Below are 57,671 nucleotides of genomic sequence, written 5' to 3'. Positions count from 1 at the left end.
TGAAAAGCGCCTGCAGGAAGACAAAGATTTCTACGTTTGTAGCCTGTCGAACCTGGTTAATATCTATAAAGGTCTGTGTATGCCGGCGGATCTGCCGCGCTTCTACCTGGACCTCGCGGACCTGCGCCTGGAATCCGCCATCTGCCTGTTCCACCAGCGCTTCTCCACCAATACCGTGCCGCGCTGGCCGCTGGCGCAGCCGTTCCGCTATCTGGCGCACAATGGTGAAATCAATACCATCACCGGTAACCGCCAGTGGGCCCGCGCCCGTACCTATAAATTCCAGACCCCGCTGATCCCCGATCTGCATGACGCCGCGCCGTTCGTCAATGAAACCGGCTCTGATTCAAGCTCGATGGATAATATGCTGGAACTGCTGCTGGCAGGCGGGATGGATATCGTCCGCGCGATGCGCCTGCTGGTACCGCCAGCCTGGCAGAATAACCCGGACATGGATCCGGAGCTGCGCGCGTTCTTCGACTTTAACTCCATGCATATGGAGCCGTGGGACGGCCCGGCGGGCATCGTCATGTCCGACGGCCGCTACGCCGCCTGTAACCTCGACCGTAACGGTCTGCGTCCGGCGCGCTACGTCATCACTAAAGACAAACTCATCACCTGTGCGTCTGAAGTCGGTATCTGGGACTACCAGCCGGATGAGGTGATGGAAAAAGGCCGCGTTGGGCCTGGCGAGCTGATGGTCATCGATACCCGCAGCGGGCGTATTCTGCACTCGGCGGAAACCGATAACGATCTGAAAAGCCGCCATCCGTACAAAGAGTGGATGGAGAAAAACGTCCGCCGTCTGGTGCCGTTCGAAGACCTGCCGGAAGAAGAAGTCGGCAGCCGTCAGTTGGATGATGACACGCTCGCCAGCTACCAGAAACAGTTTAACTACAGCGCCGAAGAGCTGGACTCCGTCCTGCGCGTCCTTGGGGAAAACGGCCAGGAAGCGGTCGGTTCGATGGGCGATGATACCCCATTCGCCGTGCTCTCCAGCCAGCCGCGTATCATTTATGATTATTTCCGCCAGCAGTTCGCCCAGGTGACAAACCCGCCTATCGATCCGCTGCGTGAAGCGCACGTGATGTCGCTGGCTACCAGTATCGGCCGTGAAATGAACGTCTTCTGCGAAGCGGAAGGCCAGGCGCACCGCCTGAGCTTCAAATCGCCGATCCTGCTGTACTCCGACTTTAAACAGCTGACCACCATGGAAGAGGAGCACTATCGCGCCGACACCCTGGATATTACCTTTGATGCCAACGAAACCACGCTGGCCGAGACGGTAAAAGCGCTGTGCGATAAAGCGGAACAGATGGTACGTAACGGCACCGTACTGCTGGTGCTGTCCGACCGCAACATCGCGAAAGACCGTCTGCCGGTACCGGCGCCGATGGCCGTTGGCGCCATCCAGACGCGCCTCGTCGATAAGAGCCTGCGCTGCGACGCTAACATCATCGTCGAAACCGCCAGCGCCCGCGATCCGCACCACTTTGCGGTGCTGCTGGGCTTTGGCGCGACGGCTATCTATCCATATCTTGCCTATGAAACCCTGGCGAAGCTGGTGGATAGCAAAGCTATCGATAAAGAATACCGTACGGTGATGCTGAACTACCGTAACGGCATCAACAAAGGCCTGTACAAAATCATGTCGAAGATGGGGATCTCGACCATCGCCTCCTACCGCTGCTCGAAGCTGTTCGAAGCGGTCGGTCTGCATCGCGACGTGGCCGACCTCTGCTTCCAGGGCGTAGTGAGCCGCATCGGCGGCGCCGGTTTCGACGACTTCCAGCAGGACCTGCTGAATCTGTCGAAACGCGCATGGCTGGCGCGTAAACCGCTGGCTCAGGGCGGTTTGCTGAAATATGTCCACGGCGGCGAATATCACGCCTACAACCCGGACGTCGTTCGCACCCTGCAGCAGGCGGTTCAGAGCGGCGAATACCGTGATTATCAGGAATACGCGAAGCTGGTTAACGAACGCCCGGCAGCCACGCTGCGCGATCTGCTGGCGCTCAACCCAGGCGATGAAGCCGTTAGCATCAATGAGGTGGAATCAGCGAAAGAGCTGTTTAAACGCTTCGATACCGCGGCCATGTCGATCGGCGCGCTGAGCCCGGAAGCGCATGAATCGCTGGCGGAAGCGATGAACAGCATCGGCGGCTTCTCCAACTCCGGTGAAGGCGGCGAAGACCCTGCGCGCTACGGCACCAACAAAGTCTCGCGTATTAAGCAGGTGGCTTCAGGTCGGTTCGGCGTTACCCCAGCCTACCTGGTGAATGCCGACGTAATCCAGATTAAAGTCGCCCAGGGCGCGAAACCCGGTGAAGGCGGACAGTTGCCGGGTGACAAAGTGACGCCTTATATCGCCAAACTGCGTTATTCGGTACCTGGCGTGACGCTGATCTCCCCGCCGCCGCACCACGATATTTACTCTATCGAAGATCTGGCGCAGCTGATTTTCGACCTCAAGCAGGTCAATCCGAAAGCGATGATTTCCGTCAAACTGGTTTCCGAACCGGGTGTCGGCACTATCGCCACCGGCGTGGCGAAAGCCTACGCAGACCTAATCACTATCGCCGGCTACGATGGCGGCACCGGGGCGAGCCCGCTCTCATCGGTGAAATATGCCGGCTGTCCGTGGGAACTTGGCCTGGTGGAAACCCAGCAGGCGCTGGTCGCCAACGGCCTGCGTCATAAAATTCGCCTACAGGTAGACGGCGGCCTGAAAACCGGCCTCGATATCATCAAAGCGGCGATCCTTGGCGCGGAAAGCTTCGGCTTCGGCACCGGCCCGATGGTCGCGCTGGGCTGTAAATACCTGCGTATCTGTCACCTGAACAACTGCGCCACCGGCGTGGCGACCCAGGATGACAAACTGCGTAAGAACCACTACCACGGCCTGCCATTCAAAGTGACCAACTACTTTGAATTCATCGCCCGCGAAACCCGCGAGCTGATGGCGCAGCTGGGCGTGAAGCGTCTGGTGGACCTGATCGGCCGCACCGACCTGCTGAAAGAACTGGAAGGCTTTACGGCGAAACAGCAGAAACTGGAGCTCGGCAAACTGCTGGAAACCGCTGAGCCGCTGCCAGGCAAGGCGCTGTACTGCACCGAGAGCAACCCGCCGTTCGATAACGGTGTGCTCAACGCGCAGCTGCTGCAGCAGGCGAAGCCGTATGTGGATAACAAACAGAGCAAAACGTTCTGGTTCGATATTCGCAACACCGACCGTTCCGTTGGGGCGTCGCTGTCCGGTTATATCGCCCAGACTCACGGCGACCAGGGGCTGGCCGCCGACCCGATCACCGCCCACTTTAGCGGTACCGCGGGCCAGAGCTTCGGCGTCTGGAACGCCGGCGGCGTTGAGCTGCACCTGACCGGCGACGCCAACGACTACGTGGGTAAAGGCATGGCGGGCGGTCTGCTGTCGATTCGTCCTCCGGTCGGCTCCGCCTTCCGTAGCCATGAAGCAAGCATCATTGGCAACACCTGTCTGTATGGCGCGACCGGCGGTCGTCTGTACGCGGCAGGACGCGCGGGCGAACGCTTTGCGGTACGTAACTCCGGCGCCATCACCGTGGTGGAAGGCATCGGCGACAACGGTTGTGAATACATGACCGGCGGTATTGTCTGTATCCTGGGGAAAACCGGCGTGAACTTCGGCGCAGGTATGACCGGCGGCTTTGCTTACGTCCTGGATGAAGATGGCGACTTCCGTAAACGCGTTAACCCCGAATTGGTGGAAGTTCTGGACGTGGACACGCTGGCTATCCATGAGGAGCACCTGCGCGGCTTAATTACCGAGCACGTCCAGCTTACCGGTTCGCAGCGCGGCGAAGAGATCCTCGCCAACTGGCCGGCCTTCGCGGCGAAGTTTGCGCTGGTTAAACCGAAGTCCAGCGATGTTAAAGCACTGTTGGGTCACCGTAGTCGTTCCGCAGCTGAGCTGCGGGTGCAGGCGCAGTAAGGGGTTAAGATGAGTCAGAACGTATACCAATTTATCGACCTGCAGCGCGTTGATCCGCCAAAGAAACCGCTGAAGATCCGTAAAATTGAATTTGTAGAAATTTACGAACCGTTTTCAGAAGGCCAGGCCAAGGCGCAGGCGGATCGCTGCCTCTCCTGCGGCAACCCGTACTGCGAATGGAAATGTCCGGTGCACAACTACATCCCTAACTGGCTGAAACTGGCCAACGAGGGGCGTATTTTTGAAGCGGCGGAGCTGTCGCATCAGACCAACACCCTGCCGGAAGTCTGCGGACGTGTCTGCCCGCAGGACCGCCTGTGCGAAGGTTCCTGCACCCTGAACGATGAGTTCGGCGCGGTGACCATCGGCAACATTGAACGCTATATCAACGATAAGGCGTTTGAGATGGGCTGGCGCCCGGACTTGTCCGGCGTGAAGCAAACCGGAAAAACCGTCGCCATTATCGGCGCCGGTCCGGCAGGCCTGGCCTGCGCGGATGTGCTGACCCGCAACGGCGTGAAGGCTATCGTCTTCGATCGTCATCCGGAAATCGGCGGTCTGCTGACCTTCGGCATCCCGGCGTTTAAGCTGGAAAAAGAGGTGATGACCCGCCGCCGCGAGATCTTCACCGGCATGGGGATTGAATTCCGGCTCAATACCGAAGTGGGTCGTGACGTCCAGCTCGACGAGCTGCTGAAAGAATACGATGCGGTATTTCTGGGCGTGGGCACCTACCAGTCCATGCGCGGCGGGCTGGAAAACGAAGATGCCAACGGCGTGTATGACGCGCTGCCGTTCCTTATCGCCAACACCAAACAGATCATGGGCTTTGGCGAAACGGCGCACGAACCCTTCGTCAGTATGGAAGGCAAACGCGTGGTAGTTCTCGGCGGCGGCGACACCGCGATGGACTGCGTGCGGACCTCTGTTCGTCAGGGGGCGGCGCACGTTATCTGCGCCTATCGCCGTGACGAAGAAAACATGCCAGGCTCCAAACGTGAAGTGAAAAACGCGCGTGAAGAGGGTGTCGAATTCCAGTTCAACGTCCAGCCGCTGGGCGTGGAAGTGAACGCCAACGGCAAAGTGTGCGGCGTGAAAATGGCGCGCACCGAAATGGGCCAGCCGGATGCGAAAGGCCGCCGCCGCGCGGAAATCGTCGCCGGTTCCGAGCACGTGGTGCCCGCAGACGCGGTGGTGATGGCGTTTGGTTTCCGTCCACACAGCATGGAATGGCTGGCGAAGCATAGCGTCGAGCTGGATTCTCAGGGCCGCATCATCGCCCCGGAAGGCAGCGACAACGCGTTCCAGACCAGCAACCCGAAAATCTTTGCCGGCGGCGATATCGTTCGCGGTTCAGACCTGGTGGTAACGGCGATTGCCGAAGGCCGCAAAGCGGCAGACGGTATCCTCAATTACCTTGAAGTCTGATTAAAGCCTGAGTCTCAGCGCATAAAAGCCCGATGGTTAACGCCACCGGGCTTTTTTATGCTTGATCGTGGTTAAGCGTGGGCAAAAAAACAGGCCCCGGAGGGCCTGTCAGGAATTACTTCACAACGCGCAGCGCCGGACGACCACCGCGCGGCGGCGATGGCGTATCGTCAGGATCGTCATCGTGATTATCCGGCTTATCGCCATCAATCACCGACATCACCGTTTCGTTTTCGCTCTCAGGCGCAACGTCATCATCGTTGAGGCTGCTGACATCTTCGTCATAGGCCGCTTCAGGTTCAAACATCGTTCCTGCGCCGTTCTCACGGGCATAGATAGCGAGTACCGCAGCCAGCGGCACGGAAACGTTGCGCGGTACGCCGCCGAAGCGAGCGTTAAAGCGCACTTCGTCATTCGCCAGTTCCAGATTGCCCACCGCACGCGGCGCAATGTTCAGAACGATTTGGCCGTCGCGAGCGTACTCCATCGGCACGAGAACGCCTGGCAGCGTCACATCGACGACCAGGTGCGGAGTCAGCTGGTTATCCAGCAGCCACTCATAGAACGCCCGCAGCAGGTACGGGCGACGCGGCGTCAGCTGTGATACATCCATTATTTAGCCCCGGCCGAGGCGCATTTCACGCTCGGCTTCAGTTAAAGAAGCGAGGAAAGAATCACGTTCGAAGACGCGAGTCATATAGCCCTTAAGCTCTTTCGCGCCAGCACCCACCAGTTCTACGCCGAGAACCGGCAAACGCCACAGCAGCGGAGCCAGGTAGCAATCGACCAGGCTGAATTCGTCGCTCAGGAAGTAAGGCTTCTGAGTAAAGACCGGCGCAATCGCCTGCAGTTCTTCACGCAGCTGCTTACGAGCGGCATCAGCCTGGGCCGCGGTACCGGTCTGGATGGTATTCATCAGCGAATACCAGTCTTTCTCGATACGTTGCATGTACAGACGGCTTTCACCACGCGCCACCGGGTAAACCGGCATTAGCGGCGGATGCGGGAAACGCTCATCCAGGTATTCCATAATGATGCGGGATTCCCACAGAGTGAGCTCACGATCCACCAGCGTCGGGACGCTTTGATTCGGGTTGAGGTCAATCAGATCCTGAGGCGGGTTATCCTTCTCCACGTGCTCTATCTCAAAACTGACACCTTTTTCGGCCAGCACGATGCGGACCTGATGGCTATAGATGTCAGTAGGACCAGAAAACAGCGTCATTACCGAACGTTTGTTGGCAGCGACAGCCATGAAAACCTCCAGGTATATTCAGAATTTTTACTGCTGCCGACCACGCATGGCCAGCCAGATGTATAAACCCCATTCGCACGGCGACGATATGTTCATTGATTAACTAAAAAATGAACAACCACCAGCATTTGGGCAGAAAATTGGATGATAGTTTACCAGATTTTGCGGACGTTGTGGTGAGGGTATTCTGGAAATGCTGAAAAAGTGGTAAGAACAGACCATTTCTTTGTGGATAACAGCCGTTTTATCCATAAAAAAACCCGCCGAAGCGGGTTTTTTCGCAAATTGTTCTGCGTGAGCAGAAAACAATTAACGTTTGGAGAACTGCGGACGACGACGTGCTTTACGCAGACCGACTTTCTTACGTTCAACCTGACGAGCGTCACGAGTAACGAAGCCAGCTTTACGCAGTTCAGAACGCAGGGACTCGTCGTACTCCATCAGAGCGCGGGTGATACCGTGACGGATCGCACCAGCCTGACCAGAGATACCACCACCTTTAACAGTGATGTACAGATCCAGTTTCTCAACCATGTCGACCAGTTCCAGCGGCTGACGAACTACCATGCGGGCAGTTTCACGACCGAAGTACTGTTCCAGCGAACGCTGGTTGATTACGATTTTGCCGTTGCCCGGTTTGATGAAAACGCGAGCTGCGGAACTTTTGCGGCGACCAGTGCCGTAGTATTGATTTTCAGCCATTGCCTATAATCCCGATTAGATGTCAAGAACTTGCGGTTGCTGTGCCGCGTGGTTGTGCTCGTTACCAGCGTAAACTTTCAGTTTACGGTACATAGCACGACCCAGCGGGCCTTTTGGCAGCATGCCTTTAACCGCGATTTCAATCACACGCTCAGGACGGCGGGCAATCATCTCTTCAAAGGTCGCTTCTTTGATACCACCGATGTGGCCGGTGTGGTGGTAGTACATTTTGTCTTCGCGCTTGTTGCCGGTTACAGCAACTTTTTCTGCGTTCAGAACGATGATGTAATCACCAGTATCAACGTGCGGAGTGTATTCCGCTTTGTGCTTACCGCGCAGGCGACGAGCCAGTTCAGTAGCCAGACGGCCCAGAGTTTTACCGGTCGCGTCAACAACATACCAGTCGCGTTTTACGGTTTCTGGTTTAGCTGTAAAAGTTTTCATTAAAAGCTTACCCAAATAAATAAGTTACACGTTGGTGAACACCCAAACGTTTAGTCAGTTGAGGTTCACACGACAAAGTCCGGCAAACCTACCCCTTCGAATAGCCTATGCCAGCACATAGAAGATTTCGGGAAAAAAAACCTTCTCGTAACGTGGGGTCGCAAGATTATAGAGAAGTAGGGGCCAAAGATCGACCCCTTTATGTGATTTGCAGCAGGTTTTTCTCAGCGTGAGAAGAAGGCTGGATTCAGGGCATGTGCGGCTGCTTCAGATACTCTTCGCTTTGCATTTCCTGCAGGCGCGATAAACAGCGCTGGAACTCAAATTTCAGGCGTTCGCCCTGATAGATCTCATACAGCGGTACCGCCGCGCTGACCACCAGCTTCACGTGGCGTTCGTAGAATTCATCCACCAGCGCGATAAAGCGCCGCGCTTCGCTCTCGAGCTGCGTCGTCATCACCGGCACATCGAACAACATCACGGTGTGGAACAGGCGTGACAGCGCGATGTAATCATGCTGGCTGCGCGCATCCACGCACAGAGTATCAAACGACGCCGCCAGGGTCTGGTTTTCCACGCCCAACGTCGGCAGCGGCCGGTGGTTAATTGCCAGCGTCGGCATCTGCTCGCGTTTGGCCCCCGCCAGCGCCAACCAGAGCTTATCCATTTGCTGGCTGGTCTCGCCATTGAGCGGCGACAGCCACAGATGCGCCTGGGTCAACGTGCGCAGGCGGTAATCAATCCCTGCATCCACGTTCATAATGTCGCAGTGCTGTTTGATGGCGTCTATCGCTGGCAGGAAACGCGCGCGTTGCAGACCATTGCGGTAGAGTTCGTCCGGCGGGATGTTCGAGGTAGCGACCAGCGTAATCCCACGCGAGAACAGCGCTTTCATTAAGCCGCCGAGCAGCATGGCATCGGTGATGTCGGAGACAAAAAACTCGTCAAAGCACAACACATCGGTTTGCGCTTTAAAGCGATCGGCAACGATCTCCAGCGGGTCACTATGCCCCTGCAGGGTGGTTAACTCTTCGTGCACGCGCAACATAAAGCGATGGAAATGCAGGCGCTGTTTACGTTCGCCCGGCAGGCTTTGATAAAACATATCCATCAGCCAGGTTTTACCGCGCCCCACGCCGCCCCACATATACAGGCCACGCACGGCGGTTGCTTCCGCCGTCGGTTCGCGCTTGCCGAGTAGTTTGCTGAATTTCGCCCGCAGACCGCCGCCCGCGGGCGCTGCGGCTACAGGTTTTTCCTGCAGTTCACGATAGATGGTATCGAGGCGGCTGACCGCTTCTTGTTGCACGTCGTCAGGTTGATGGCTGCCCTCTTTGAGAGCTAAAAGGTAACGCGATGTTGGGGACAGGCTTTGCATGATCTTATTGTTATTCCTTGAAAACCGTGGCGCCGTGACGCACGATTGACGAAAAAAAGGCGGTTCTACAGTACGCGATGATACGCCAGGATTCCACTTCTGTGGAATTAGCGGTTATAGTGGCACTATCGGGCGCAGGCGGAGAGCCTAACAGCCACCCTACGGAACCACAAAACAACGGGAGATGTTCATGACCTGGGAATACGCGCTAATTGGATTAGTCGTCGGTATCATCATCGGTGCCGTCGCCATGCGTTTTGGTAACCGCAAATTGCGTCAGCAACAAGCGCTGCAGTTCGAACTGGAAAAGAATAAAGCAGAGCTTGAAGAGTATCGCGAAGAGCTGGTCAGCCATTTTGCGCGCAGCGCAGAACTGCTGGACAACATGGCGGATGACTACCGTCAGCTGTATCAGCACATGGCAAAAAGCTCCAGCAGCCTGCTGCCGGACGCGATGGCGGAAGCTAATCCGTTCCGCAATCGCCTGGCGGAGTCCGAAGCCAGCAACGATCAGGCGCCGGTCCAGATGCCGCGCGATTATTCTGAAGGCGCATCCGGCCTGCTGCGCGGTGGCGCGAAACGCGACTGATCCCGCTGTCTGCGTAAAAATATTTACCGGGCGCGCCTTCCGCGCCCGTCTTCCCCCTGCATCCCAGCTACAATTTAAGCACGGACCGCATTGTTAGCCGGTCGAAAATTCAATAACATCAAATCATTCGGACGTTTTTTCCATACACCTCAGGTTACGAGAGCCAGCATCTAATGAAGAAACAGACTTTGCTGTTGAGTGCGTTAGCGTTAAGCATTGGATTATCGTTGTCGGTCCTGCCTCCGGCGGCGGCATCACTGCCGACCCAGGTTCCAGGCCAGGGCGCGCTACCGAGCCTCGCGCCGATGCTGGAAAAAGTATTGCCTGCGGTGGTGAGCGTGCAGGTAGAAGGCACCGCCTCGCCGGTGCAGAATATGCCGGAAGAGCTGAAAAAATACTTCGGCGATAACGCGCCGCAAGAGCAGGCGCAGCCGTTTGAAGGCCTCGGTTCAGGGGTGATTATCGACGCCGCCAAAGGCTACGTGCTGACCAACAACCACGTAATAAGCCAGGCGCAGAAAATCAGCATTCAGTTGAACGATGGCCGCGAGTTCGATGCCAAACTGGTCGGCAGCGACGAGCAGAGCGATATCGCCCTGCTGCAGGTTTTAAAACCCAGCAATTTAACGCAAATCGCCATCGCGGATTCCGACAAGCTGCGCGTCGGCGATTTCGCCGTTGCCGTCGGCAACCCCTTCGGCCTCGGCCAAACCGCCACTTCCGGCATCATCTCCGCGCTGGGCCGAAGCGGCCTTAATCTCGAAGGGCTGGAAAACTTTATTCAGACCGATGCCTCAATTAACCGCGGCAACTCCGGCGGCGCGCTGCTGAATCTCAACGGCGAGCTTATCGGCATTAATACCGCCATTCTGGCGCCGGGCGGCGGCAGCATCGGCATCGGCTTCGCCATTCCGAGCAACATGGCGAAGACCCTCGCCGATCAGCTTATTCAATACGGCGAAATCAAACGCGGCCTGCTGGGCATTAAAGGCATGGAAATGAGCGCGGATATCGCCAAAGCGATGAACATCAACGCTCAGCGCGGCACCTTCGTAAGCGAAGTCCTGGCCAATTCCGGCTCCGCAAAAGCGGGGATTAAATCCGGTGACGTTATCGTCAGCATGAACGGCAAGCCGCTAAGCAGCTTCGCCGAGCTGCGTTCGCGTATCGCCACTACCGCCCCTGGCACTAAAGTAAAACTGGGGCTACTGCGCGACGGCAAACCATTGGATGTCGAAGTGACGCTGGATAAGAGCACCTCTTCCACCGCCAGCGCCGATCTGATTATCCCGGCCCTGCAGGGAGCGGCGCTAAGCGATGGCCAGCTGAAAGACGGCACTAAGGGCGTGACCATCGATAACGTCGATAAAGGCAGCGCGGCGGCGCAGGTTGGCTTGCATAAAGACGATCTGATTATCGGCCTCAACCGCCAGCGCGTGCGTTCCATCGCCGAGCTACGTAAAGTGCTGGAAACCAAACCGGCCGTCATCGCGCTGAATGTGCTGCGCGGTAACGAAAGCATTTATCTGCTGCTACGCTGACGGCTGCTTCCGGACATTGTGCGTCGTGCGATGTCCGGATAAGTCATGCTATGCTGCGCCTGCCCATTAATTAACGATATTCGCATCATGCCAGGAAAGCTTTTACGTTCAGTCCTTATCGGTTTAATCGTCGGCGGCATCCTGCTGGCGGCGATGCCTTCGCTGCGCCAGTGGCAGCTATCATCGGCGACGCCGAGCGATACCGCTGATGAATCGCCCGCCAGCTATAATGCTGCGGTAAGACGCGCCGCGCCTGCGGTGGTCAACGTCTATAACCGCGCGCTGAACAGCACCAGCCATAACCAGCTGACGCTTGGATCCGGCGTTATCATGGACCAACGCGGATATATCCTCACCAACAAGCACGTCATCAACGATGCCGATCAGATAATCATCGCTTTGCAGGATGGACGGGTATTTGAAGCCCTGTTGGTCGGTTCTGATACCCTGACCGACCTGGCGGTGCTCAAAATCAACGCCAGCGGCGGCCTGCCGGTCATCCCGATTAACCCGAAACGCGTTCCACACATCGGCGATGTAGTACTGGCGATAGGCAACCCGTATAACCTCGGGCAAACCATCACCCAGGGCATCATCAGCGCGACCGGTCGTATCGGCCTGAACCCTACCGGGCGGCAGAATTTCCTGCAAACCGATGCTTCTATCAACCACGGCAACTCCGGCGGCGCGCTGGTCAACTCGCTAGGTGAACTGATGGGTATTAACACCCTGTCATTCGATAAGAGCAATGACGGCGAAACGCCGGAAGGGATCGGCTTTGCCATCCCGTTCCAGCTGGCGACCAAGATCATGGATAAACTGATCCGTGACGGCCGGGTGATCCGCGGTTACATCGGGATCAGCGGCCGCGAGATCGCGCCGATGCATGCGCAGAGCGGCGGCATGGATCAGATCCAGGGGATCGTCGTCAATGACGTCGCCCCGGATGGCCCGGCGGCGCAGGCGGGGATCCGCGCTAATGACGTGATCATCTCGGTGAACGATAAACCAGCGGTTTCGGCGCTGGAAACCATGGACCAGGTCGCAGAAATTCGCCCGGGTTCAGAAATCCCGGTGGTCATCATGCGTGATGATAAGAAAATCACCCTGCACGTGGCGGTACAGGAATATCCGGCGACAAATTAACGATTAGCGCTCCGTTATCGGAGCGCGATTAATCAACAAACAGCGGTCCGGCCGGGAATCTGGCCAGAAACCCGGTCACCGCCAGTAACGACCGCAACGATGGCCAGCGGATCTGCCGCTCCCGCAGTTCATCATCCAGCGTCAGTAACGCGAACTCCCCTCTCTCGCCGAGAACCCCGCCCTGCCACAGCAGCCGTTGCGCCTGCTGCCGCGCCCACGGCGATTCACTCTTCCAGGCCAGCAAATGCAGCAGCGACTGCTGTAAACAAACGCTGTGCGAATGACTGTCCCGCAGCAATCGTCGATACACCGGCAGCGAGATACTGCGTACGCTGTAGAAACCGCTGCGCGATTCACTATCAGCCTGCGCCACGCTGGCGCACATCTGCCCGGCCAGATCGCATAAACGGTTATGCGTCAGCGGCTGGCGCAGCGCATCCAGATGCCCGGCGGCGGCGCAAAGCAGGCCGCTCCTTTGCTGCTCATGCGTCCGCGAACCCAGCAACGCCGCTACCGTTTCATCCTCCCCGGTCTGCGCATGCTGTACACCCGCGTCATAACAACAGACAAAGAAATCATGGCTGCCATGGTCGATTGACGGGTGCGCCAGCAGATTCAGCGCCGGGTGCAGTTGTTCAAGCTCCTCCAGCGACGCCAGGGTGTCATCAACGACTCCCTCTTTTGCCGATGACCTGCTGGCAGGACGTAATGCTATCGTTTCATTCATCAAAGCCTCCTCAGGGAAAATTCCCGGCTCGCGCTGCGCTTACCGGGGCAACAAACCGGAGCGGACCGGTAGCCCGGATAAGGCGCCAGCCGCCATCCGGGAAGGATGCCGGCTTACATCGCCAGCACGTACTTGAGCATCACCCCGGCGGCGATCGCCGAGCCGATCACCCCGGCCACGTTCGGGCCCATCGCGTGCATCAGCAGGAAGTTCTGCCCGTCCGCTTCCAGACCCACCTTGTTGGACACCCTCGCCGCCATCGGCACCGCCGACACCCCCGCCGAGCCAATCAGCGGGTTGATCTTGTGTTTACTGAACACGTTCATCAGCTTCGCCATGATCACCCCGGCCGCGGTGCCCACGCAGAAGGCGATCACCCCCAGCAGCAGGATCCCCAGCGTCTGCGGCTGCAGGAACTTGTCCGCCACCAGTTTGGCCCCCACCGACAGCCCGAGGAAGATGGTGACGATGTTAATCAGCGCGTTCTGCACCGTATCGCTCAGACGATCCACCACGCCGCTTTCGCGCATCAGGTTGCCGAAGCAGAACATCCCCAGCAGCGGCGCGGCGTCCGGTAGCAGCAGCGCCACCAGCAGCAACAGCACCGCCGGGAAGAGGATCTTCTCGCGTTTGCTCACCGTACGCAGCTGCACCATGCGAATCTTCCGCTCTTTGTCGCTGGTCAGCGCCTTCATGATCGGCGGCTGGATCAGCGGCACCAGCGCCATGTAGGAGTAGGCGGCCACCGCGATGGCCCCCAGCAGCTCCGGCGCCAGCTTGCTCGACAGGTAGATGGCCGTCGGGCCGTCGGCGCCGCCGATGATGCCGATGGCCGCCGCCTGCGGCAGGGTGAAGTGGATGAAGCCGAAGTAGTTCAGCGCCAGCGCCCCGAGCACGGTGGCGAAGATCCCGAACTGCGCCGCCGCCCCCAGCAGCAGGGTGCGCGGGTTGGCCAGCAGCGGGCCGAAATCGGTCATTGCCCCGACGCCCATAAAGATCACCAGCGGCGCGATACCCGAGCCAATCGCCACCTTATAGAAGATGGCCAGCACCCCGGAGGAGTAGCCCATGTCCACCGCCAGCGTCTCCATCTGCCCCTGCACCGACGGCAGGGCCAGGGCCAGCGCCTCCTTGATGGCGTGGACATCCGGCGCGCAGTTGAGCTTCGCGGCAATCACCGCCAGCTGGACCGGGTCGTGATGGGCCAGCAGGTTTTCCAGCGCGCTCAGCGCCAGCCCGGCCTCCGGAATATTGGAGAGCAGGCCGCCGAAGCCAATCGGCAGCAGCAGTAACGGCTCGAACTTTTTCGCAATCGCCAGCCACAGCAGCAGCAGGCTGACCAGCAGCATCACCGCCTGGCCGGCCCCCAGGTGCATCAGCCCCATGCCCTGAATCAGGGCGTTCAGACTTTCCATTTGCGCTCCTCGTCCTTACGCCAGCTGCAGCAGGGTGTCGCCGACCGCCACCGCATCGCCGGATTTCACCGTGATACCGCGTACGGTACCGGCCTGCGCGGCGCGGATTTCGGTTTCCATCTTCATGGTTTCCAGAATCAGCAGCACCTCGCCCTCCGCCACCGCCTGGCCTTCGCTGGCCAGCACCTTCCAGATAGTGCCCGCCAGCGGCGCGGTCACCGGGGTGCCGGCGCCTGCCGGGGCGGCTGCGGGCGCGCTGGCTACCGGCGTAGCGGCGCTGAGCTGGCTGACGTCACCGCCGTCGCTGACCTTGACCACGAAGGCTTTGCCTTCCACTTCGACGGTGTAGACGCCGGAGGCGGCGGCTTTTGCCGGCGCGGCAGATTTTGTCTCTTCCACCTGCGGCACGGGCTCAAAGGCCGCCGGGTTGTGGCGGTTTTCGAGGAACTTCAGGCCGATTTGCGAGAACAGCGCCACGGTGAGCACGTCGTCGATGGCGTTATCGGCAAGCGTGATGCCCTTCTCCTGCGCCTGGCGTTTCACGTCGGCTTCAAGCTCCGCCAGCTCCGGCTTGAGTAAATCCGCCGGGCGGCAGGTGACGGCGTCGGCGCCGTTGAGCACCCGCGCCTGCAGGGCGGCGTTAACCGGCGCCGGGGTGTGGCCGTATTCGCCTTTCAGGATACCGGCGGTCTCCTTCGCAATGGTTTTGTAGCGCTCGCCGCCCAGCACGTTGAGCACCGCCTGGGTGCCGACTATCTGCGAGGTCGGGGTGACCAGCGGGATGAAGCCGAGGTCCTCGCGCACGCGGGGAATTTCCGCCAGCACCTCATCCAGCCGGTGGGCGGCGCTCTGCTGTTTCAGCTGGCCTTCGAGGTTGGTGAGCATCCCGCCCGGCACCTGGGCGACCAGGATGCGGCTGTCGGTGCCTTTCAGCTGGCCTTCGAAGGCGTGGTATTTTTTGCGTACCTCGCGGAAGTACGCGGCGATGCTCTCCAGCTTGTGGATATCGAGGCCGGTGTCGTACGGCGTGCCGGCGAGGGTGGCCACCAGCGCTTCGGTAGCCGGGTGGCCGTAGGTGGCGCTCATCGAGGAGATGGCGGTATCAACGCCGTCGACACCGGCTTCAATGGCCTTCAGCAGCGCCATTTCCGCCATGCCGGTGGTGGCGTGGCAGTGCAGGTGCAGGGTGACGTCATAGCGTTTTTTGATTTCGCTGACCAGCTCAAAGGCGGCATGCGGGGTGAGGATGCCGGACATGTCCTTGATGGCGATGGAGTCGACGCCGGTCTCCAGCAGCTGTTCGGTGAGGTCGAGCCAGGTCTGCAGGGTGTGCGCCGGGCTGGTGGTGTAGCTGAGGGTGCCCTGGGCGTGGGCGCCGTGGCGGCGGACCGCCTGCAGGGCGGCCTGCATGTTGCGCGGGTCGTTCATGGCATCAAAGACGCGGAACACGTCCATGCCGTTTTTGACGGCGCGCTCCACGAAGCGCTCCACCACGTCGTCGGCGTAGTGGCGGTAGCCGAGCAGGTTCTGGCCGCGCAGCAGCATCTGCAGCGGGGTTTTCGGCATCGCCTTTTTCAGCTCGCGCAGGCGGAGCCACGGGTCCTCGCCGAGGAAGCGGATGCAGGCGTCAAAGGTGGCACCGCCCCAGCATTCCAGCGAGCGGTAGCCGACGTCGTCGAGCGCGGCCGCAACGGGCAGCATATCGTCGAGACGCAGACGGGTGGCGAACAGGGACTGGTGGGCGTCGCGCAGGACGACATCGGTAATGGCAACGGTCATAAATTCCTCCGTGAATTAAGGATTAAGGCGGCGATGGTGGTGAATGGCGGCGACAATCGCCGGTTTTAAACGGGCGAAGTCGTCGGCGGGCGCGACGGCCGCGGGCGCCGCTTTGGGCGCGGCAGGCGGCTCAGGGAACAGACGGGTAACGGCGACGGACATCCCCCGGATGGCGAAAATGAGCAGCAGCAGAAACAGCAGCACGAAGCCCATGCCAAGAAACATCAGGGTGAAGCCTTCGCCTAACAGCGCAGCATCAGTCATAAAATAGCCTTTGGAGGGGCGCAATAATGGCGTAATAAACAGCCGCGATAGCCGAGTGGATTTCCCCAGACCACATAGTCAGAAGCCTCTTTATCGCGGAAATTAATTTTCGCCACTACTGCGCAATATATTTAACCGGGAGTTATTTAATAAAACTTACGTGCTGACAGATTTCATCAGCGACAATCTCTTTGCGCTGATTAAATATCACTTTATTCTGCTCAAACAGGTTATTCCCGTGGGTATCGATCGACACAATCAGTGGACCGAACTCTTTCACCCGGCAAACCCATAAGGTTTCCGGCATCCCCAAATCACGCCACTGAGCATCTTCAATTTCTTCTACACAGACCGCGGCGACCACCGCGCAGCCGGCCGGGAAGACGCAGTGGAGCGCTTTATGTTCGGCACAGCCCTCTTCGGTCCCCTTACCCATGCCGCCTTTGCCGACAATTAATTTCACACCGGTCTTAGCAATAAATTCTTTTTCAAATTTCTCCATGCGCATACTGGTGGTTGGCCCAACAGAAACCATTTCAAATTTATCTTCCGTACCTTTAATCGGCCGCACAATGGGCCCGGCATGTAATATCGCGCCGCCGGCAACGTTGACCGGTAATTCACGTCCGCCTTCAATCAAACGACGATGAGCAACATCACGACAGGTAACAATATGACCATTGAGATAAATAATATCGCCCGCTTTAATATCAGCTAAATCTTCATCTTTAATTGGCGTAGTCAGTATTTTTTTAGTCATCAGAAAGCCACTCCTGTGTGAGACGTAATGGTGTAATTCAAATCTTTATCGAAAACGATATGTCCTTTGCGGTGCGACCAGCAGCCAACGTTGACCGCCACGCCGATGGTGGAAGGATGGCGCGCGGTATTTTCGATATTGACGCCCATCACCGAGGTGTTACCGGACATTCCCTGCGGGCCAAGGCCGATTTTATTAATGCCGTCTTCGAGCATTTTCTCCAGCGATGCGGCGCGTTCATTCTCATTGCGCGACCCCACCGGGCGCATCAGCGCTTTCTTCGACAGTAGCGCCGCGGTTTCAACGGAAGTCGCGACGCCAACGCCAACCAGCAGCGGCGGACAGGCGTTCAGGCCATAACTGGTCATGACATCCAGCACGAAACGAGTTACGCCTTCGTATCCAGCGCCCGGCATTAGCACCATCGCTTTACCCGGCAGCGAGCAGCCGCCGCCGGCCATATAGGTGTAAATACTGCACTGGTCAGAATCAGGGACAATCTCCCAGAATACCGTCGGCGTACCTTTACCCACGTTTTTACCGGTGTTGTATTCGTCAAAGGTCTCTACGCTGTTGTGGCGCAGCGGAGAATCCACGGTGGCTTTAATCACCGATTCGCGCAGCAGCGCTTCCAGCTGGCCAATCAGCGGGAAGTTGGCGCCGCACTCAACCAAAAACTGAATCACGCCGGTGTCCTGGCAAGACGGACGATCCAGCTCTTTCGCCAGACGCTGGTTTTCAATCATGGTGGTAAAGATGACATCCGCCAGATGGCTGGTCTCTTTTTTATGCAACTCTTTCAGTTTTGCAGTGACGTCATCAGGCAATACTTTGCCGGTATATCCCACGAATTTGGCCATAATATCGGTCATTCGGGATATCTGTTCGCTTTTGCTCATAAAGGCTCCTTAGTCAGAACAGCGTCCGTAAATTACGGGTGAAAAGGGAAAAGAATTGGCAGCAGTACGAGGCTGACAATGGTAGAAACGAGAATCAGAGGAAGGCCGGATTTGGCGTAATCGACAAACTTATAGCCGCCGGCCGATAGCACCATCATGTTGGCGGGCATGCCGATCGGCGTCGCGTAGGCGCAGGAGCTGCCGATAACGGTCGCCATCAAAACCGCTTTCGGATCGGCGCCCATACCGGCCGCGATCGACAAACTCACCGGTACCAGTAGCGCGACGGTGGCGGTATTGGACATAAAGTTGGTCATGATGACGGACAGCGCAAAGACCACCGCCATCAACATGAACGGGGAAGAGTTCTGGCCCAGCATGCCGATGACATGATCGGCAACCAGCTTCCCAGCACCGGTCATTTCCAGCGCTTTTGCCAGCGCCAGCGTGCCGCCAAAAATGAAAATAGTCTGTGAATCAATCGCTTTATAGGCCTGCTTTTCCGTTAGCACGCCGGTAAACACCAGAACTAACGCACCGATACAGCCTGCCACCGTCAGGCTAATGCCGGTCTGTTTCTCAAAAATCATGCCGAGGATCGTGGCGATCAGCACCACCAGAGACAGGATCTGTTTCCAGCGCGGAACGTGGCTGTAATCTCGCTGTTCGCCGACGCTACCGACTTCACCGCCATTCGCGGTAGCAGGCAGGAATTTATAGCCGATAGTCAGGAAATAGAGGATGCCACAGAGCAGCATCGGTAAACCCACCTTCGCATACTCAAAGAAGCCAAACCCGCTACCGATATTCTGCAACGCCGATTGCGCGATCAGGTTGCCGGGCGCGCCAATCAGCGACAGGTTACCGCCGAGCGCGGCGGCAAATACCAGCGGCATCAGTAAACGAGAGCGGGCAAAACCCGATTTCGCCGCCACGCCAATCACTACCGGGATCAGTACCGCCGCCGTACCGGTGTTGGAAAGAAAACCCGACATCACGCCGACAACCACCATGATGGTGAAAATCAGCTGTTTTTCGGTTTTGGCGAAGTGAGTGATCACCCCACCGACTTTATTGGCCATTCCGGTTTCAAATAACGCCCCGCCGACGATGAACATGGCGACAAAAAGAATGACGTTGGAGTCGATAAAACCGGCAAAAGCTTGTTTTAGATCCAACACGCCGGTGAGCACTAACGCCACGCAGACCACCATGGAAGTCACTGCCAAAGGCACCTTCTCCCAGACGAACATGACGATAGCGAACACCAGCAAACATAAGGTGATGGTAATCGGTTCCATATTTATAATTATCCCTATCAATGATATATGATATTGTATCCAATATTGACGAGGGAGAAATTATGCCCATGCAAAAAGTAAGTCAATGCGTTTTTACACAAAGATCGCGCAGTGCGATCTGCATCAAGATCCTCTGCAGATCGTCACAAGAGATGATTAATAGCGTTGATGAATGCGACTAAAACCAGCAGGCTTTAGCGCTATACAGAGGTTTCGGGAAGGTATCGCGTGAGCATATTTTCCATTGAGCGAATAATATGCTCGCGCATGCGCTGACGCGCCAGCTCTTCATTATGCTGTTCAAGTGCCTGTAAAATCTCTTTATGTTCCTGTATCGAGATAGCCGCATACTCCGCTTCGGTGACCTTGTGCCCCATCGACAGTCCGTTCCACATGTTGCAGAGCAGCATCTTCATTTTTTCGTTGCCCGCGGCATTCCAGATCTCCATATGGAAAGCCTGATTCAGGTCGGAATATTCAGTGAAATTATTATCGGCCAGCGCTTTTTCTGCTGAGTAGTGTACCTGGGCAATGCGCGAAATATCCGTGCCGGGACGAGATGCCTTCGCCACCGCCTCACTTTCCAGCAGCGCGCGAATTTCATAATGCTCGCGAATCGTCTGCTCGTTGATCCCTAACACCACCGCCCCTTTATTGGGGCGAACTTTAATCAGGCCATCGGCGGCTAAAATCTGAAACGCTTCGCGCACCGGCATGCTGGAAACCCCAACCATGCGGGCAATGCCTTCGAGAGTTATCTCCTGCCCTTCCACTAAATCCCGCGAAAGAATCGCTTTGCGTAATACCGCCGCGACCTGCTCTTTCGCCGAAAGAAGCTTAATTTTCCCTAATTTAGGCTTCTGCACTTTCCCAATCCTTCATATGTTGACGCATAATTTCCGCAAGCATGAGGAAATAACGCTGTGTTGCCTGAGCAATATTCCCCGCATCGCCGCGGCTAATGGCTCCAGCCAGTTCATGTAGTATCAGTGCCGATTCCTGGCTATCGTCTTTCAGATACAGGATGACATAAGAGATATAACCATCCAAAAATTGCTGATATGCCTTCGCCAGATAACGGTTATCAAGATAGGAAATCAGTAACTGATGAAAATCCAGTTCGCGAGTTTTGTCGCCAGGCTGCGCCAGGGCCTGCGCGCGCCCGAGCAGCAATTCCCCCTGGTTTGCCGGCACGAGAGTGAACAGTTCGGCAGCCATCACCGCTATCACGCGAAAAATATGGCTAACATCATCGGGCACCAGCTTTGATACCTGCATATGACGGTTAGGCAAGCGCACCAGAAACCCCTCTTGTTCAAGAGACTGCAACGCTTCTCTAACCGGCATACGTGAAAGCCCTAGCTGCTCGGCAATACTCTCCTGCGCCAGCTCATCTCCCGCTTTCATCGCTCCGGAAAGAATTTGATAGCGAATAATTTGCGTAATGTGGTCCCTGGTCTGCTTTCTGTCGATCTTTTTCACAACGTCCTCATTGCTTGGGGCTTAAGACGCGGGGGATTTTAGCAGATTTAGCCGCCAGGCGGCGCATTCGCCAGGGAGATGAGGTGATAAAAAAGCCGGAACGACGGTTCCGGCTTTTCTGCTAACGAGACGTTACTTGTTGACGAAATCTTCGCCGAGGGCGATATCTTTCTTCAGCGTATCCAGCATGCCTTCCAGCGCCTGTTGTTCAAAAGCGCTGAGTTTACCGATGGACTGGCGCTCTTCCACGCCATTTTTGCCCAACAGCAGCGGCTGCGAGAAGAAACGGGCATACTGGCCGTCGCCTTCGACGTAGGCACATTCAACCACGCCTTTTTCACCCTGCATGGCACGCACCAGTGAGAGCCCGAAACGCGCAGCGGCCTGGCCCATAGAGAGTGTTGCCGACCCGCCGCCCGCTTTCGCTTCCACGACTTCCGTCCCGGCGTTTTGAATACGTTTAGTGAGATCCGCGACTTCCTGCTCGCTAAAGCTGACGCCAGAAATCTGCGACAATAAAGGCAGGATAGTGACGCCAGAGTGGCCGCCAATGACCGGAACTTCAACCTCGGTGGCCGACTTGCCTTTGAGCTCGGCGACAAAAGTATTAGAACGAATGATATCGAGAGTGGTAACGCCAAACAGTTTGTTTTTATCGTACACGCCGGCTTTTTTCAGCACTTCGGCGGCGATAGCGACGGTGGTATTTACCGGGTTGGTGATAATACCGATGCAGGCCTGCGGACAGGTTTTCGCAATCTGCTGCACCAGGTTTTTAACGATACCGGCATTAACATTAAATAAGTCGGAGCGATCCATGCCGGGCTTACGCGCGACGCCGGCGGAAATCAGCACCACATCAGCGCCTTCCAGCGCCGGGGTAGCATCTTCACCGGAGAAACCTTTGATTTTTACATCTGTGGGAATATGACTTAGATCTACCGCCACGCCCGGCGTAACCGGAGCGATGTCGTACAACGAGAGCTCTGAACCTGAAGGCAGTTGGGTCTTAAGTAGTAGGGCAAGCGCCTGGCCGATTCCACCAGCGGCGCCGAGGACTGCAACTTTCATCCTAAACTCCTTATTATGGTTAATTTACACCCTAAATAATTCGAGTTGCAGGAAGGCGGCAAAAGAGTGAATCCCCAAGAGCTTACTGAAGTAAGTGACTGGGGTGAACGATTGCAGCCAACGCCCATGCAGCTCAAAGTATGACGGGTATAGTCTTTCGTTATTCCGTCGCCTGGACCTTAATTCACAAGATGAACAATTACAATAATTATGGCTGAAGAATGCGGGGTACGCGCAATGATGCAGCAAATTCGCATTTTTCTTCCTGAGACTGGCCATCCAGCAAAGCCGTAGTACCGGATCGACTATTGGTTACAATACACCCAGCTCGCTCGGCAAAACAATATCAATTTCATAACATTTATTTCACTTTTACAGCAATTTACCCGCTGTGATGCAGGCATGTTCCTCATCAGGGTTATTTGCTAAAATATGCGCCTTTCATAACATTATTTACGCTATTCCTTTGCGGATTATTTGCATAAAAATGCACTTGTATGCATAATGATGTTGTTTTTACCACCATAATCTGGGTGACTTATGCGTAGTTCGGCAAAACAAGAAGAACTGGTTAAAGCGTTTAAATCGCTGCTTAAAGAAGAAAAATTCAGCTCGCAAGGCGAAATCGTTCAGGCGCTGCAGGAAGAAGGTTTCGAGAACATCAACCAATCGAAAGTTTCCCGCATGCTGACAAAGTTTGGCGCCGTTCGCACGCGTAACGCCAAAATGGAAATGGTCTACTGTTTGCCTGCCGAACTCGGCGTGCCGACGACCTCCAGCCCGCTGAAAAACCTGGTGCTGGACATCGATTATAACGATGCAGTGGTAGTGATCCACACCAGCCCCGGCGCGGCGCAGCTGATCGCACGCCTGCTGGATTCCTTAGGCAAAGCCGAAGGTATTCTGGGTAGTATCGCGGGTGATGACACTATCTTTACCACCCCTGCCCGCGGTTTTTCCGTTAAAGATCTCTACGACGCGATTCTGGTCCTGTTCGAACAGGAACTCTAAGCGCTTCCCCTCTGGTTCCTGCCAGAGGGTTCTTCCCCGCAAAATGCTATCCCCAAACCTTCAAATAAAGCAGCATTTTTTTAACATTTAGTGTGGTTTTCCACCTCTATACATTCCTTTACCGAATGATAACGGCTAAAGCGCACAAAAGATCAAAGCGCAATATCTATTTGATTTAAATATAAATAATCATGACATTCACCCCATGAATGACATTTCTAATTCTTATACGTTATAAAAACGACATTTCTTGGAAATTATTTACACTGAAAACAATTAGCATGGTATTAATATTTTTGGTGATTAGTGTATACTTGATTTTGTGATGAGGGTCACGAAACAAAGCCCCCTAATAATAAAATTCGACGAGGTGAACATCATGAAAATCAAAACCACTGTAGCCGCACTCAGCATGCTATCCGTACTGTCCTTTGGCGCTTTCGCCGCTGATTCAATCAACAGCACTCAAGCGGAAAGCCGCCAGTCACTGGGCACCGTATCTATCGGCGCGGTAGGTTCTTCCCCGATGGATATGCATGAAATGCTGAACAAAAAAGCACAAGAAGAAGGTGCTTCTTCTTATCGCATTATCGAAGCTCGCACCGGCGACCATTGGCACGCCACTGCTGAACTTTATAAATAAGCTTTAACGATTGTCGGTCATTAACTGAAACAGTATCTCTTCAGCGGCCTGGGTTCATATGAAATCTCCCGCCGCTGCACATAAGGTTGGAGTCAAGATTATGAAAAGCGCAATTATCATCGCATCCCTGGGTCTGGCATCTGTTCTCTCGTTCGGCGCAAGCGCAGCCGTACAGCAAGTGAACGCCGATCAAGCACAAAACCTGCAACCAATGGGCACTATCTCTGTATCGCAAGTAGGTAGCGCGCCAATGGATATGCGCCAGGAACTGGCGGCTAAAGCCGAGAAAGAAGGCGCCAGCAGCTACCGTATTATTGAAGCTCGTACCGGCGACAGCTGGCACGCGACTGCTGAGTTGTACAAATAAACCCTCGTCGTCTTATCCGACGACTTGCCCCCGCCTGCCGGGGGCTTTTTTATGCCCAACGGGCATTGAAACGTAGTTGTCCTTCCAGCTCCTCTTCCGCTTCATCGAACAGCAAAATTAACGCGCCAAAGCGACGACGCTGTTTTTCATCCAGATGGACAAATTCAATCTCCAGCGGGAACGGTAAGCGCCCTCCCGTCACCGCGCTCCACAGCGCGTCAAGGTTATCCACCTGCTTATCCGGTAGCGCGAAGGCGCGGGAAAACTCACGATAGAAATCCTGTTGCTCAGCTATTTCATCAAAATCAAAGGTATAAACAGTCATTGCCCGCCGCCCCTTCCGCTCTGTCCCTCTACACCAAATAAGTATAGCGATAAAAAAACCGACGCCGGGGCGTCGGTTCGCAGGTTAGCTATTGGTGAGCACGTGTTGATATTTTTTCAGCATATCCACCAGCCGTCGCACCGGCTCAGTAACCTGGGGCGACGCCTGCCAGTGAAGGAGTTTTTCCTGATAAACATCAAGCTCTTCCAGCAGACGGGTAAAGTAACGGCGGCGCTTATCGTCGCTGCCGGCGGAGATAACATGATCGGCGGTTCGCCGCAGCTGGCGGTGGAAGGCCGACAGATCCTCGTTTACCGGTACCGGGGCATCGCGTAGGCGCTGGTGCGCGATAATCAGCGTCAGCGCCAGCCGGAAGCGGGCGATATCGCCGGGAAACTTGTTCAGCAGTAAAAACAGCTGTTGATACAGTGCCGGCAAATGGTTCTCTTTACGCCGGGCGCTATTCGTGGTGAGCGAAGAGACCGCCGCCGAGACGAACTGGTTCAATAACACCCGTCCGGTGCGGGCCTGCGAGTTATCACGCACTAACAGAATTACCATCAGCGCGAGGAAACAGCCGACAATCTGCCCCAGGGCGCTATCGAGGAACTGGCTAAACTGGAACTGCATCGGGTTATCCAGCACCAGAATATTGATGGTGCTCGCTAAAGCCCCCAGCGATCCCAACCGCCGCTTTTGTACCTCAATGCCGATAAAGAACGCCATCGCGGCAAGGCTGATACACAATAGCAGCATACTCTGCTGCGTCGCAGGCATGACGACAAGGAAGAACAGCGCGCCGAGCGGTAAAGCGGCAAGGGTGCCATAGAGGAAGTCTAAGGCCACCATTCGCGGGTTAGGCAGGCGCATCGCCAGCGCGGTCACCACGGCAATCATAACCATCGCCCCGCTACCGGATGTCCAGCCGGTCCATAGCCAGAACAGGGTGCCGAGAATACAGGAAATGGAGGTTCGCCAGAAGTTAACCATCGCGTGGTGACGTTCGGCGGACTCAACCTTCACCACCGTCTCGCCGCGTAGAACTTCATCTTCAATACGGCTGATTTTGGTGTTGCCAACCACGCCGCGCTTGAGCAGCAGGTAACGCGTCGCCGCGCCGACCCAGCTATAAATAGTGACCGGCGTATTGTGTTCACCTTTCCAGGTCAGGAAGCGGCGCATACGCTTAAGCTGTTGATGCACATCCTGTACCGTTTCCACTGGCTCAGCGAACAGCTCGCGGTAGTCGTCAGTCACCATCTCCGGGCGTGAGTTCTGGATCAGATAGGTTTCGCAGGCCTGAGTAATCAGCGTCAGCGATAGCGTGTTGATCGCCTTTAGCCGCTGGTTTACCTTCGACCAGCGCGAAGATTCCATGATCAGATTGCCGCGCATTCCTTCCAGTGCGGCAGTACGGCGCACCAGCGCTCCCCAGGCTTTGTCCACCACCTCGCTATCGCCATGGGCGACACAAAGCTGCATCAGGCGATACTGATCCAATAGCAGGTTATCCAGTTCGAGGTCGATCTCTTTTTTGATGGAGCGCGGGGAAAATAGCAGGTCAGCGACGATGGCGCTGACGATCCCGATGACGATTTCGCTACAGCGCTCGACGGCAAACTGCGGCGCCAGCATCGGGTCAGTATGAATGGTGATGATGATAATCAGCGCCGTATAACCCGCCAGCCCCCAGGCGTAGGAGTTTTCCACCTTCACCAGCGAGGAGATCCAGGTGCAGAAACCGGCCCAGAGACAGCAGACCAGCATCATCAATAGCGGCGCGCGGATCATGAGGATAATGATCGCCAGCGCGGCAATACAGCCGATAAACGTCCCGGCAATACGCAACATTCCACGGTAACGAATCGCCCCGGAATAGGGTTCACCGCCGGCGGCAAATGCCGGGCCGGCGGTCACGATAGCTGCGGTCAGTACGGCCCAACGCGGCGTCTCAAGCTGAAAATGAAAGCCGACAAACAGCGCCAGCACCACCGCGCATGCAAGCTTAATGGCAAAGCGGAGATGCCGGGGAGCAATGGTATAGGTCCCCATGGCGATTAACCAAACTCACGCAAGCGCATGGCGACTTTCTGGAAGAAGTTGGCCTGGCTGGCGTCGCGATCTTCTTTACCGGTAATGACAACGGTCGCGGTGGTGCCCGACGGCCAGAGGTTGCCCTGCTGCTGGTCAAGACGGATACGTACCGGCACGCGCTGCGCCAGACGTACCCACTCAAGGTTGGAGTCAACGGAAGCCATGCCTTTCGCATCGCTGCTGCTGCTGGCGTTAGTCACGCCCGCGGCAACGCTGTCAACGGTACCTTTTATCACCTTACTACTGCCGAGCGGAGTGATTTCGGCACGATAGCCCGGACGCACGCCTTCCAGTTTGGTCTCTTCCAGATAGGCCATCACGTAGAAGGTATTTTGTTTAACCAAAGCGACCGCGGTCGAACCGCGGGTAATGAATTCGCCGGCGTAGACGTTCAGGTTGGTCACCCAGCCATCGGCTGGCGCACGAATCACCGTACGTTCAAGATCCAGTTTGGCTAAATCGCGGCTGGCCACCGCTTTCGCCAGCTGATGCTCAACGGTTTGCAGCACGTTGTTGGCCTGGTCAATCTCTTCGCGCGACATGGCCTGCACGCCGAGCCTGTTACGGCGCCCGGCTTCAACGCGTTTTTCCTGAGCCAGCGTCTGGTAATAGGAGACGTCGGCTTCCGCCTCCGCCAGCGCTTTTTGGTAACGAGGTTGGTCAATAACGAACAATACCTGGTCTTTCTTAACCAGTTGGTTATCCTTGACATTCACCTGCGAAATAAGCCCCGACACGTCCGGCGCGATGGCGACAATATCGGCGCTAAAGCGCGCATCGCGCGTCCACGGCGACGCGGTGTAGTACACCCATGCGCGAAAAATAGCGATAAACGCCAGAATAACCAGTATCACAGTGATGGCAGTACGCAGGATATTTCTTGTTAGTGTTTTCACATCGACCTCAAACGAACAAGCGCGATATCAGATAAAACAGACAGCAATACAGCGCAGTATTAAACAGTGCAGGGTGCCAGACAAAATCATAAATACCGGTCGGAACCAGCAAACGGTGCACCAGCCAGAAGATGGCTAGCGACAATAGCAGCTCAAAGAAGATCGGCGGAAACGATAGGCCGAAAATCACTATGACAGGAAACAGACTCATGATGACCTTGATAAGAAGCGTACAGGTGGTAGCGTGATGCGTTTATTATGTAGCTAACTATATATTAACGTAACAATTGCAGCCTTATCTATAATATGTGATCTAAATCACTTTTAAGCCAGAGTGAATAATGGAACGACTAAAACGTATGTCGGTGTTCGCCAAAGTGGTTGAGCTGGGCTCTTTCACCGCCGCCGCACGCCAGCTCCAGATGAGCGTTTCATCTATCAGCCAGACCGTTGCTAAACTGGAAGACGAGCTACAGGTAAAGCTGCTCAACCGCAGCACCCGCAGCCTGGGCTTAACAGAAGCGGGTAAAATTTATTACCAGGGCTGCCGAAGAATGCTCTTTGAAGCGCAGGACGTCCATGAACAGCTGTATGCCTTCAACAATACCCCTATCGGCACGCTGCGCATCGGTAGCTCTTCAACTATGGCACAGAATGTGCTGGCGCGCATAACCGCCGAAATGCTCAAAGAATATCCGGGTTTATCGATTAATCTGGTGACCGGCATCCCCGCCCCGGACCTGATTGCCGACGGCCTCGACGTGGTGATACGCGTCGGCGCGTTGCAGGATTCCAGCCTCTTCTCGCGGCGGCTGGGCTCGATGCCAATGGTGCTCTGCGCGGCGAAAAGCTATCTCCAGCACGCGGGATGCCCGGAAAAACCGGCGGATCTTGCCAGCCATTCGTGGCTGGAATATAGCGTACGGCCAGATAATGAGTTCGAAATTATCGCCCCGGAGGGGATCTCAACACGCCTGATCCCACAAGGACGCTTTGTCACCAACGACCCGATGACGCTGATCCGCTGGCTGACTGCCGGCGTTGGCGTGGCCTACGTTCCGCTGATGTGGGCGATCGACGAGATCAATCGCGGCGAACTGGAGATCCTGCTGCCGAGCTATCAATCGGATCCGCGACCGGTCTATGCGCTGTATACCGAAAAAGACAAACTGCCGCTGAAGGTGCAGGTGTGTATTAACTATCTGACGGATTATTTCGTCGAAGTGGCGAAGATTTATCAGGGAATGCACGGGCGCGGGATGACCCGTTAATTGACTTCCCGGCAGCGGCTTCGCGCCGCCGGGACCAGCCGTTATCAGGCGGTGCCGCCAACGGTAAGGTTGTCGACTTTCAGCGTCGGCTGGCCGACGCCGACCGGTACGCTCTGCCCTTCTTTACCGCACACGCCAACGCCGCTATCCAGCTTCAGGTCGTTACCGACCATAGAAATCTGCTGCATCGCTTCGATACCGGAACCGATTAGCGTCGCGCCTTTGACTGCTTTAGTCACTTTGCCTTTTTCAATCAGATAGGCTTCCGAGGTCGAGAAGACAAATTTACCGGAGGTAATATCCACCTGGCCGCCGCCGAAGTTCGGCGCATAGATACCGTAATCGACCGATTCGATAATCTCCTGCGGCGTCGACTTACCGGCCAGCATATAGGTGTTGGTCATCCGCGGCATCGGCAGATGCGCATAGGATTCACGGCGACCATTACCGGTCGGCGCAACGCCCATTAAACGCGCGTTGAGCTTATCCTGCATATAACCTTTCAGGACGCCGTTTTCGATAAGCACGTTGTATTGACCCGGCGTACCTTCGTCATCAATCGCGACCGAACCACGGCGATCGGCCATGGTGCCGTCATCCACGACGGTGCACAGTTCAGAGGCGACTAATTCGCCCATGTGACCGCTGAAGACCGAGGTGCCGCGACGGTTAAAGTCACCTTCCAGGCCGTGGCCGACGGCTTCATGCAGCAGCACGCCAGGCCAGCCCGCGCCAAGCACCACCGGCAGCATTCCGGCTGGCGCGGCAACCGCGGACAGATTGACTAATGCCATACGTACCGCTTCACGCGCCCAGACATCCGCCCGTACGTCGCCATCCAGCGGCGCGAGGAAATAATCATAGCCAAACCGTCCGCCGCCGCCGCTGGCGCCGCGCTCGCGTTTGCCGTCTTCTTCCACCAGCACGCTCACGGAGAGACGAACCAGCGGACGAACATCAGCGGCCAGCGTTCCGTCCGTTGCCGCCACCAGGATAAGCTCGTAGACGCCGCTCAGGCTGGCGGAAACTTCCTGCACGCGCTTATCGGCAGCACGCGCCACCTTATCAACGCGGCGCAGGATATCCAGTTTCTCTTCGCGGCTCATGCTCTGCAGCGGATCGACGCTGGTATAGAGAGAGCTGTATTCCACCGCGCCGAGCGTCTGCACTTTGCCGTCGCCATGGTCGCGGACGATAGTACGCGCCGCCTGGGCACTCTGCTCAAGCGCCAGTTTGCTGATTTGGTCCGCATAGGCAAAACCGGTTTTTTCGCCGCTTACCGCCCGGACGCCTACGCCCTGGTCAATATTGTACGACCCATCTTTGATGATGCTGTCTTCCAGAACCCAGGATTCGTGATAGCTCGAATGAAAATAAAGATCGCCGTAATCGAGACGGCGCTCAGCCAGTTGGCCAAGAATGGCAAACAGGTCCTGATGGTTCAGGCCATTTGCCGACAGTAATTGTTCACTTACCAGGTTCAAACTCATCGTTACGCTACTCGTTTGTTGCCGCCTGACACAGGGAAATGCCATGCGGCGAAAAAGATGACGGGGAGAAAATACTCTCTATTGAGAGTGCGATAATTCCCCGTACTCGTCAAATCATTGCTTTTTGTTGCTGCGCGCCTGGCGCAGCACTTCATTGATTTCCGGCTGATCGATTGGACCCGTAATGCGATAGCGCAGAATCGATACTTTGTTCCACAGCGGCCCAAGCACCTTGCTGGCGGCAAACACCGCCGCGCCGACAATCGGGTTGACGGCGAATGCCGCCGCTACGCCCACGGTTGCCGAAATTTCCGGCGCCACCACCGCTTGTAAATCTAAACGACGGCGCACCAGATCGACCGAACCTTTCATCGCGATGTCGGCTTCAAGCCCATCCACCAGCGTATCATCCGTATTCAGCACGCCGTCTTTAATCCACGCCGTACTGCGAATTGAATCGAACCAGAACCCTTCCTGGAAGGTGTCGCTGAAATCGAAGCGTAGCTTACGCAGCAGCGCATCAACGCTCAATAGCCTTAACAGCTGACCGGCATGACCAGTGCTCAGGTCAGTAAACTCGCCTTTGCCGAGGCGGCTTTTGAGGATCCCGTTCAGCGAAGCGACATCAGGCTGCCATGGCGGCGCGCGCCAGTGCAGATCGTAATCGACATCAAACGACGACCCTTTCACCGGCGTCGAAACACCGAAGAAGTTCACGAAGTCGTCCGTTTTATTACCGTGCAGCTTGCCTTTCAGCGAGGTACGCACGCCGCCGGGCGCATTCACCCAGACGCCATCGGTAGTGAGGCGGCCAAAGCCGGTATCCACCAGGCCATTGCTGAGGGTGAGCGTATCGCCCTTGATATTGAAGTCACCGTCGATTCGCCCATACTTTTGCCCCCACAGCCAGCACTCTTTACAGCGCAGCTGTAAATCAGGCCAGCCGCGGAAATCCAGACGCGTATCAGCCAGCGGGCCGCTCTCTTTTTTCACCGTGCCGTTGTTATCGCTGGAAGGGTTGTAATAGAGATAGCGAATGGCCGCCAGCCAGGGCGCGTTCTTATGCATCGTCAACGTGGCGTTGATTTCACGCCCCTGCGCCTCCACCTTCGAGCCGCTACCGTCAGGCTGGGAAACCAGACTGACGTTATTCCAGTTCTGTCCGGCGAAGGCCAGCGACGGTGTACGAAGCGTCACGCGCTCCGGGAAGGCCATATTACTGCTCACTTCGTTGACGGCCCCCCGCTGGAACAACGCCAGCCATTGCGCGCCATCCATCGCCGGCATGTTCAGCTCGACGCCTGATGCTTCAGGCAGCGAAGGAATCGCTTTGCTGTCGGAGGTCAAAATCGCCCGGTCGAGCGTCAGCTTATTATTCAGCAGCCAGCGACTATTGACGTGGTTCTTGCTGCCGATATTGCCGGTCAGATCGAAGCTGTTTAAGCCGCCGGTCACGTTGATTTTCACCGGCAACGGTTCGCCCGCCGATTTATTCACCGGCGCAGGTAAGTGACTACTCACATTTCTCAGATCGCCGTTGATATCGACTTTGTAGCTCGCGCTACCGCGATACGGTAACTCAATGGCCACTTTGCCATCCCAGGGGACGCTGCCGCTGAGTTCATCGTTGACCGCTTTCGGCAGCAGGCCGGTACGCGTCGGCTGCCAATTAGCGTTCATGCCGACGTCAACGAGGAAGGCTTTCGCCCCTTCCGTGGTGGTGAAATTGAGGTTCAGCGGTTGATTAAACCAGGTCGCGCTTAGCGGCCCGCTTTTTAAATCTCCATTCTCAAAGCTGAACTGACCATTGAGATTCTTCAGCGTCGCGTCAATCGGCTTGATAAACAGATCGTTATTTTTCAGCCGCACATCGCCTTTGGCGGTGGTCATCTCGCCATCGAGCGGGATAGCAAGATGTAAGCGAGCGCTCACATTACCATCAAGCTGTAGTTCATCCAGCGCCGAGCCGAGCGTGTCCTTCAGCGGGGTCTGTTTGAAATAAGGGCCAACCTCTTTGCCTGGACCGTTAACATCGGCATCGATAAACAGTTTTTCATGGGAATAGTCAGGGATCACCGCGTCAAGGTTGCTGGCGGTGACGTTGCCCAGCATCGCTTTATCCGCCTTCATCCACAGGCCGTTATTGACGAAGTTAAGGTTGATATCTAATCCGGTCAGCGCCGGCCAGTCCGGCTGGAAGGCGAAGGTCGCGTTCTTCAGCGGTACCGAGACCTGGAATTGGCCTTCGTTATGCTCATAAGGGAACAGATGCGGGTTGCCGCCGTAAACCAGGGTAGCGTTGCTGGCCTGTCCGCCCTTAATTGCGCCGCTAAGGTAATCCACCAGCGCTTTGCCCATCAGGTTTTCCGGGAAATAACGCCACGCCTGGCCGCCGTCGTTAGTGCTGATGCCCGCCAGGATGCCTAACCACGGCTCATCGCCTTCCGGCTGCAGATAGCGGAAGCCGCCGCGCGCGCGAACGCCGGTTGCCTGCACGTCGATATCGCGGCCATCCAGCATAAAGCCCTTGCTGTTCTTCTCCCAGCTCAGGGTCGCATCGCCCTGGGCTATCTCCAGCGGCGCGCGAAAGACCGTTTCATAAGGCATTTTCGCCTGGGTCATATGCGCGCGCAGTTCGCCGTTTTCCACGCTGCCGCTCAGGCTGCCGGAAAAGTGCTCGGCCCCCGGCAACAGTTTCCACTGCTTCCACGCCAGATCGCTCCAGTCAGCCTGGAAACGGGTCTTCTCCGTTGCCTGCAGCGGGATATCTAACGCCAACAGGTTAATTTTTCCGCTCGGCTGGGTGGTTCGCCAGACTTCGCCGAAGCTCGGCGCCAGCTTATCGGCCATCGGTTGCAGACCGGTCAGGCCGCCAAGATCGAGATTGCTGGCGCGGATGCGCAGTTCATCGCTGCGCTGATTGTTATTACCACCCACTTCCTGCGCCGGGATCCACGCCATCGCCAGCGCGCCGCGCGGCCAGGCCTTGCCGTCTATCGAGATCCGCGTGTCGGGGATATGAAATGCCCAGCTTTGATTTTCGCGTGTGATATGCGCCGTCAGGTTATCCACCGACAGCTTATGCAGATGTTTATCACCCTGCCAGCTGGCACCGCCTTTTTTCAGCCATACATCACCGCTGGCGACATCGCCTTTATCGATAGTCATCCAGCCTTCGAGACTAAAGCGCGCGCTCTGCAGGGCTATGTTGTCCTGCATCCAGCGTCCGAGCCAGGGTTTAACGTCGATGTCATCGGCCTGTAACCAGAGGCGCCCCTTGTTGAGCAGGCCGTTCTCGTCACGTAAATCCATCCGCACCTGCATGACGCCGTGCTGGCCGGTGAGACTCGAAAGGCTCAGTTGCCCCTCGGCGCGGTGGCGGTTTTTACCGTTAAGCCAGGTCAGCTGTGGGATCGCCAGTTCAGCACGCTGACCGGAAATCGTCAGGAAGCTTAAATGGCTATCACGGAGAATAAAGTGGTCAAACTGACGCAGGAACAGATCGCTGATGCGATCGGTCTTCAGACTTGCGCCGTCGTCGTTAGTCTGGATGGGCGTATTGGTGTGAATTTGCAGCTGCCAAAAGGTCAGGTCGCGGAACTGCCAGCGCATATGTAGCAGGCTTTGCCAGACGTCGAGCGCAAGGGTAACCCGTTTGATCGTCATTTCGCCACCGTCTTTCAAGGTGGCTTTAATATCGCGAACGTCCAGCGTCGGGCCGAAGTTTTCCCAGTTGGCGTTGATCTGCGAGGCATCAACCGCGACCCCGGATACCGCGGTAATTTTCTCCAGCAGTTGGGGACGCCAGTTATTTAGCTGCGGCAATGCCAGACGCAGGCCACTCACCAGCAGCGCAACAATCACCACCACGGTTGCCACGGTGAGCAGTAATATCCCGGGCCATCGCCTCAACGCATCTCTCCTTGTCAGCCTGTTACGCTTTATCCTTCAGCCCGCCTGTTTACCCGCCCCCGACGCCATCGGGAGCGACAGGCTGAATGATTACATCATTACCACATCGAACTGCTCTTGATTATAGAGCGGCTCAATTTGTACTTTGACCTGCTTGCCGACAAAGATTTCAACTTCCGCCAGCGCGTGGGACTCTTCCCCTTTCAGAGCTTCCGCGACGGCAGGTGAAGCATAGACCAGGAAGCGGTCTGAGTCATACGCATGATGCACGCGGACTATTTCGCGCATGATCTCATAACAGACCGTTTCGACCGACTTTACCGTACCGCGCCCATGACAGGTAGGACACTCGTTACACAGCACATGTTCCACGCTTTCACGGGTGCGTTTACGGGTCATCTCGACCAGCCCCAGCTGCGAGAAGCCGTTAATGCTGGTTTTCACCCGGTCTTTACTCAGCGCCTGCTCCAGGGAATGCAGTACCCGACGACGATGATCTTCATTATTCATATCGATAAAATCAATGATGATAATGCCGCCCAGATTACGCAGACGCAGCTGGCGCGCGATGGCCTGCGTGGCTTCAATATTGGTATTGAAGATAGTGTCGTCGAGATTGCGGTGGCCAACGAACGCCCCGGTGTTGATATCGATGGTGGTCATCGCTTCGGTCTGATCGATGATCAGATAGCCGCCTGACTTCAGCTCGACTTTACGCTCCAGCGCGCGCTGGATTTCGTTCTCAACGTCAAAGAGATCGAAAATCGGCTGGCGGCCGCTGTAATGTTCCAGCTTGCTGGTCATTTCCGGGATGTATTCCGCGGTGAACTCCAGCAGCGCCTCGTAGGTCAGGCGCGAATCCACGCGAATGCGGTCAAGCTGAGCGTCGGCGAAATCGCGCAGCACGCGCTGGGCCAGCGCCAGCTCGCCGTACATCTGATAGCGGGTCTGGTTACGCTTTTTGCGTTCCATCACTTTGGTCCAGACGCGCTTAAGGTAGGCCGCATCCGCCGCCATCTCTTGCTCATGCACGCCTTCCGCCGCGGTGCGAATAATAAACCCGCCCTGCTCGTCGCAATATTCGGTGACCACGCTTTTCAGACGTTCGCGCTCGGCCTCGCTTTCAATTCTCTGCGATACGCCGACGTGCGAAGCGCCCGGCATAAACACTAAATAGCGGGAAGGTATGGTGATGTCGGTGGTTAGACGCGCGCCTTTGGTACCCAGCGGGTCTTTCACCACCTGCACCATCAGGTCCTGGCCCTGACGCACCAGTTCGGAAATATCGCGAACGGTAAACTGCTTTTGCTCTTCACCCGCCACGCACTCGGTGTGCGGCATGATATCGGAAGCATGCAGGAAGGCGGCCTTATCCAGGCCAATATCTACAAAAGCCGCCTGCATTCCAGGCAACACACGACTGACACGACCTTTGTAGATATTGCCTACGATTCCGCGCCGCGCTTCTCTCTCAATATGAATTTCCTGCAGGATCCCGCCATCGATATACGCGACGCGCGTCTCGGATGGCGTTACGTTAACTAATAATTCAGCCGTCATCTTTATCCCTTTTCTTCACGCAGTGAGTTAAAGTTACTCAGCAACTCATACGTTTCCACCAGCGGTAAGCCGACTACGGCGTGATAGCTGCCATTTATCTTCCTGACAAAACAACCACCCAACCCTTGAATACCGTATGCGCCTGCTTTATCTAAAGGTTCGCCGCTGGCTACGTAGGTAGCGATATCCTGCTCGGAGAGCAGACGGAAGGTCACTTCCGTCACCACCAGGCAATCCAGCGTTTGCTGCTTATCCGCCAACGCCACCGCGGTCATCACCTGGTGGGTTTTTCCGGAAAGCATGCGAAGCATTTCTGCGGCGTGCCCGGCGTCGCGCGGCTTTTCCAGCACTTCGCCGTTAAGAATGACAATCGTATCCGCCCCCAACACCGGCAGATCGCGCGGCGCCATAGCAACGCCAGCCAGCGCTTTTTCACGCGCCAGACGCGCAACGTAATGCGCAGCGCTCTCCTGCGGGTCGCGCCGTTCCTCAATACCCGGAACCAGGCGTTCGAAAGAGAGACCAAGCTGAGTTAACAGTTCCTGCCGACGCGGGGAACCAGAAGCCAGATACAGAGTTGTCATATCAACCTTTATTGAACCGCAAATTGCTGACGCACTTTACGCATTAGCAGGAATAGCCACGGCCAGAGCACACCGTTTACTACACTACTCCAGAACACTTCCGGACGGAAAGAGACGTTGATCACTAAAAACTCTGCCCAGAAAACAATGATATCAACGGCAAGAGACAACAGCATGACCACCAGCGCCTGTTGCCAGAGCGCCAGATTACGGAACAGCTGATATTTTAAAGCGACCAGATAGGCAACAATACTTAACGACAGCGCGCGTACGCCGAGGGTCGAACCGCTGATGAGGTCGAGAACCGCCCCCATAACAAAGCCGGTACCGACGTTAACCCGATGCGGCAGCGCGAGGATCCAGTACAGCAGAATCAATAACACCCAGTTTGGCCGGAAGACGGTGATGTCCTGCGGCCAGGGCATAATCTGCAGCAATAGCGCGATAAGAAACGAGAGCCAGATAACCCAGCGTCCCTGGCTACGATAACTTGCCACTATTGCCCCCCTGCTGGCAGAGGTTGCGCGGACGGCGGCGGCGTCAGGCCCGTCGCCGGCGCCGGCATCTGCGGCCCCATAGCATCAGGCGCAGGCAGCACCTGCGGCATCATTTGCATCAGGCGCTCATTGGCAACGCGGTGAACCTCTTCCGGGGTCATCGGGTTGGCGCCGTTGCGATCGGCGCCCCACAGCAGCAGCAGATAGCGCAAACGCTGCAGACCGGCGGTCGGACGGGCCTGGATTACCGTATAAGCACGTTGAGTATCCAGACGTACCGAGGAGACCACCCCAACCGGATATCCTTCCGGGAAGCGTCCGCCGAGCCCGGAGGTCACCAGCACATCGCCGACGCGAATATCGGTATTCGCCGGCAGGTGTTCAAGCTGTAAATCATCAGTGCAGCCGTTGCCGGCGGCAATCACGCGGATATCGTTACGCAGCACCTGGATCGGCAAGGCATGGGTCGCATCGCAAATAAGCAGCACGCGGCTGGTCATTTTCGCAACCGCCACCACCTGGCCGACAACGCCCTTGTCGCTAATAACCGGCTGGCCTTCATATACGCCATTGACGCTGCCTTTATCGATAACGACCTGATCGCTGTAAGGGTCGTTAACCGTCGAGATAACCTGAGTCACCATCTTCTGCTCGTCCTGACGCAGCGGCGAGCCTAACAGCTCACGTAAACGGGCATTTTCTTGTTTGTATTGACCAAGCATCAGCAGATCGCTGTTTTTCAGCAGCAGTTCCTGACGCAGCGCGCGGTTTTCCAGTTCGAGCTGATCGCGGGTCGCCAGCGATTGCGATACGCTGTCGAGCAGTTCCCGGGGACCATTTGAGATAAAGTAGAAAGGACTGACGGCTGTATCCATGTACGTTCGGATTTGGCTGAACGTACCCAGGCGGCTGTCGGCGATAATGACGCCAAGCGCCACCAAAACCGCCAGAATAAGGCGGATCTGTAGCGACGGGCCACGGCTAAAAATTGGCTTCATAGGCTATGCGTATTCTCGTGTCAGTAAAGACCAGAGGCAGCCCTTAAGCTGCCCCAGACCTTCAGGCTGACTACTCTTCGCTGAACAAGTCGCCGCCGTGCATATCGATCATTTCCAGCGCCTTACCGCCGCCACGAGCGACGCAGGTCAGTGGATCTTCTGCAACTACGACAGGGATCCCTGTCTCTTCCATTAACAGACGGTCAAGGTTACGCAGCAGCGCGCCGCCGCCGGTCAGAACCATACCGCGCTCGGAGATATCGGATGCCAGCTCCGGCGGGCACTGTTCCAGCGCGACCATAACGGCGCTGACGATGCCGGTCAGCGGCTCCTGCAGCGCTTCGAGGATTTCGTTGGAATTCAGGGTGAAGCCGCGTGGAACGCCTTCAGCCAGGTTACGGCCGCGCACTTCGATTTCGCGTACTTCATCACCCGGGTAAGCGGAACCGATTTCGTGTTTGATACGCTCAGCGGTCGCTTCGCCGATCAGGGAACCGTAGTTACGACGCACGTAATTGATCACGGCTTCATCGAAACGGTCGCCGCCGATACGTACGGAAGAAGAGTAGACCACGCCGTTCAGGGAGATAACCGCGACTTCGGTAGTACCGCCGCCGATATCAACAACCATAGAACCGGTCGCTTCAGAAACCGGCAAGCCTGCGCCGATCGCGGCCGCCATCGGCTCTTCGATCAGGAAGACTTCGCGGGCGCCAGCGCCCTGCGCGGATTCGCGGATAGCACGACGCTCAACCTGAGTCGCGCCAACCGGCACGCACACCAGCACACGCGGGCTCGGGCGCATAAAGCTGTTGCTATGCACCTGTTTAATAAAGTGTTGCAGCATCTTTTCAGTCACGAAGAAGTCGGCGATAACGCCGTCTTTCATCGGGCGAATCGCCGCGATATTGCCCGGCGTACGGCCCAGCATCTGCTTCGCTTCATGACCTACAGCGGCAACGCTTTTCGGCGAACCGGCACGATCCTGACGAATGGCCACAACGGAAGGCTCATTCAATACGATGCCTTGTCCTTTTACATAAATAAGGGTATTCGCGGTACCCAGGTCAATGGACAGGTCATTGGAAAACATGCCACGAAATTTTTTTAACATACTAAGGGATAATCCTGAAAGCTGGGGCGGAAAACAAAATCCGCTTACTTTACCAACCACACGCAGCAGCGACAAGGCGCAAAAATCATCTGCTACGGTGAAAATTAGTGCAGTTCATTTCCTTTGTTACAAACATTTACGAAGTCCCTTCGGCGCTGAATAAATCAGCTGCGCTCCGTGCTCTGTTTGTACCTGTCAAAGGTCAGTCTTGCGTAAGTTGCGACATTCCGGCGGGTAGACAAGCACACCCCCTTTACTATGGCGCGCGTTATTCTACGTGAAATCACGCCAAACGGCAGATCAAACAGAGTATCTTTGCGAATATTTTTTCACATTTGTGTCAAGTGGCTGTGAGGCGGCAAAAAATTCCCCCTGACCGCCGGTCACGCCGCATTGCGACAGCACCTGCCACTCGCTGCGACTGCGGACTCCCGTCGCAAAAACCTGTACCGGCATCCCTTTACAGGCCTCCACCAGACTTTGAACCAGTAACTGGTTCTCGCTGCGTTTTTCAATATTGCGCGATAGCCCTTGATGCAGCTTGATCACTTCCACGTCCAGCTGCTTGATCCAACTGGTGCCAACCAGCGTCAACCCGGCCTGAACCACGGCGACGCGAATGCCCAGCGCGTTTATCAACCGCATAACCGGGTGTAAACGGCCGATATATTGACAAACATCCGCCTCTGCAAGTTCAAAAATAATCCGCCGACGTTGCGATTTTTCGCACTGCATCATGGTATCGCGCAGCCAGCGCTGGAAACGCGGGCGAATCAGCGACTCCACGGTCACCTGTAGCGCCAGCGTTTGATCCGGCCAATAACTTAATAACGGCAGCAAACGCGTAATCTGTAGGCGATCGTACTCTTCCGCTAAGCCGAACTGCTGCACCATCGGCATATACTCGGCGGCAATCACCTCTTCTTTACCGTCATAGATGCGGCACATGAGCTCGCGGTGATGTACCCGCCCATCGCGCATGACCGCCGGTTTCTGATACAAGCGCGGGCCGCCGCGGCTGAGCATCTGCTCGATAAGCGTTCGCCAGCGCACGTTGCCACGCCCCTTCTCCGGCAGCGAATCATCGTAAACCGCCCAGCTATTACTCCCCTGCAGCACGGCGTTGCGGGTGGCGGCTTCAGCATGTTCCATCACCTGAGAGGTGGACTGGCCGCTGCGGAACGCGCAGATGCCGATATGCATCGTGTCGTCTTTATCCAGCACCCGCGTTGACGGCAGCGCATCCATCGCCTTCAGCAACTGCCCGGCAATACTATCAGCCTCTTTTAAAGTGCGATGCGGCAATAAGACGGCGAAGTCGCTACGGTGATAGCGCGCCAGTAGCGAGCCGGGATAACGCATAATAAAAGTAGACAGCAAATTAATTAGCGTGAAGTAATGTTCTTCCGCCGCCGCCCGTCCCCAGTTATCGCGCAGCAGATCAAACTCCGGCAGGCGAATCATCATCACGATACCGTGCGCCCCCACCTTTTCCTGATCGTCCAGCAGCGTCGCCAGTTGATTATCAAAGAACAGGCGGTTATTAAGGCCGGTTTTAGAATCCTGGGCGGCGTAGGAGCGAATCAGGGTATCCATGCGGCTGCGCTGATCGCTGGCAAACTGCAGTTCCGAGAGCAGCATATCCAGCGCGCTGCTGGTACTGGCCGGCCATTCATGAACCGAACCGCGCACCTGCGGCCCGCGCTCGCCGCTGAGAATGCGCCGCGCGCGCAGCTCCAGTAGCTCCTGTCCCGCCAGCTGACGGCGGATCCAGCGAATCGAAAAGAAGATAATCAGCACCATGAAGCCGATGGCGAAGGAGAGCGGCGCGGTGACGTGAAGCGAGCGGAAGTAATTGACCATCGGGTCCATGTAGACCAGACGAATCGAAATTCCGGGATGTTTGAGCGAGGGTACCGTCATTTCACGATACTGGTTGTTACTGCCCAGCGGACGGTAACTGTCGCCGCGGGTATGGCTGTAAAGCGATTTGCCGTTGAGCAGAAAATCAATATGTTCGACTTCTACCGGCGTGAGCAGCTCGTCCATTTGCGGTTCGAGCTTCTCAAAAGAGGTGGTCACCAGGCGGCTATCCAACATCGTCGCCACCGCCTGCACGCGATTCTCAACTTTAATCTGAATGCCGTTGTAAAAGCTCAGCGACGCGCCGATAAGCGTGACAAAAATCGTCAGGCTGGTGAGCAGCGTAACAAATGCTGAGAATTTCGTCGTTAATCGCATCCCTGTGTTAACTCCGCGTGTGAATAACTACCCGATGGGCATTCGGGCCCCTTTTAAGACTTTTACTTAAGTAAGTACTAACTTTCTGAAGCGACGCATACTACCAAAGCTGGCGTATCTGGCAATTTATTGCGTTACATCCACGTAATAATGCCGTTAGCGAGTATAGTCTGCAGAATAATTTTTCCAATCTTCAAACCGCGAGGAACCACATATGCAGGCTTTAATCTTAGAACAGCAGGATGGCAAAACCCTTTCCTCGGTGCAAAACATCGATGCCAACCTGCTGCCGCCAGGCGATGTGACTGTCGATATTCACTGGTCGAGCCTCAATTATAAAGATGCCCTGGCCATTACCGGCAAAGGAAAAATTATCCGCAACTTTCCGATGATTCCTGGTATCGATTTTGCCGGTACCGTCCATGCCAGCGAAGATCCGCGTTTTCACGTTGGCCAACAGGTGTTACTCACCGGTTGGGGCGTGGGAGAAAACCATTGGGGCGGCCTGGCCGAGCGCGCCCGTGTCAAAGGCGAATGGCTGGTGGCCATGCCTGAAGGTCTCGACGGACGCAAAGCGATGGCCATCGGTACCGCAGGCTTTACCGCCATGCTATGCGTGATGGCGCTGGAAGAAGCCGGGGTGCGACCGCAGGATGGCGAAATCGTCGTAACAGGCGCCAGCGGCGGCGTCGGCAGCACAGCAGTCGCTCTGCTGCATCACCTGGGTTATCAGGTGGCGGCGGTGTCCGGTCGCGAAAGTACCCATGACTATCTGAGAAGCCTCGGCGCGCAGCGTATTCTGGGCCGCGACGAGTTCGCTGAGAGCCGTCCGCTGGAAAAACAAATCTGGACGGGCGCTATCGATACCGTCGGCGATAAAGTGCTGGCTAAGGTGCTGGCGCAGATGAATTACGGCGGCTGCGTCGCGGCCTGCGGCCTGGCGGGCGGTTTCGCGCTGCCGACCACCGTGATGCCATTTATCCTGCGCAATGTACGCCTGCAGGGCGTCGATTCGGTAATGACTCCGCCTGCGCGCCGCGCAGAAGCATGGCGCCGGCTGGTGCGCGATCTGCCTGAGTCTTTTTACGCGCAAAGCGCGACCGAAATCAGCCTGGCGGATGCCCCGGCCTTTGCCGACAAAATCATGAACAACCAGATCCAGGGACGTACGCTGGTCAAAATCGGCTAATCTGCAATTTTTCGTGACATATTCGCGATCGCGCTCCGCCTCCGTCATGCTTAGAAAAAAGTATGACGGAGGACGCCATGAAAACCAGAAAACTGACGGAAGCCGACGTAACGGCGGAATCGGTATTTAACCTGCAGCGCCGCCAGGTGCTGAAAATGCTCGGTATCGGCGCGACGGCGATGTCGCTCTCAACGAAGGCCCACGCCGACCTGCTCGATTGGTTTAAAGGCCATGACCGCCCGCCAGCGCCCGCCGGAAAGGCGCTGACCTTCGATAAACCCGCAGCATGGCAAAATAAGCTCGCCCTCACCCCGGAAGATAAAGTCGCCGGCTACAATAACTTTTATGAATTCGGCCTCGATAAAGCCGATCCGGCCGCTAACGCAGGCAGCCTGCGCACTGACCCCTGGACGCTTACCATCGGCGGCGAAGTCGCCAAACCCCTGACGCTCGATCACGACGACCTGACCCATCGTTTTCCGCTGGAAGAGCGTATTTATCGTATGCGCTGCGTAGAGGCCTGGTCGATGGTCGTGCCGTGGGTCGGCTTCCCGCTGCATAAACTGCTCGCGCTGGTGGAGCCCACCAGCAACGCCCGCTACGTCGCTTTCAAAACGCTGTATGCGCCGGAACAAATGCCGGGACAAAAAGATCGCTTCATCGGCGGCGGCCTGGCCTATCCCTATGTCGAAGGGTTGCGCCTTGATGAAGCAATGCACCCGCTCACGTTGATGAGCGTTGGCGTCTATGGGAAAGCGCTGCCGCCGCAAAACGGCGCGCCCATCCGCCTGACCGTGCCGTGGAAGTATGGATTTAAAGGGATTAAATCTATCGTAAGCATCGAATTAACCCGCGAGCGGCCGCCGACCACCTGGAATCTGGCGGCGCCGGATGAATACGGTTTCTATGCCAATGTGAACCCGCACGTCGATCATCCGCGCTGGTCGCAGGCCAGCGAGCGGTTTATCGGCGCCGGTGGCGTACTCGATGTAAAACGCCAGCCGACGTTACTGTTTAATGGCTATGCCGAGGAAGTCGCGTCGCTGTATCGAGGGCTTAACTTACGGGAGAATTTCTAGTGCGCCTGAGCGTTAAACAGATAGGCTGGCTGAAAGTTGTGCTGCATTTAGCCGGTTTTTTACCGCTGGTCTGGCTGTTCTGGGCCGGACATCAGGGCTATTTCAGCGCCGATCCGGCAAAGGATATCCAGCATTTTACCGGACGGATGGCGCTGAAGTTTTTGCTTGCCACCTTGCTTATTACGCCGCTGGCGCGTTACGCTAAACAGCCATTATTGATACGCACCCGCCGGTTATTAGGGTTATGGTGCTTTGCCTGGGCCACGTTGCACCTCACCAGTTATACGTTGCTGGAGCTCGGCATTAACAATCTGGCGCTGCTCGGTTCCGAGATAATCAACCGTCCGTATCTCACGCTTGGTTTAATCAGTTGGCTGGTTTTACTGGCGCTGGCGGCGACGTCAACCCAGTACATGCAACGAAAATTAGGCCGACGTTGGCAAACATTGCACAACTTCGTCTATCTGGTGGCGATCCTCGCCCCTATTCATTATCTGTGGTCGGTGAAGATTTTATCGCCGCAGCCGCTGATTTATGCCGGACTGGCAATAGTACTTTTAGCCAGCCGCTACAAGAAGTTTCGCCAGTGGTGGCGCTAATCTCCGGATATGTGCAGTTCCCCGCAGAACGTTTATCAACCGCGACTCTTTTTACGATAGCGGTTGATAATCTTCCCTGATAAGACCAGTATTTAGCTGCCAATTGCTACGAAATCGTTATAATGTGCGACTTTGGTTTTCCTGAAGGGGTTTTCGAACCCTGAAAAGGTGACAAGCGCGTATCGAAGGTATATTTTGTTTTTTACCCGAGGTTAGCAGGAGATAGCTGCACAATGGCTGACAAGTTTCGCATTTTGCTTTTGAACGGACCAAACCTTAATATGCTCGGCAGCCGTGAACCCGAGAAGTACGGTTCGCTAACGCTGGCAGAAATTGTTAACCGTTTAACCGCAGAAGCGGAAGCGCTAAACGTGACGCTCGACCACCTGCAATCCAATGCGGAGTTCGCGCTCATCGACCGAATTCATCAGGCTAAAGACTCTGTGGACTATATCCTGATCAATCCGGCCGCGTTTACGCATACCAGCGTGGCCATCCGCGACGCGCTGCTTGCCGTGAGTATCCCGTTTATCGAGATCCACCTGAGCAACGTGCATGCGCGCGAGCCGTTCCGTCACCACTCGTATCTGTCTGATGTCGCCTCGGGCGTAATCTGCGGATTAGGTGCGGACGGCTATTCATACGCTTTACAGACGGCGGTCAAACGCCTGTCACAAACACACTAAACAAAGAGTACGGAACCCACTCATGGATATTCGTAAGATTAAAAAACTGATCGAGCTGGTTGAAGAATCAGGCATCTCCGAACTGGAAATTTCTGAAGGCGAAGAGTCTGTACGCATCAGCCGTGCAGCGCCTGCTGCTAGCTATCCGGTAATGCAGCAAGCCTATGCTGCGCCAATCGCCCAGCCTCAGGCGCCAGCCGCCGCAGCGCCGGCAGCAGCACCTGCCGCTGAAGCGAAAGCGGAAATCAGTGGTCACATCGTACGTTCCCCGATGGTCGGTACTTTCTACCGCACCCCGAGCCCGGACGCGAAAGCCTTTGTGGAAGTCGGTCAGAAAGTTAACGTGGGCGACACCCTGTGCATCGTAGAAGCGATGAAAATGATGAACCAGATCGAAGCCGACAAAGCCGGCGTGGTTAAAGCCATTCTGATCGAAAGCGGCCAACCTGTAGAATTCGACGAGCCGCTGGTTGTCATCGAGTAACGAGGCGAACATGCTGGATAAAATTGTCATCGCTAACCGTGGCGAGATCGCACTGCGCATCCTGCGTGCCTGTAAAGAACTGGGCATCAAGACCGTTGCTGTGCACTCCACCGCGGATCGCGATTTAAAACACGTATTATTAGCGGATGAGACGGTCTGCATCGGCCCGGCTCCGTCCGTAAAAAGCTATCTGAACATCCCGGCTATCATCAGTGCGGCGGAAATCACCGGCGCGGTAGCGATTCACCCGGGTTACGGTTTCCTCTCCGAGAACGCTAACTTTGCCGAGCAGGTTGAACGTTCCGGTTTCATCTTCATCGGCCCGAAAGCCGACACCATCCGCCTGATGGGCGACAAAGTGTCCGCTATCACCGCGATGAAGAAAGCTGGCGTCCCGACTGTTCCAGGTTCTGATGGCCCGCTGGGCGACGACATGGACGCTAACCGCGCGCATGCCAAACGTATCGGCTATCCGGTTATCATCAAAGCCTCCGGCGGCGGCGGCGGTCGCGGCATGCGCGTCGTGCGCAGCGACGCTGAACTGGCGCAATCCATCTCCATGACCAAAGCGGAAGCGAAAGCGGCTTTCAACAACGACATGGTCTATATGGAGAAGTACCTGGAAAATCCTCGTCACATCGAGATTCAGGTGCTGGCGGATGGCCAAGGCAACGCTATCTATCTGGCGGAACGCGACTGCTCCATGCAGCGTCGTCACCAGAAAGTCGTCGAAGAAGCGCCGGCGCCGGGCATTACCCCGGAACTGCGTCGCTACATCGGCGAACGTTGCGCGAAAGCCTGTGTGGATATCGGCTACCGCGGAGCGGGTACCTTTGAGTTCCTGTTCGAAAACGGCGAGTTCTACTTCATTGAGATGAACACCCGTATCCAGGTAGAACACCCGGTTACCGAAATGATCACCGGCGTTGACCTGATCAAAGAACAGCTGCGCATCGCGGCGGGTCAGCCGCTGTCTATCAAGCAAGAAGAAGTGCAGGTTCGCGGCCATGCGGTAGAATGCCGTATCAACGCCGAAGACCCGAACACCTTCCTGCCGAGCCCGGGTAAAATTACCCGCTTCCACGCGCCGGGTGGTTTTGGCGTGCGCTGGGAGTCTCATATCTACGCCGGTTACACCGTACCGCCGTACTATGACTCAATGATCGGCAAACTGATCTGCTACGGCGAAAGCCGTGATGTGGCGATTGCCCGCATGAAGAACGCGCTGCAGGAACTGATCATCGATGGCATCAAAACCAACGTTGAGCTGCAGATGCGCATTATGAGCGACGAGAACTTCCAGCATGGTGGCACCAATATCCACTATCTGGAGAAAAAACTCGGACTGCAGGAAAAATAATCCTGTACTCGCAGCAAAAGGCCGGATAATCCGGCCTTTTTTCTTTTTCTCTCCCCTCGACTTTTCCATGCGGTACAATCCCCGCTTTCTTCATCCTCAAGGGACAAAAAATGGACAAAAGATTTGTTCAGGCCCATAAAGAAGCGCGCTGGGCGCTGTGGCTGACCCTTCTCTATCTTGCCGCCTGGCTGGCTGCGGCCTATTTACCGGGCGTCGGTATCGGCTTTACCGGCCTGCCGCACTGGTTTGAACTGGCCTGCCTGCTAGTGCCGCTGCTGTTCATCCTGCTGTGCTGGGCGATGGTGCGCTTTATCTTCCGTGATATCTCTCTGGAGGATAACGATGCAGCTTGAGATTATCGTGGTGCTGATCGCTTATCTGTTTGTGGTCTTCGGGCTGTCTCTTTACGCGATGCGTAAACGCAGTACCGGGAACTTCCTTAGCGAGTACTTCCTCGGCAGCCGATCGATGGGCGGTTTTGTATTAGCCATGACCCTCACCGCTACCTATATTAGCGCCAGCTCGTTTATCGGCGGCCCCGGCGCCGCGTACAAATATGGGTTGGGCTGGGTACTGCTGGCGATGATCCAGGTACCGACGATCTGGCTTTCTCTCGGGATCCTCGGCAAGAAGTTCGCGATCCTGGCGCGCCGCTACAACGCCATTACCCTTAACGATATGTTGCAGGCGCGCTACCAAAGCCGCGCGGTGGTATGGATTGCCAGCGTCAGTCTGCTGGTGGCCTTTGTTGGGGCCATCGCGGTGCAGTTTATCGGCGGCGCGCGCCTGCTGGAAACCGCCGCCGGGATCAAGTACGAAACCGGACTACTGATATTTGGCATCACGATTGCGCTCTACACCGCTTTTGGCGGCTTCCGCGCCAGCGTACTCAACGATACGATGCAGGGGATGGTGATGTTGATCGGAACGATCGTCCTGCTGGTTGGCGTCGTCCATGCCGCCGGCGGCCTGCATCAGGCGGTAGACACGCTCCAGCAAATCGATCCGCAGCTGGTATCGCCCCACGGCGCGGATGATATCCTCACGCCAACCTTTATGACCTCGTTTTGGGTGCTGGTCTGTTTCGGCGTCATCGGCTTGCCGCATACCGCCGTACGCTGTATCTCTTATAAAGACAGTAAGGCCGTACACCGCGGGATCGTTATTGGCACTATCGTAGTAGCGATACTGATGTTCGGTATGCATCTCGCCGGCGCTCTTGGCCGCGCCGTCCTGCCGGGCCTCACCGTGCCCGATCAGGTGATCCCGACGTTAATGGTTCAGGTGCTGCCGCCGTGGGCCGCTGGGCTGTTTTTAGCGGCGCCGATGGCCGCGATTATGTCTAACGTTAACGCCCATTTACTGCAGGCATCGGCTACGATCATTAAAGATCTATGGCTCAGCGCTCAGCCGACGAAAAAGCGTAATGAGCAGAAGCTGAAGCGGATCTCAACGATCGCCACTTTAGTGCTGGGCATACTCATGATGCTGGCCGCCTGGCGGCCGCCGGAAATGATTATCTGGCTTAATCTGCTGGCCTTTGGCGGCCTGGAAGCGGTGTTCTTATGGCCGCTGGTATTGGGCCTTTACTGGGAGCGGGCAAATGCTGCCGGCGCGCTCAGCGCGATGTTAGTCGGGGGTGTGCTGTATGCCGTGCTCGCGACGTTTAATATTCAGTACCTGGGCTTCCATCCTATCGTGCCCTCGCTGCTGCTAAGTTTGTTGGCTTTTGTCGTCGGGAACCGTTTCGGCCAGCCCGTACCGCCAGCCCCTATTATGACTACTGATAAATAAAGAGTTTTGCCATGCCTTGGATCCAACTAAAACTGAATACGACCGGCGCTCACGCGGAAGAACTGAGCGACGCGCTGATGGAGGCCGGCGCGGTCTCGATTACCTTCCAGGACACCCACGACACGCCGGTGTTCGAACCGCTGCCGGGTGAAACCCGTTTGTGGGGCGATACCGACGTTATCGGCCTGTTCGATGCGGAAAGCGACATGAACGAAGCGGTTGCTATCCTTGAGCAGCATCCGCTGCTCGGCGCCGGCTTCGCGCATAAAATTGAACAACTGGAAGATAAAGATTGGGAACGCGAGTGGATGGATAACTTCCACCCGATGCGTTTCGGCGAACGCCTGTGGATTTGCCCGAGCTGGCGCGATGTTCCTGATGAGAATGCAGTCAATGTGATGCTTGATCCAGGACTGGCCTTTGGTACCGGCACTCACCCAACGACCGCGATGTGTCTGCAATGGCTCGACGGCCTTGACCTGCAGGGCAAAACGGTTATCGATTTTGGCTGCGGTTCCGGCATCCTGGCCATCGCCGCGCTGAAGCTGGGCGCCGCCAAAGCTATCGGTATTGATATCGATCCGCAGGCCATTCAGGCCAGTCGTGATAACGCTCAGCGTAACGGCGTCTCCGAACGCCTTGAACTGTATTTGCCGCAGGATCAGCCAGAAGCCATGAAAGCCGATGTGGTGGTCGCAAACATCCTGGCAGGCCCGTTACGTGAGCTGGCCCCGTTAATCAGCGTCCTGCCGGTTACAGGCGGCCTGCTTGGCCTTTCCGGAATCCTGGCAAGCCAGGCGGAAAGCGTCTGCGAAGCCTACGCTCCGCTCTTCACCCTTGACCCGGTGGTGGAGAAAGAGGAGTGGTGCCGGATTACCGGCCGGAAAAATTAAGTGAGACTGCGGCCTACGGGCCGCATTTTTGTTTCCAGTAACCGTCGAATATTGCCAGGAAATGAGAGCCGGATCGCATTACGATGCCCTTTTTTGGCTACAAAAACAGCGTTTTATCCCGTCTCGTATCGCCTTCATCTCAGAAAAATCGAGAAGTTTTGTGATTTTATAATTGGACACAAATTATCCCGTTGTTAATAACGTAATGATTAATATGATAATTTATTCACGGCTATTACGTTACTCCTGGATTCATTGATCTGTAACAGAGGATTGGTCAAAGTTTGGCCTTTCATCTCGCGCAAAAAATGCGTAATATACGCCGCCTTGCAGTCACAGTATGGTCATTTCTTAACTCATGCGCATCGGACACCACCAGCTCAGAAATCGCCTGATCGCAGCACCTATGGCTGGCATCACTGACAGACCATTCAGGACGCTGTGTTACGAGATGGGAGCAGGTTTAACCGTCTCCGAGATGATGTCCTCCAACCCGCAGGTATGGGAGAGCGACAAGTCCCGGTTACGGATGGTGCACATTGATGAGCCCGGTATTCGTACCGTGCAAATCGCCGGTAGCGTACCGGAAGAGATGGCCGCGGCCGCCCGTATTAACGTGGAAAGCGGCGCCCAGATTATTGATATCAATATGGGGTGCCCGGCTAAAAAGGTGAATCGTAAGCTCGCTGGTTCAGCCCTCTTGCAGTATCCCGATCAGGTGAAGTCAATCCTGACCGCGGTCGTCAAGGCAGTGGACGTTCCGGTGACTCTCAAGATTCGCACCGGTTGGGAACCGGAACACCGTAACTGTGTAGAGATTGCCCAACTGGCTGAAGAATGTGGCATTCAGGCTCTGACTATTCACGGACGCACTCGCGCCTGCTTGTTTAACGGAGAAGCTGAATACGACAGTATTCGGGCAGTTAAGCAGAAAGTTTCCATTCCGATTATCGCGAATGGCGACATTACTGACCCGCTTAAAGCCAGAGCCGTGCTCGACTACACGGGGGCTGACGCTCTCATGATAGGCCGTGCGGCTCAGGGAAGACCCTGGATCTTTCGGGAAATCCAGCATTATCTGGACACTGGGGAGTTGCTGCCCCCCCTGCCGTTGGCAGAGGTTAAGCGCTTGCTTTGCGCGCACGTTCGGGAACTGCATGACTTTTACGGTCAGGCAAAAGGGTACCGAATCGCGCGTAAACACGTCTCTTGGTATCTCCAGGAGCATGCTCCAAATGACCAGTTTCGGCGCACATTCAACGCCATTGAGGATGCCAGCGAACAGCTGGAGGCGTTGGAGGCATACTTCGAAAATTTTGCGTAATAGAAATAAAGAGCTGACAGAACTATGTTCGAACAACGCGTAAATTCTGACGTACTGACCGTTTCTACCGTTAACTCTCAGGATCAGGTAACTCAAAAGCCCCTGCGTGACTCGGTTAAACAGGCACTGAAGAACTATTTTGCTCAACTGAATGGTCAGGATGTTAATGATCTGTATGAGCTGGTATTGGCTGAAGTTGAACAGCCACTGTTGGACATGGTGATGCAATACACCCGTGGTAATCAGACCCGCGCTGCCCTGATGATGGGTATCAACCGCGGTACTCTGCGTAAGAAACTGAAAAAATACGGCATGAACTGATATTAATCAGTGAATTGCTGGATTAAAAAGGCGCTCTTCGGCATGGGGAAGCGCCTTTTTTTATGGCCTGAGTTTTTATACTGAATTACTGCCCCACGGCAGCCATCGGCCACCCGCTATGGTCAGGTTGCTGCAACGATAACGCCGACATAATATTGTCTACCAGCACGGGAGCCTGCTGATAGAGATTGAATTGTTCAGGATCCATTAACCAGTTTTTAATAATTCCTGTAAAAGCCCCGTGTAATATAATCAACGTAATTTCGATATTTGTTTCCGCTGGTAATAGTCTGTTTCTGACACAGCATTGTAGTACGTCACGGACTATCGCGTAATTAAAGCCAATTCGCTTGCGGATTTCCGTTTCCGGTAACATATCGCTGGCGAACTCACATTTATGATAAAGAATCTGTAATAGTGCCTGCTGCCGGGGATTCTCAGCGATATATTGCAATCCGGTAATAAATTTTTTACGTAACCCGGTTAACGGATTTTGGTTATCCAGTTCCCACTGCTGATGAGGCAGTAGCTCTCTGAGCGGCGGTTGCTGCTGCCACATCTCATTAAACAATTCAGCCTTGCTGGAAAAATGCCAGTACACCGCCCCACGCGTGACGCCAGCGGCGTCGGCGATATCAGTGAGAGTGGTATTGGTGACGCCGCGCTGTGCGAACTGCTGAATAGCGGACTCAATCAGGAGTTGACGCGTTCTTAATGCGTCCTCTTTGGTTTTTCTGGCCATAACCTTTTCCCACTCGCAACCTAACGGTGAATACAGAATTGACTGATACATCTGTCAATTTAGCATTCCAAAGAAAATATTATTTAGCAAAAATGCAGATACGAATATTTAATTTCGAGGAAATATAATACACACGACAAATATAAATACAAAACACATTCACGGAAGCAATATTAAAGAGAAGCGAACTAAACCAACTGCCTGTTTTTTGTTTTTGCGTGCCTTGTTCATTGCTCAAAAATAACTATTCCTTACATCCACCGGTGTTTATTTGTAGGATAACGAACCGCTTTAATATTCATTATTTCTTCGCAGATTCGCCGCCCTATCCGGCCCGTAATCTATAAGGAACAGCAATGACGAGTCATGCCAGAGTTTCTCTTTTATCCAGCTTAATTATCTCCGCCTTGTTGCTTACCGGTTGTGATAATTCAGGCGATCAACAGGCACAGCCACAAGCACCTCAGGTTAGCGTGCATGTGGTGCACAGCGAACCGCTTTCTGTGACTACCGAACTACCGGGGCGAACTTCTGCTTTTCGCGTCGCTGAAGTTCGCCCCCAGGTCAGCGGCATTATCCTGAAACGCAACTTTGTCGAGGGCAGCGATATCAAGGCCGGTGAATCGCTCTATCAAATCGACCCTGCCACCTATCAGGCGGCCTGGAATAGCGCCAAAGGCGACGAGGCGAAAGCTGAAGCCGCGGCGGCTATCGCCCATCTGACGGTGAAACGCTATGTCCCTCTGCTTGGAACTCAGTATATCAGTCAGCAGGAATACGATCAGGCCGTCGCGACCGCGCGTCAGGCCGATGCCGACGTCGTGGCGGCTAAAGCCGCGGTCGAAAGCGCCCGTATCAACCTGGCGTACACCAAAGTGACTTCGCCCATCGACGGGCGGATTGGTAAATCCACCGTGACCGAAGGCGCGCTGGTGACCAACGGCCAGGCGGACGCCATGGCGACGGTGCAGCAGCTCGATCCGATCTATGTCGACGTAACCGAGTCCAGCAACGATTTTATGCGCCTGAAACAGGAAAGCCTGCAGCGCGGTGATGACAGTAAAAGCGTGCAGCTGATTATGGAAAATGGCCAACCCTATTCCCTGAAGGGATCGCTGCAATTTTCTGACGTGACCGTCGATGAAAGCACCGGGTCCATCACCCTACGCGCGGTATTCCCTAATCCGCAACACACTCTACTGCCGGGCATGTTTGTCCGCGCCCGTATCGATGAAGGCGTCAATCCGCAGGCGATTCTGGTACCGCAGCAGGGTGTTACCCGCACGCCGCGCGGCGATGCCACGGTGATGATCGTCAATGCGCAGAACCAGGTAGAAAACCGTGAAGTCACCGCCGCACAGGCGATCGGCGATAAATGGTTAATCACCGGCGGTCTGCAAAACGGCGACAAAGTCATCGTCAGTGGATTACAGAAGGTTCGCCCGGGCATCACCGTGAAGACGACGGAAGATACCGCTGCCCCTGCCGCACAATAAGGTATGAATCGCTATGTCTAAGTTCTTTATTCATCGACCGGTGTTTGCGTGGGTGCTGGCAATCATCATGATGATTGCCGGTGGCCTTGCCATCATGCAACTTCCTATCGCGCAATATCCCACGATCGCGCCGCCCGCGGTAGCCATCTCGGCAACCTATCCTGGCGCGGATGCGCAAACCGTGCAGGATACCGTTACCCAGGTTATCGAACAGAATATGAATGGTATCGATAATCTGATGTACATGTCCTCTACCAGTGATTCATCCGGTAGCGTGACCATCACGCTCACTTTCGAATCCGGCACCGATCCGGATATCGCGCAGGTACAGGTACAGAACAAACTGCAGCTGGCGACGCCGCTACTACCGCAGGAAGTACAACAGCAAGGTATTAGCGTTGAGAAATCCAGCAGCAGCTTCCTGCTGGTTGCCGGTTTTATCTCTGATAACCCAAACACTACCCAGGATGATATTTCCGACTACGTTGCCTCTAACATCAAGGACCCTATTAGCCGCCTTAACGGCGTGGGCGATGTGCAATTGTTCGGCGCGCAATATGCCATGCGTATCTGGCTTGACGGCAACTTGCTGAATAAATATAACCTCACGCCGGTCGATGTTATCAACCAACTGAAGGTGCAAAACGATCAGATTGCCGCCGGGCAGCTTGGCGGTACGCCGTCGGTTAAAGGTCAACAGCTCAACGCCTCGATCATTGCCCAGACTCGCCTGAAAGATCCGGAGGAGTTCGGTAAAGTCACCCTGCGGGTTAACGCCGATGGTTCCGTGGTTCGCCTAAAGGATGTCGCGCGCATTGAACTGGGCGGCGAGAACTATAACGTTGTCGCCCGTATTAACGGCAAACCCGCCTCTGGCTTGGGGATTAAACTGGCGACCGGCGCCAATGCGTTAGATACCGCTACGGCGATTAAAGCGAAACTTGCCGAGCTGCAGCCTTTCTTCCCGCAAGGGATGAAAGTTGTTTATCCCTACGACACCACGCCGTTCGTTAAAATCTCCATTCACGAAGTGGTTAAAACGCTGTTTGAAGCCATTATCCTCGTCTTCCTCGTGATGTATCTATTCCTGCAGAACATCCGTGCAACGCTTATCCCGACGATTGCCGTGCCGGTGGTTTTGTTGGGCACCTTTGCGGTACTGGCGATGTTCGGCTACTCCATCAACACGCTAACCATGTTCGGCATGGTGCTGGCGATAGGGCTACTGGTCGACGATGCCATCGTGGTGGTGGAGAACGTCGAGCGCGTGATGGTCGAGGAGAAGCTTTCCCCCGTTGAAGCCACCGAGAAATCAATGGAGCAGATCCAGGGGGCGCTGGTTGGTATCGCCATGGTGCTCTCGGCGGTATTCGTCCCGATGGCCTTCTTTGGCGGCTCGACCGGGGCGATTTATCGTCAGTTCTCCATCACTATCGTTTCCGCGATGGCGCTGTCTGTACTGGTCGCGCTGGTACTGACCCCGGCGCTGTGCGCAACCATGTTAAAACCAGCATCCGCAGACCATCATGGCAAAAAGGGGTTCTTCGGCTGGTTTAACGCCAGGTTTGACCAAAGCGTTAACCACTACACCAACAGCGTAAGCGGGATCCTGCGCGGCACCGGGCGCTATCTGGTTATCTATCTGCTGATTGTTATCGGCATGGCCGTACTGTTTGTCCGCCTGCCGACATCATTCTTACCTGATGAAGACCAGGGCGTGTTCCTGACCATGATCCAACTGCCCGCAGGCGCCACCCAGGAGCGTACGCAGAAGGTGCTTGATTCCGTCACTGACTACTATCTGCAGAAAGAGAAAGCTAACGTTGAAAGCGTGTTCACCGTTAACGGCTTTAGCTTCAGCGGACAGGGCCAAAACTCCGGTATGGCCTTCGTTAGCCTGAAACCGTGGGAAGCGCGCAGCGGTACGGAAAACGGTGTCGAAGCCATTATCAAACGCGCCACTGCCGCCTTTGGCCAGATTAAAGATGCGATGGTCTTCCCGTTCAACATGCCGGCCATCATCGAATTAGGTACCGCGACTGGTTTCGACTTCGAACTGATTGACCAGGGCGGTTTAGGACACACACAGTTGACCCAGGCCCGAAACCAGCTTCTGGGGATGGTAAAACAACATCCGGCTCAACTGGTACGTGTTCGCCCTAATGGCCTTGAGGATACGCCGCAGTTTAAACTCGACGTCGATCAAGAGAAAGCGCAGGCGCTGGGCGTTTCACTATCCGACATTAACGAAACGATCTCGGCAGCGCTTGGCGGCTACTATGTGAATGACTTTATCGACCGCGGCCGCGTGAAAAAGGTCTACGTTCAAGCCGATGCCAGCTTCCGTATGCTGCCGGGTGATATCAATAATATGTATGTCCGCAGTTCTAACGGTGAAATGGTACCGTTCTCTGCATTCGTCACCTCACGTTGGGTATATGGTTCTCCGCGCCTTGAGCGTTACAACGGCCTGCCTTCGATGGAGATCCTCGGCGAAGCTGCTCCGGGCAAGAGTACCGGGGAAGCGATGGCGCTGATGGAGCAACTGGCCAGTAAACTACCTACGGGTATTGGCTATGACTGGACCGGCATGTCCTATCAGGAGCGTCTCTCAGGCAACCAGGCGCCAGCGCTATATGCTATTTCGCTGATAGTCGTCTTCCTCTGCCTGGCTGCACTCTATGAAAGCTGGTCTATTCCATTCTCAGTTATGCTGGTTGTGCCATTAGGGGTTATCGGCGCATTATTAGCAGCTTCGCTTAGAGGATTGAATAATGACGTTTATTTCCAGGTCGGCCTGTTAACCACTATTGGTTTATCTGCGAAGAACGCTATTCTTATTGTCGAGTTCGCTAAAGATCTTATGGATAAAGAAGGCAAAGGCATTATTGAGGCGACCCTGGAAGCATCTCGTATGCGTCTGCGCCCTATATTAATGACTTCATTAGCCTTTATTCTCGGGGTCATGCCATTAGTGATTAGCCATGGAGCTGGTAGCGGCGCGCAAAACGCTGTCGGTACCGGTGTGATGGGCGGTATGCTTACCGCAACGCTGCTGGCCATCTTCTTCGTGCCGGTGTTCTTTGTGGTCGTAAGGCGTCGCTTTACCCGCCACGCAGAATAAACGACTATAATTATCAAGGCGCCACGCGGCGCCTTTTTTTATATCTATCAGAACAACAAGTTAGTAGAAATATTAATTTTTTATCTTCGACTAACGCCTTGAAATATCCCCCTCTGCATATTTTCTTCATTATTTCTCATTTCTCTTCACGATATTTACACTGCTCATAATTTGAGATTATTTACCCTTCCAGGCCTGGGTCATTGCGATGGTAAAATAAGCTATTCCGTTATGTGTTGACATCGTTGACAGCAAACGGTTATTTAGAGGTAATACCATGAAAAAATTAATATTAGTGACATTGTTAGCAACGTTGCTTGCTGGCTGTGCCCATGATTCCCCGTGCGTGCCTGTCTATGACTCGCAGGGCCGACTGGTGCATACCAACACCTGTGTAAAAGGCACAACACAGGATAACTGGGAAACAGCTGGCGCGATCGCCGGTGGTGCCGCAGCGGTTGCCGGTCTCACGTTAGGTATCGTGGCGCTTACTCGTTAGCGATTCCTCGCCATAATGCTCAGCCGGGAGGTATCCCTGTCGGCTTATTCCCCAGAAAGGCAAAAGGCCCAGTCACACGACTGGGCCTTTCATTTATATTGATATGGTCGCTTTCCCCGGGGGCGGTGCGATGCGCCTTTCCCGGGCTACGATTTTTGTAGCCCCGGTAAGCGTAGCGCCACCGGGGACCTGGCGGCGCGTCTGGCCGCAAAACACAAAAACAAAAGGCCCGGTCTTTCGACTGAGCCTTTCGTTTACGTTGGTATGACAGCGGCTTTCCCCGGGGGCGGCGCGATGCGCCTTTCCCGGGCTACGATTTTTGTAGCCCCGGTAAGCGTAGCGCCACCGGGGACCTGGCGGCGCATCTGGCCGCAAAAGACAAAAACGAAAGGCCCGGTCTTTCGACTGAGCCTTTCGTTTTATTTGATGCCTGGCAATGATGGCGGGCGTCCTGCCCGCCACCCTCCGGGCCGTTGCTGCGCAACGTTCAAATCCGCTCCCGGCGGATTTGTCCCTACTCCGGAGAGCGCTCATCGACAAACAACAGATAAAACAAAAGGCCCAGTCTTTCGACTGAGCCTCTTGTTTTATTTGATGCCTGGCAATTCCCTACTCTCACATGGGGAGACCCCACACTACCATCGGCGCTACGGCGTTTCACTTCTGAGTTCGGCATGGGGTCAGGTGGGACCACCGCGCTCTCGTCGCCAGGCAAATTCTTTACAAGTGCCGAACTTTAACCTAAAAAGTGGTGCTGATACCCAGAGTCGAACTGGGGACCTCACCCTTACCAAGGGTGCGCTCTACCAACTGAGCCATATCAGCACGCTAAATTTGATGCCTGGCAGTTCCCTACTCTCACATGGGGAGACCCCACACTACCATCGGCGCTACGGCGTTTCACTTCTGAGTTCGGCATGGGGTCAG

The 57,671-nt window shown here is 55.6% G+C and carries 51 protein-coding genes, 1 tRNA gene and 2 rRNA genes (1 of these 54 running past the window's edge); 23 read left to right on the top strand and 31 right to left on the bottom strand.

All coding sequences use genetic code 11. From position 1 onward, the window contains the following. Positions 1-3,970, top strand: the 3' portion of a protein-coding gene (gltB, locus tag PGR10_RS10155) for a glutamate synthase large subunit (RefSeq protein ID WP_271032057.1). 491 nt of this gene lie to the left of the window's left edge; only the last 3,970 of its 4,461 coding nucleotides appear in the window; its start codon lies beyond the left edge, outside the window; the stop codon is at positions 3,968-3,970. Between the two features lie 9 nt (positions 3,971-3,979). Beyond that, positions 3,980-5,398, top strand: a complete 1,419-nt coding sequence (gene gltD / locus PGR10_RS10150; protein ID WP_087859936.1) for a glutamate synthase subunit GltD — start codon at positions 3,980-3,982, stop codon at positions 5,396-5,398. A gap of 115 nt (positions 5,399-5,513) precedes the next feature. Here the strand turns inward: gltD and sspB are convergent, their stop codons facing one another. From sspB to zapE, 5 genes are all read right to left on the bottom strand, one after another. Continuing rightward, positions 5,514-6,011 carry a ClpXP protease specificity-enhancing factor gene (gene sspB, locus PGR10_RS10145; RefSeq protein WP_430923433.1) on the bottom strand — a complete coding sequence of 166 codons (498 nt, stop codon included), beginning with the start codon at positions 6,009-6,011 and terminating at the stop codon, positions 5,514-5,516. A gap of 3 nt (positions 6,012-6,014) precedes the next feature. After that, positions 6,015-6,653, bottom strand: a complete 639-nt coding sequence (gene sspA / locus PGR10_RS10140) for a stringent starvation protein SspA (protein WP_015369483.1) — start codon at positions 6,651-6,653, stop codon at positions 6,015-6,017. A 309-nt stretch (positions 6,654-6,962) separates the two neighbouring features. Next, the gene (gene rpsI / locus PGR10_RS10135) at positions 6,963-7,355 is read right to left on the bottom strand and encodes a 30S ribosomal protein S9 (RefSeq protein ID WP_000829818.1); all 393 of its coding nucleotides are present in this window, start codon (positions 7,353-7,355) and stop codon (positions 6,963-6,965) included. Between the two features lie 15 nt (positions 7,356-7,370). Next, the gene (gene rplM / locus PGR10_RS10130) at positions 7,371-7,799 is read right to left on the bottom strand and encodes a 50S ribosomal protein L13 (protein ID WP_002918559.1); all 429 of its coding nucleotides are present in this window, start codon (positions 7,797-7,799) and stop codon (positions 7,371-7,373) included. A 247-nt stretch (positions 7,800-8,046) separates the two neighbouring features. Next, entirely contained in the window at positions 8,047-9,177 is a 1,131-nt protein-coding gene (gene zapE, locus PGR10_RS10125) for a cell division protein ZapE (protein WP_430923432.1), read from the bottom strand. Between the two features lie 190 nt (positions 9,178-9,367). Between zapE and zapG the strand changes: the two genes are divergently transcribed. The 3 genes from zapG to degS all read left to right on the top strand — a co-directional run bounded on the left by zapG (position 9,368) and on the right by degS (position 12,453). After that, complete coding sequence (gene zapG, locus PGR10_RS10120; protein ID WP_015703613.1) at positions 9,368-9,766, top strand: Z-ring associated protein ZapG; 399 nt, start codon at positions 9,368-9,370, stop codon at positions 9,764-9,766. Positions 9,767-9,939: 173 nt separating this feature from the next. Continuing rightward, on the top strand, positions 9,940-11,307 hold the full coding sequence (gene degQ / locus PGR10_RS10115) for a serine endoprotease DegQ (RefSeq protein WP_430923431.1): 1,368 nt from the start codon (positions 9,940-9,942) through the stop codon (positions 11,305-11,307). 87 nt (positions 11,308-11,394) lie between these two features. Continuing rightward, positions 11,395-12,453 (top strand): outer membrane-stress sensor serine endopeptidase DegS, encoded by a 1,059-nt coding sequence (degS, locus tag PGR10_RS10110; protein WP_015703614.1) that lies wholly within the window; start codon positions 11,395-11,397, stop codon positions 12,451-12,453. A gap of 28 nt (positions 12,454-12,481) precedes the next feature. Here the strand turns inward: degS and PGR10_RS10105 are convergent, their stop codons facing one another. From PGR10_RS10105 to mdh, 10 genes are all read right to left on the bottom strand, one after another. Further along, positions 12,482-13,180 (bottom strand): hypothetical protein, encoded by a 699-nt coding sequence (locus PGR10_RS10105; RefSeq protein ID WP_430923430.1) that lies wholly within the window; start codon positions 13,178-13,180, stop codon positions 12,482-12,484. 113 nt (positions 13,181-13,293) lie between these two features. Then, positions 13,294-14,595 carry an oxaloacetate decarboxylase subunit beta gene (locus PGR10_RS10100; RefSeq protein ID WP_087859668.1) on the bottom strand — a complete coding sequence of 434 codons (1,302 nt, stop codon included), beginning with the start codon at positions 14,593-14,595 and terminating at the stop codon, positions 13,294-13,296. A 15-nt stretch (positions 14,596-14,610) separates the two neighbouring features. Next, positions 14,611-16,374 (bottom strand): sodium-extruding oxaloacetate decarboxylase subunit alpha, encoded by a 1,764-nt coding sequence (gene oadA / locus PGR10_RS10095; protein ID WP_430923429.1) that lies wholly within the window; start codon positions 16,372-16,374, stop codon positions 14,611-14,613. Positions 16,375-16,389: 15 nt separating this feature from the next. Beyond that, entirely contained in the window at positions 16,390-16,638 is a 249-nt protein-coding gene (locus PGR10_RS10090) for an oxaloacetate decarboxylase subunit gamma (protein WP_087859670.1), read from the bottom strand. Between the two features lie 142 nt (positions 16,639-16,780). Beyond that, entirely contained in the window at positions 16,781-17,398 is a 618-nt protein-coding gene (gene ttdB, locus PGR10_RS10085) for a L(+)-tartrate dehydratase subunit beta (protein ID WP_015703618.1), read from the bottom strand. After that, positions 17,398-18,297, bottom strand: a complete 900-nt coding sequence (gene ttdA, locus PGR10_RS10080) for a L(+)-tartrate dehydratase subunit alpha (protein WP_430923428.1) — start codon at positions 18,295-18,297, stop codon at positions 17,398-17,400. Before ttdA ends, ttdB begins: the two co-directional genes overlap by 1 nt. A gap of 32 nt (positions 18,298-18,329) precedes the next feature. Further along, complete coding sequence (locus PGR10_RS10075) at positions 18,330-19,598, bottom strand: SLC13 family permease (protein ID WP_087859178.1); 1,269 nt, start codon at positions 19,596-19,598, stop codon at positions 18,330-18,332. A 200-nt stretch (positions 19,599-19,798) separates the two neighbouring features. Continuing rightward, a complete protein-coding gene (locus tag PGR10_RS10070; RefSeq protein ID WP_087859177.1) occupies positions 19,799-20,464 on the bottom strand; it encodes a GntR family transcriptional regulator in 666 nt (221 codons plus the stop codon). After that, on the bottom strand, positions 20,451-21,080 hold the full coding sequence (locus PGR10_RS10065; RefSeq protein ID WP_113375041.1) for a GntR family transcriptional regulator: 630 nt from the start codon (positions 21,078-21,080) through the stop codon (positions 20,451-20,453). The genes PGR10_RS10070 and PGR10_RS10065 overlap by 14 nt, the downstream gene beginning before the upstream one ends. Before the next feature lie 132 nt (positions 21,081-21,212). Further along, a complete protein-coding gene (gene mdh / locus PGR10_RS10060) occupies positions 21,213-22,151 on the bottom strand; it encodes a malate dehydrogenase (RefSeq protein ID WP_045397222.1) in 939 nt (312 codons plus the stop codon). 540 nt (positions 22,152-22,691) lie between these two features. On the opposite strand from mdh, the gene argR reads away from it, so the two are divergent. The 3 genes from argR (at position 22,692) to yhcN-B (ending at position 24,172) form a co-directional block, all read left to right on the top strand. Then, positions 22,692-23,162 (top strand): transcriptional regulator ArgR, encoded by a 471-nt coding sequence (argR, locus tag PGR10_RS10055; protein ID WP_015369474.1) that lies wholly within the window; start codon positions 22,692-22,694, stop codon positions 23,160-23,162. A gap of 379 nt (positions 23,163-23,541) precedes the next feature. After that, entirely contained in the window at positions 23,542-23,805 is a 264-nt protein-coding gene (gene yhcN, locus PGR10_RS10050; protein WP_015369473.1) for a peroxide/acid stress response protein YhcN, read from the top strand. Positions 23,806-23,905: 100 nt separating this feature from the next. After that, positions 23,906-24,172 (top strand): DUF1471 family stress response protein YhcN-B, encoded by a 267-nt coding sequence (gene yhcN-B / locus PGR10_RS10045; protein ID WP_015369472.1) that lies wholly within the window; start codon positions 23,906-23,908, stop codon positions 24,170-24,172. Between the two features lie 49 nt (positions 24,173-24,221). On the opposite strand, the gene PGR10_RS10040 is transcribed toward yhcN-B, so the two are convergent. The 4 genes from PGR10_RS10040 to aaeX form a co-directional block, all read right to left on the bottom strand. Further along, entirely contained in the window at positions 24,222-24,497 is a 276-nt protein-coding gene (locus PGR10_RS10040) for a barstar family protein (RefSeq protein ID WP_113375042.1), read from the bottom strand. 84 nt (positions 24,498-24,581) lie between these two features. Next, a complete protein-coding gene (gene aaeB / locus PGR10_RS10035; RefSeq protein WP_015369470.1) occupies positions 24,582-26,549 on the bottom strand; it encodes a p-hydroxybenzoic acid efflux pump subunit AaeB in 1,968 nt (655 codons plus the stop codon). Positions 26,550-26,554: 5 nt separating this feature from the next. Beyond that, positions 26,555-27,487: a p-hydroxybenzoic acid efflux pump subunit AaeA gene (gene aaeA, locus PGR10_RS10030; protein ID WP_213317947.1), complete on the bottom strand. Its 933-nt coding sequence runs from the start codon at positions 27,485-27,487 to the stop codon at positions 26,555-26,557. Positions 27,488-27,494: 7 nt separating this feature from the next. Further along, positions 27,495-27,698, bottom strand: a complete 204-nt coding sequence (gene aaeX, locus PGR10_RS10025; protein ID WP_002918640.1) for a p-hydroxybenzoic acid efflux pump operon protein AaeX — start codon at positions 27,696-27,698, stop codon at positions 27,495-27,497. Positions 27,699-27,828: 130 nt separating this feature from the next. Here aaeX and aaeR point away from each other — a divergent pair, with 130 nt between their 5' ends. Then, positions 27,829-28,758 carry an HTH-type transcriptional activator AaeR gene (gene aaeR / locus PGR10_RS10020; protein WP_015703623.1) on the top strand — a complete coding sequence of 310 codons (930 nt, stop codon included), beginning with the start codon at positions 27,829-27,831 and terminating at the stop codon, positions 28,756-28,758. Between the two features lie 44 nt (positions 28,759-28,802). On the opposite strand, the gene tldD is transcribed toward aaeR, so the two are convergent. From tldD to csrD, 8 genes are all read right to left on the bottom strand, one after another. Further along, positions 28,803-30,248: a metalloprotease TldD gene (tldD, locus tag PGR10_RS10015; RefSeq protein ID WP_430923427.1), complete on the bottom strand. Its 1,446-nt coding sequence runs from the start codon at positions 30,246-30,248 to the stop codon at positions 28,803-28,805. 114 nt (positions 30,249-30,362) lie between these two features. Beyond that, on the bottom strand, positions 30,363-34,160 hold the full coding sequence (gene yhdP / locus PGR10_RS10010; protein WP_087859172.1) for an AsmA2 domain-containing protein YhdP: 3,798 nt from the start codon (positions 34,158-34,160) through the stop codon (positions 30,363-30,365). Positions 34,161-34,250: 90 nt separating this feature from the next. After that, a complete protein-coding gene (gene rng, locus PGR10_RS10005; protein WP_015369465.1) occupies positions 34,251-35,720 on the bottom strand; it encodes a ribonuclease G in 1,470 nt (489 codons plus the stop codon). A 2-nt stretch (positions 35,721-35,722) separates the two neighbouring features. Beyond that, positions 35,723-36,304: a Maf family protein gene (locus tag PGR10_RS10000; RefSeq protein WP_087859171.1), complete on the bottom strand. Its 582-nt coding sequence runs from the start codon at positions 36,302-36,304 to the stop codon at positions 35,723-35,725. 8 nt (positions 36,305-36,312) lie between these two features. Beyond that, entirely contained in the window at positions 36,313-36,801 is a 489-nt protein-coding gene (gene mreD, locus PGR10_RS09995; RefSeq protein WP_087859170.1) for a rod shape-determining protein MreD, read from the bottom strand. Beyond that, complete coding sequence (gene mreC, locus PGR10_RS09990) at positions 36,801-37,799, bottom strand: rod shape-determining protein MreC (RefSeq protein WP_015369462.1); 999 nt, start codon at positions 37,797-37,799, stop codon at positions 36,801-36,803. The genes mreD and mreC overlap by 1 nt, the downstream gene beginning before the upstream one ends. Before the next feature lie 70 nt (positions 37,800-37,869). After that, on the bottom strand, positions 37,870-38,913 hold the full coding sequence (gene mreB / locus PGR10_RS09985; protein WP_002918653.1) for a rod shape-determining protein MreB: 1,044 nt from the start codon (positions 38,911-38,913) through the stop codon (positions 37,870-37,872). Between the two features lie 300 nt (positions 38,914-39,213). After that, entirely contained in the window at positions 39,214-41,154 is a 1,941-nt protein-coding gene (gene csrD / locus PGR10_RS09980) for an RNase E specificity factor CsrD (protein ID WP_015369461.1), read from the bottom strand. Between the two features lie 214 nt (positions 41,155-41,368). Between csrD and PGR10_RS09975 the strand changes: the two genes are divergently transcribed. The 11 genes from PGR10_RS09975 to fis all read left to right on the top strand — a co-directional run bounded on the left by PGR10_RS09975 (position 41,369) and on the right by fis (position 50,883). Continuing rightward, entirely contained in the window at positions 41,369-42,343 is a 975-nt protein-coding gene (locus tag PGR10_RS09975) for an MDR family oxidoreductase (protein WP_430923426.1), read from the top strand. Between the two features lie 77 nt (positions 42,344-42,420). Next, entirely contained in the window at positions 42,421-43,422 is a 1,002-nt protein-coding gene (gene msrP, locus PGR10_RS09970; protein ID WP_213795024.1) for a protein-methionine-sulfoxide reductase catalytic subunit MsrP, read from the top strand. Then, a complete protein-coding gene (gene msrQ, locus PGR10_RS09965) occupies positions 43,422-44,021 on the top strand; it encodes a protein-methionine-sulfoxide reductase heme-binding subunit MsrQ (protein WP_087859167.1) in 600 nt (199 codons plus the stop codon). Before msrP ends, msrQ begins: the two co-directional genes overlap by 1 nt. 233 nt (positions 44,022-44,254) lie before the next feature. Further along, positions 44,255-44,707, top strand: coding sequence for a type II 3-dehydroquinate dehydratase (gene aroQ, locus PGR10_RS09960; RefSeq protein ID WP_015369457.1), 453 nt, complete (start codon positions 44,255-44,257; stop codon positions 44,705-44,707). Positions 44,708-44,729: 22 nt separating this feature from the next. After that, positions 44,730-45,191 carry an acetyl-CoA carboxylase biotin carboxyl carrier protein gene (accB, locus tag PGR10_RS09955; protein WP_015369456.1) on the top strand — a complete coding sequence of 154 codons (462 nt, stop codon included), beginning with the start codon at positions 44,730-44,732 and terminating at the stop codon, positions 45,189-45,191. A 10-nt stretch (positions 45,192-45,201) separates the two neighbouring features. Then, positions 45,202-46,551, top strand: coding sequence for an acetyl-CoA carboxylase biotin carboxylase subunit (accC, locus tag PGR10_RS09950; protein WP_015369455.1), 1,350 nt, complete (start codon positions 45,202-45,204; stop codon positions 46,549-46,551). 110 nt (positions 46,552-46,661) lie between these two features. After that, positions 46,662-46,904: a DUF997 family protein gene (locus PGR10_RS09945; RefSeq protein WP_087859166.1), complete on the top strand. Its 243-nt coding sequence runs from the start codon at positions 46,662-46,664 to the stop codon at positions 46,902-46,904. Further along, on the top strand, positions 46,894-48,345 hold the full coding sequence (gene panF, locus PGR10_RS09940; RefSeq protein WP_087859165.1) for a sodium/pantothenate symporter: 1,452 nt from the start codon (positions 46,894-46,896) through the stop codon (positions 48,343-48,345). The genes PGR10_RS09945 and panF overlap by 11 nt, the downstream gene beginning before the upstream one ends. 11 nt (positions 48,346-48,356) lie before the next feature. After that, positions 48,357-49,238, top strand: a complete 882-nt coding sequence (prmA, locus tag PGR10_RS09935) for a 50S ribosomal protein L11 methyltransferase (protein ID WP_087859164.1) — start codon at positions 48,357-48,359, stop codon at positions 49,236-49,238. A gap of 358 nt (positions 49,239-49,596) precedes the next feature. Continuing rightward, on the top strand, positions 49,597-50,562 hold the full coding sequence (gene dusB, locus PGR10_RS09930) for a tRNA dihydrouridine synthase DusB (RefSeq protein WP_015369451.1): 966 nt from the start codon (positions 49,597-49,599) through the stop codon (positions 50,560-50,562). 24 nt (positions 50,563-50,586) lie between these two features. Further along, the gene (gene fis, locus PGR10_RS09925; RefSeq protein WP_000462905.1) at positions 50,587-50,883 is read left to right on the top strand and encodes a DNA-binding transcriptional regulator Fis; all 297 of its coding nucleotides are present in this window, start codon (positions 50,587-50,589) and stop codon (positions 50,881-50,883) included. Between the two features lie 85 nt (positions 50,884-50,968). On the opposite strand, the gene envR is transcribed toward fis, so the two are convergent. Beyond that, positions 50,969-51,625, bottom strand: coding sequence for an acrEF/envCD operon transcriptional regulator (gene envR / locus PGR10_RS09920; RefSeq protein WP_113375051.1), 657 nt, complete (start codon positions 51,623-51,625; stop codon positions 50,969-50,971). Positions 51,626-51,981: 356 nt separating this feature from the next. On the opposite strand from envR, the gene PGR10_RS09915 reads away from it, so the two are divergent. The 3 genes from PGR10_RS09915 (at position 51,982) to PGR10_RS09905 (ending at position 56,744) form a co-directional block, all read left to right on the top strand. Further along, positions 51,982-53,121 carry an efflux RND transporter periplasmic adaptor subunit gene (locus PGR10_RS09915; RefSeq protein ID WP_113375052.1) on the top strand — a complete coding sequence of 380 codons (1,140 nt, stop codon included), beginning with the start codon at positions 51,982-51,984 and terminating at the stop codon, positions 53,119-53,121. 13 nt (positions 53,122-53,134) lie between these two features. Beyond that, positions 53,135-56,245: an efflux RND transporter permease subunit gene (locus PGR10_RS09910; RefSeq protein WP_087859146.1), complete on the top strand. Its 3,111-nt coding sequence runs from the start codon at positions 53,135-53,137 to the stop codon at positions 56,243-56,245. A 277-nt stretch (positions 56,246-56,522) separates the two neighbouring features. Then, on the top strand, positions 56,523-56,744 hold the full coding sequence (locus PGR10_RS09905) for a hypothetical protein (RefSeq protein WP_015369447.1): 222 nt from the start codon (positions 56,523-56,525) through the stop codon (positions 56,742-56,744). A 596-nt stretch (positions 56,745-57,340) separates the two neighbouring features. Here the strand turns inward: PGR10_RS09905 and rrf (PGR10_RS09900) are convergent. From rrf (PGR10_RS09900) to rrf (PGR10_RS09890), 3 genes are all read right to left on the bottom strand, one after another. Further along, a 5S ribosomal RNA gene (gene rrf, locus PGR10_RS09900) occupies positions 57,341-57,456 on the bottom strand. 37 nt (positions 57,457-57,493) lie between these two features. Then, positions 57,494-57,569: transfer RNA gene (locus PGR10_RS09895), tRNA-Thr, on the bottom strand. A gap of 14 nt (positions 57,570-57,583) precedes the next feature. Further along, positions 57,584-57,671, bottom strand: a 5S ribosomal RNA gene (gene rrf / locus PGR10_RS09890); the annotation flags it as partial.

The sequence above is a fragment of the Klebsiella sp. 141198 genome, assembly GCF_050600785.1.
Taxonomy (GTDB): domain Bacteria; phylum Pseudomonadota; class Gammaproteobacteria; order Enterobacterales; family Enterobacteriaceae; genus Klebsiella; species Klebsiella aerogenes.
Note: the sequence above shows the minus strand (reverse complement) of the source record. Positions and strands in the feature narration are given on the sequence as shown.

Bases quoted from the DNA above. Each gene is read 5' to 3' on its own strand.
- PGR10_RS10105 (WP_430923430.1), bottom strand. From the start codon at position 13,180: ATGAATGAAACGATAGCATTACGTCCTGCCAGCAGGTCATCGGCAAAA.
- mdh (WP_045397222.1), bottom strand. From the start codon at position 22,151: ATGAAAGTTGCAGTCCTCGGCGCCGCTGGTGGAATCGGCCAGGCGCTT.
- mreC (WP_015369462.1), bottom strand. From the start codon at position 37,799: ATGAAGCCAATTTTTAGCCGTGGCCCGTCGCTACAGATCCGCCTTATT.
- PGR10_RS10040 (WP_113375042.1), bottom strand. From the start codon at position 24,497: ATGACTGTTTATACCTTTGATTTTGATGAAATAGCTGAGCAACAGGAT.
- degQ (WP_430923431.1), top strand. From the start codon at position 9,940: ATGAAGAAACAGACTTTGCTGTTGAGTGCGTTAGCGTTAAGCATTGGA.
- PGR10_RS10100 (WP_087859668.1), bottom strand. From the start codon at position 14,595: ATGGAAAGTCTGAACGCCCTGATTCAGGGCATGGGGCTGATGCACCTG.
- PGR10_RS09910 (WP_087859146.1), top strand. From the start codon at position 53,135: ATGTCTAAGTTCTTTATTCATCGACCGGTGTTTGCGTGGGTGCTGGCA.
- msrP (WP_213795024.1), top strand. From the start codon at position 42,421: ATGAAAACCAGAAAACTGACGGAAGCCGACGTAACGGCGGAATCGGTA.
- aaeR (WP_015703623.1), top strand. From the start codon at position 27,829: ATGGAACGACTAAAACGTATGTCGGTGTTCGCCAAAGTGGTTGAGCTG.
- csrD (WP_015369461.1), bottom strand. From the start codon at position 41,154: ATGCGATTAACGACGAAATTCTCAGCATTTGTTACGCTGCTCACCAGC.
- rng (WP_015369465.1), bottom strand. From the start codon at position 35,720: ATGACGGCTGAATTATTAGTTAACGTAACGCCATCCGAGACGCGCGTC.
- ttdB (WP_015703618.1), bottom strand. From the start codon at position 17,398: ATGACTAAAAAAATACTGACTACGCCAATTAAAGATGAAGATTTAGCT.
- zapE (WP_430923432.1), bottom strand. From the start codon at position 9,177: ATGCAAAGCCTGTCCCCAACATCGCGTTACCTTTTAGCTCTCAAAGAG.
- degS (WP_015703614.1), top strand. From the start codon at position 11,395: ATGCCAGGAAAGCTTTTACGTTCAGTCCTTATCGGTTTAATCGTCGGC.
- panF (WP_087859165.1), top strand. From the start codon at position 46,894: ATGCAGCTTGAGATTATCGTGGTGCTGATCGCTTATCTGTTTGTGGTC.
- PGR10_RS10000 (WP_087859171.1), bottom strand. From the start codon at position 36,304: ATGACAACTCTGTATCTGGCTTCTGGTTCCCCGCGTCGGCAGGAACTG.
- PGR10_RS10075 (WP_087859178.1), bottom strand. From the start codon at position 19,598: ATGGAACCGATTACCATCACCTTATGTTTGCTGGTGTTCGCTATCGTC.
- mreB (WP_002918653.1), bottom strand. From the start codon at position 38,913: ATGTTAAAAAAATTTCGTGGCATGTTTTCCAATGACCTGTCCATTGAC.
- accB (WP_015369456.1), top strand. From the start codon at position 44,730: ATGGATATTCGTAAGATTAAAAAACTGATCGAGCTGGTTGAAGAATCA.
- PGR10_RS10090 (WP_087859670.1), bottom strand. From the start codon at position 16,638: ATGACTGATGCTGCGCTGTTAGGCGAAGGCTTCACCCTGATGTTTCTT.
- tldD (WP_430923427.1), bottom strand. From the start codon at position 30,248: ATGAGTTTGAACCTGGTAAGTGAACAATTACTGTCGGCAAATGGCCTG.
- yhcN (WP_015369473.1), top strand. From the start codon at position 23,542: ATGAAAATCAAAACCACTGTAGCCGCACTCAGCATGCTATCCGTACTG.
- aaeX (WP_002918640.1), bottom strand. From the start codon at position 27,698: ATGAGTCTGTTTCCTGTCATAGTGATTTTCGGCCTATCGTTTCCGCCG.
- zapG (WP_015703613.1), top strand. From the start codon at position 9,368: ATGACCTGGGAATACGCGCTAATTGGATTAGTCGTCGGTATCATCATC.
- gltD (WP_087859936.1), top strand. From the start codon at position 3,980: ATGAGTCAGAACGTATACCAATTTATCGACCTGCAGCGCGTTGATCCG.
- aroQ (WP_015369457.1), top strand. From the start codon at position 44,255: ATGGCTGACAAGTTTCGCATTTTGCTTTTGAACGGACCAAACCTTAAT.
- oadA (WP_430923429.1), bottom strand. From the start codon at position 16,374: ATGACCGTTGCCATTACCGATGTCGTCCTGCGCGACGCCCACCAGTCC.
- fis (WP_000462905.1), top strand. From the start codon at position 50,587: ATGTTCGAACAACGCGTAAATTCTGACGTACTGACCGTTTCTACCGTT.
- rpsI (WP_000829818.1), bottom strand. From the start codon at position 7,355: ATGGCTGAAAATCAATACTACGGCACTGGTCGCCGCAAAAGTTCCGCA.
- yhcN-B (WP_015369472.1), top strand. From the start codon at position 23,906: ATGAAAAGCGCAATTATCATCGCATCCCTGGGTCTGGCATCTGTTCTC.
- argR (WP_015369474.1), top strand. From the start codon at position 22,692: ATGCGTAGTTCGGCAAAACAAGAAGAACTGGTTAAAGCGTTTAAATCG.
- PGR10_RS09915 (WP_113375052.1), top strand. From the start codon at position 51,982: ATGACGAGTCATGCCAGAGTTTCTCTTTTATCCAGCTTAATTATCTCC.
- ttdA (WP_430923428.1), bottom strand. From the start codon at position 18,297: ATGAGCAAAAGCGAACAGATATCCCGAATGACCGATATTATGGCCAAA.
- PGR10_RS09905 (WP_015369447.1), top strand. From the start codon at position 56,523: ATGAAAAAATTAATATTAGTGACATTGTTAGCAACGTTGCTTGCTGGC.
- envR (WP_113375051.1), bottom strand. From the start codon at position 51,625: ATGGCCAGAAAAACCAAAGAGGACGCATTAAGAACGCGTCAACTCCTG.
- PGR10_RS09945 (WP_087859166.1), top strand. From the start codon at position 46,662: ATGGACAAAAGATTTGTTCAGGCCCATAAAGAAGCGCGCTGGGCGCTG.
- sspA (WP_015369483.1), bottom strand. From the start codon at position 6,653: ATGGCTGTCGCTGCCAACAAACGTTCGGTAATGACGCTGTTTTCTGGT.
- PGR10_RS09975 (WP_430923426.1), top strand. From the start codon at position 41,369: ATGCAGGCTTTAATCTTAGAACAGCAGGATGGCAAAACCCTTTCCTCG.
- rplM (WP_002918559.1), bottom strand. From the start codon at position 7,799: ATGAAAACTTTTACAGCTAAACCAGAAACCGTAAAACGCGACTGGTAT.
- aaeB (WP_015369470.1), bottom strand. From the start codon at position 26,549: ATGGGGACCTATACCATTGCTCCCCGGCATCTCCGCTTTGCCATTAAG.
- prmA (WP_087859164.1), top strand. From the start codon at position 48,357: ATGCCTTGGATCCAACTAAAACTGAATACGACCGGCGCTCACGCGGAA.
- accC (WP_015369455.1), top strand. From the start codon at position 45,202: ATGCTGGATAAAATTGTCATCGCTAACCGTGGCGAGATCGCACTGCGC.
- dusB (WP_015369451.1), top strand. From the start codon at position 49,597: ATGCGCATCGGACACCACCAGCTCAGAAATCGCCTGATCGCAGCACCT.
- sspB (WP_430923433.1), bottom strand. From the start codon at position 6,011: ATGGATGTATCACAGCTGACGCCGCGTCGCCCGTACCTGCTGCGGGCG.